General features: G+C 73.4%; 54 protein-coding genes, 1 other RNA gene, 1 pseudogene and 1 riboswitch (2 of these 57 only partly in view). Of the genes and pseudogenes, 31 read left to right on the forward strand and 25 right to left on the reverse strand.

Going from position 1 to position 55,110, the window contains the following annotated elements:
- The 4 genes and pseudogenes from cobC to ACU436_RS17620 all read left to right on the forward strand — a co-directional run.
- Positions 1–1,025 carry the 3' portion of an Rv2231c family pyridoxal phosphate-dependent protein CobC gene (cobC, locus tag ACU436_RS17605; RefSeq protein WP_459026531.1) on the forward strand. It extends 79 nt beyond the left edge of the window, so the window shows 1,025 of its 1,104 coding nt (coding positions 80–1,104); the start codon falls outside the window, past its left edge; the stop codon is at positions 1,023–1,025.
- On the forward strand, positions 1,022–2,164 hold the full coding sequence (locus ACU436_RS17610) for a Nif3-like dinuclear metal center hexameric protein (RefSeq protein WP_459026532.1): 1,143 nt from the start codon (positions 1,022–1,024) through the stop codon (positions 2,162–2,164). The genes cobC and ACU436_RS17610 overlap by 4 nt, the downstream gene beginning before the upstream one ends.
- A gap of 148 nt (positions 2,165–2,312) precedes the next feature.
- Complete coding sequence (locus tag ACU436_RS17615) at positions 2,313–3,050, forward strand: zinc ribbon domain-containing protein (protein WP_459026534.1); 738 nt, start codon at positions 2,313–2,315, stop codon at positions 3,048–3,050.
- A 2-nt stretch (positions 3,051–3,052) separates the two neighbouring features.
- Positions 3,053–4,119, forward strand: a pseudogene (locus ACU436_RS17620) (histidine phosphatase family protein).
- Here ACU436_RS17620 and ACU436_RS17625 read toward each other — a convergent pair.
- The 3 genes from ACU436_RS17625 to ACU436_RS17635 are packed head-to-tail and all read right to left on the reverse strand — an operon-like array spanning position 4,088 to position 6,203.
- On the reverse strand, positions 4,088–5,350 hold the full coding sequence (locus ACU436_RS17625) for an RNA polymerase sigma factor (RefSeq protein ID WP_459026536.1): 1,263 nt from the start codon (positions 5,348–5,350) through the stop codon (positions 4,088–4,090). The pseudogene ACU436_RS17620 and the gene ACU436_RS17625 overlap by 32 nt on opposite strands.
- Positions 5,347–5,718, reverse strand: a complete 372-nt coding sequence (locus ACU436_RS17630; RefSeq protein WP_459026538.1) for a YciI family protein — start codon at positions 5,716–5,718, stop codon at positions 5,347–5,349. Before ACU436_RS17630 ends, ACU436_RS17625 begins: the two co-directional genes overlap by 4 nt.
- Positions 5,715–6,203 carry an SRPBCC family protein gene (locus ACU436_RS17635; RefSeq protein WP_459026540.1) on the reverse strand — a complete coding sequence of 163 codons (489 nt, stop codon included), beginning with the start codon at positions 6,201–6,203 and terminating at the stop codon, positions 5,715–5,717. The genes ACU436_RS17630 and ACU436_RS17635 overlap by 4 nt, the downstream gene beginning before the upstream one ends.
- A gap of 313 nt (positions 6,204–6,516) precedes the next feature.
- Here ACU436_RS17635 and ACU436_RS17640 point away from each other — a divergent pair, with 313 nt between their 5' ends.
- Both ACU436_RS17640 and rnpB read left to right on the forward strand, forming a co-directional pair.
- A complete protein-coding gene (locus tag ACU436_RS17640; protein WP_459026542.1) occupies positions 6,517–7,092 on the forward strand; it encodes an AMIN-like domain-containing (lipo)protein in 576 nt (191 codons plus the stop codon).
- A gap of 28 nt (positions 7,093–7,120) precedes the next feature.
- Positions 7,121–7,518: RNase P RNA component class A (gene rnpB / locus ACU436_RS17645), an RNA gene on the forward strand.
- Between the two features lie 29 nt (positions 7,519–7,547).
- Here rnpB and ACU436_RS17650 read toward each other — a convergent pair.
- Positions 7,548–8,165, reverse strand: a complete 618-nt coding sequence (locus ACU436_RS17650; protein ID WP_459026544.1) for a site-specific integrase — start codon at positions 8,163–8,165, stop codon at positions 7,548–7,550.
- Between the two features lie 5 nt (positions 8,166–8,170).
- On the opposite strand from ACU436_RS17650, the gene pglW reads away from it, so the two are divergent.
- Entirely contained in the window at positions 8,171–11,629 is a 3,459-nt protein-coding gene (pglW, locus tag ACU436_RS17655; protein WP_459026546.1) for a BREX system serine/threonine kinase PglW, read from the forward strand.
- Positions 11,630–11,918: 289 nt separating this feature from the next.
- Here pglW and ACU436_RS17660 read toward each other — a convergent pair whose 3' ends face one another.
- From ACU436_RS17660 to ACU436_RS17670, 3 genes are all read right to left on the reverse strand, one after another.
- Positions 11,919–12,377, reverse strand: coding sequence for a hypothetical protein (locus tag ACU436_RS17660; protein WP_459026548.1), 459 nt, complete (start codon positions 12,375–12,377; stop codon positions 11,919–11,921).
- A 92-nt stretch (positions 12,378–12,469) separates the two neighbouring features.
- Positions 12,470–13,540 carry a helix-turn-helix domain-containing protein gene (locus tag ACU436_RS17665; protein ID WP_459026549.1) on the reverse strand — a complete coding sequence of 357 codons (1,071 nt, stop codon included), beginning with the start codon at positions 13,538–13,540 and terminating at the stop codon, positions 12,470–12,472.
- 86 nt (positions 13,541–13,626) lie between these two features.
- Complete coding sequence (locus ACU436_RS17670) at positions 13,627–13,965, reverse strand: hypothetical protein (RefSeq protein ID WP_459026551.1); 339 nt, start codon at positions 13,963–13,965, stop codon at positions 13,627–13,629.
- A 199-nt stretch (positions 13,966–14,164) separates the two neighbouring features.
- Here ACU436_RS17670 and ACU436_RS17675 point away from each other — a divergent pair, with 199 nt between their 5' ends.
- Entirely contained in the window at positions 14,165–15,586 is a 1,422-nt protein-coding gene (locus ACU436_RS17675) for a helicase-related protein (protein WP_459026553.1), read from the forward strand.
- A 629-nt stretch (positions 15,587–16,215) separates the two neighbouring features.
- Here the strand turns inward: ACU436_RS17675 and ACU436_RS17680 are convergent.
- From ACU436_RS17680 to ACU436_RS17700, 5 genes are all read right to left on the reverse strand, one after another.
- Positions 16,216–16,947 carry a dienelactone hydrolase family protein gene (locus tag ACU436_RS17680; RefSeq protein WP_459026555.1) on the reverse strand — a complete coding sequence of 244 codons (732 nt, stop codon included), beginning with the start codon at positions 16,945–16,947 and terminating at the stop codon, positions 16,216–16,218.
- A 192-nt stretch (positions 16,948–17,139) separates the two neighbouring features.
- A complete protein-coding gene (locus ACU436_RS17685; RefSeq protein ID WP_459026557.1) occupies positions 17,140–18,018 on the reverse strand; it encodes a CU044_5270 family protein in 879 nt (292 codons plus the stop codon).
- Positions 18,011–18,583, reverse strand: a complete 573-nt coding sequence (locus ACU436_RS17690) for an RNA polymerase sigma factor (RefSeq protein ID WP_459026559.1) — start codon at positions 18,581–18,583, stop codon at positions 18,011–18,013. Before ACU436_RS17690 ends, ACU436_RS17685 begins: the two co-directional genes overlap by 8 nt.
- A 151-nt stretch (positions 18,584–18,734) precedes the next feature.
- Positions 18,735–19,484, reverse strand: coding sequence for an enoyl-CoA hydratase-related protein (locus ACU436_RS17695; protein WP_459026561.1), 750 nt, complete (start codon positions 19,482–19,484; stop codon positions 18,735–18,737).
- Positions 19,485–19,520: 36 nt separating this feature from the next.
- The gene (locus ACU436_RS17700; RefSeq protein ID WP_459026562.1) at positions 19,521–19,727 is read right to left on the reverse strand and encodes a DUF7455 domain-containing protein; all 207 of its coding nucleotides are present in this window, start codon (positions 19,725–19,727) and stop codon (positions 19,521–19,523) included.
- Positions 19,728–20,010: 283 nt separating this feature from the next.
- On the opposite strand from ACU436_RS17700, the gene ACU436_RS17705 reads away from it, so the two are divergent.
- On the forward strand, positions 20,011–20,880 hold the full coding sequence (locus tag ACU436_RS17705; RefSeq protein ID WP_459026564.1) for an LLM class flavin-dependent oxidoreductase: 870 nt from the start codon (positions 20,011–20,013) through the stop codon (positions 20,878–20,880).
- A 7-nt stretch (positions 20,881–20,887) separates the two neighbouring features.
- Positions 20,888–21,091 (forward strand): hypothetical protein, encoded by a 204-nt coding sequence (locus ACU436_RS17710; RefSeq protein ID WP_459026566.1) that lies wholly within the window; start codon positions 20,888–20,890, stop codon positions 21,089–21,091.
- Here ACU436_RS17710 and ACU436_RS17715 read toward each other — a convergent pair.
- Positions 21,088–21,546 (reverse strand): DoxX family protein, encoded by a 459-nt coding sequence (locus tag ACU436_RS17715; RefSeq protein WP_459026568.1) that lies wholly within the window; start codon positions 21,544–21,546, stop codon positions 21,088–21,090. The two genes, ACU436_RS17710 and ACU436_RS17715, sit on opposite strands and share 4 nt — an antisense overlap.
- Before the next feature lie 66 nt (positions 21,547–21,612).
- The gene (locus tag ACU436_RS17720; protein ID WP_459026569.1) at positions 21,613–23,049 is read right to left on the reverse strand and encodes an FAD-dependent oxidoreductase; all 1,437 of its coding nucleotides are present in this window, start codon (positions 23,047–23,049) and stop codon (positions 21,613–21,615) included.
- Between the two features lie 60 nt (positions 23,050–23,109).
- Here ACU436_RS17720 and ACU436_RS17725 point away from each other — a divergent pair, with 60 nt between their 5' ends.
- Positions 23,110–23,751 carry a TetR/AcrR family transcriptional regulator C-terminal domain-containing protein gene (locus ACU436_RS17725; RefSeq protein WP_459026570.1) on the forward strand — a complete coding sequence of 214 codons (642 nt, stop codon included), beginning with the start codon at positions 23,110–23,112 and terminating at the stop codon, positions 23,749–23,751.
- A gap of 58 nt (positions 23,752–23,809) precedes the next feature.
- Here the strand turns inward: ACU436_RS17725 and ACU436_RS17730 are convergent, their stop codons facing one another.
- Positions 23,810–24,052: a hypothetical protein gene (locus ACU436_RS17730; protein WP_459026571.1), complete on the reverse strand. Its 243-nt coding sequence runs from the start codon at positions 24,050–24,052 to the stop codon at positions 23,810–23,812.
- A gap of 129 nt (positions 24,053–24,181) precedes the next feature.
- Positions 24,182–24,751 (reverse strand): PadR family transcriptional regulator, encoded by a 570-nt coding sequence (locus tag ACU436_RS17735; RefSeq protein WP_459026573.1) that lies wholly within the window; start codon positions 24,749–24,751, stop codon positions 24,182–24,184.
- Between the two features lie 126 nt (positions 24,752–24,877).
- On the opposite strand from ACU436_RS17735, the gene ACU436_RS17740 reads away from it, so the two are divergent.
- The 6 genes from ACU436_RS17740 to ACU436_RS17765 all read left to right on the forward strand — a co-directional run bounded on the left by ACU436_RS17740 (position 24,878) and on the right by ACU436_RS17765 (position 32,797).
- Positions 24,878–26,395 (forward strand): class I adenylate-forming enzyme family protein, encoded by a 1,518-nt coding sequence (locus ACU436_RS17740; RefSeq protein ID WP_459026575.1) that lies wholly within the window; start codon positions 24,878–24,880, stop codon positions 26,393–26,395.
- Positions 26,388–28,796, forward strand: coding sequence for a xanthine dehydrogenase family protein molybdopterin-binding subunit (locus tag ACU436_RS17745; RefSeq protein ID WP_459026577.1), 2,409 nt, complete (start codon positions 26,388–26,390; stop codon positions 28,794–28,796). Before ACU436_RS17740 ends, ACU436_RS17745 begins: the two co-directional genes overlap by 8 nt.
- Positions 28,777–29,556, forward strand: coding sequence for an enoyl-CoA hydratase/isomerase family protein (locus ACU436_RS17750; protein WP_459026579.1), 780 nt, complete (start codon positions 28,777–28,779; stop codon positions 29,554–29,556). Before ACU436_RS17745 ends, ACU436_RS17750 begins: the two co-directional genes overlap by 20 nt.
- Before the next feature lie 165 nt (positions 29,557–29,721).
- Entirely contained in the window at positions 29,722–30,588 is an 867-nt protein-coding gene (locus ACU436_RS17755; protein WP_459026581.1) for an FAD binding domain-containing protein, read from the forward strand.
- 134 nt (positions 30,589–30,722) lie between these two features.
- A complete protein-coding gene (locus ACU436_RS17760) occupies positions 30,723–31,856 on the forward strand; it encodes a 2Fe-2S iron-sulfur cluster-binding protein (RefSeq protein ID WP_459026583.1) in 1,134 nt (377 codons plus the stop codon).
- Between the two features lie 8 nt (positions 31,857–31,864).
- Positions 31,865–32,797: a LysR family transcriptional regulator gene (locus tag ACU436_RS17765; protein ID WP_459026584.1), complete on the forward strand. Its 933-nt coding sequence runs from the start codon at positions 31,865–31,867 to the stop codon at positions 32,795–32,797.
- Here the strand turns inward: ACU436_RS17765 and ACU436_RS17770 are convergent.
- On the reverse strand, positions 32,760–33,878 hold the full coding sequence (locus ACU436_RS17770; RefSeq protein WP_459026585.1) for a YbfB/YjiJ family MFS transporter: 1,119 nt from the start codon (positions 33,876–33,878) through the stop codon (positions 32,760–32,762). The genes ACU436_RS17765 and ACU436_RS17770 overlap by 38 nt on opposite strands.
- Complete coding sequence (locus tag ACU436_RS17775; protein ID WP_459026587.1) at positions 33,875–34,705, reverse strand: alpha/beta hydrolase family protein; 831 nt, start codon at positions 34,703–34,705, stop codon at positions 33,875–33,877. Before ACU436_RS17775 ends, ACU436_RS17770 begins: the two co-directional genes overlap by 4 nt.
- A 76-nt stretch (positions 34,706–34,781) precedes the next feature.
- On the opposite strand from ACU436_RS17775, the gene ACU436_RS17780 reads away from it, so the two are divergent.
- Complete coding sequence (locus ACU436_RS17780; protein WP_459026589.1) at positions 34,782–35,375, forward strand: TetR/AcrR family transcriptional regulator; 594 nt, start codon at positions 34,782–34,784, stop codon at positions 35,373–35,375.
- Between the two features lie 236 nt (positions 35,376–35,611).
- Here ACU436_RS17780 and ACU436_RS17785 read toward each other — a convergent pair whose 3' ends face one another.
- Both ACU436_RS17785 and ACU436_RS17790 read right to left on the reverse strand, forming a co-directional pair.
- On the reverse strand, positions 35,612–36,127 hold the full coding sequence (locus ACU436_RS17785) for a putative immunity protein (protein WP_459026591.1): 516 nt from the start codon (positions 36,125–36,127) through the stop codon (positions 35,612–35,614).
- A gap of 6 nt (positions 36,128–36,133) precedes the next feature.
- Positions 36,134–36,535, reverse strand: a complete 402-nt coding sequence (locus ACU436_RS17790; RefSeq protein WP_459026593.1) for a PPOX class F420-dependent oxidoreductase — start codon at positions 36,533–36,535, stop codon at positions 36,134–36,136.
- Positions 36,536–36,683: 148 nt separating this feature from the next.
- On the opposite strand from ACU436_RS17790, the gene ACU436_RS17795 reads away from it, so the two are divergent.
- The 8 genes from ACU436_RS17795 to ACU436_RS17830 are packed head-to-tail and all read left to right on the forward strand — an operon-like array spanning position 36,684 to position 43,213.
- Positions 36,684–36,827: a hypothetical protein gene (locus tag ACU436_RS17795; RefSeq protein WP_459026595.1), complete on the forward strand. Its 144-nt coding sequence runs from the start codon at positions 36,684–36,686 to the stop codon at positions 36,825–36,827.
- Positions 36,824–37,579: an SDR family NAD(P)-dependent oxidoreductase gene (locus tag ACU436_RS17800; protein WP_459026597.1), complete on the forward strand. Its 756-nt coding sequence runs from the start codon at positions 36,824–36,826 to the stop codon at positions 37,577–37,579. Before ACU436_RS17795 ends, ACU436_RS17800 begins: the two co-directional genes overlap by 4 nt.
- Positions 37,576–39,009: a sodium:solute symporter family protein gene (locus tag ACU436_RS17805; RefSeq protein ID WP_459026599.1), complete on the forward strand. Its 1,434-nt coding sequence runs from the start codon at positions 37,576–37,578 to the stop codon at positions 39,007–39,009. The genes ACU436_RS17800 and ACU436_RS17805 overlap by 4 nt, the downstream gene beginning before the upstream one ends.
- Positions 39,006–40,388 (forward strand): UbiD family decarboxylase, encoded by a 1,383-nt coding sequence (locus ACU436_RS17810; RefSeq protein WP_459026601.1) that lies wholly within the window; start codon positions 39,006–39,008, stop codon positions 40,386–40,388. Before ACU436_RS17805 ends, ACU436_RS17810 begins: the two co-directional genes overlap by 4 nt.
- A complete protein-coding gene (locus tag ACU436_RS17815; protein WP_459026602.1) occupies positions 40,381–40,956 on the forward strand; it encodes a UbiX family flavin prenyltransferase in 576 nt (191 codons plus the stop codon). Before ACU436_RS17810 ends, ACU436_RS17815 begins: the two co-directional genes overlap by 8 nt.
- The gene (locus ACU436_RS17820) at positions 40,953–41,576 is read left to right on the forward strand and encodes a VOC family protein (RefSeq protein WP_459026603.1); all 624 of its coding nucleotides are present in this window, start codon (positions 40,953–40,955) and stop codon (positions 41,574–41,576) included. Before ACU436_RS17815 ends, ACU436_RS17820 begins: the two co-directional genes overlap by 4 nt.
- 15 nt (positions 41,577–41,591) lie before the next feature.
- Entirely contained in the window at positions 41,592–42,566 is a 975-nt protein-coding gene (locus ACU436_RS17825; RefSeq protein WP_459026605.1) for an LLM class flavin-dependent oxidoreductase, read from the forward strand.
- Positions 42,567–42,619: 53 nt separating this feature from the next.
- A complete protein-coding gene (locus ACU436_RS17830; RefSeq protein WP_459026606.1) occupies positions 42,620–43,213 on the forward strand; it encodes an amino acid synthesis family protein in 594 nt (197 codons plus the stop codon).
- Positions 43,214–43,217: 4 nt separating this feature from the next.
- On the opposite strand, the gene ACU436_RS17835 is transcribed toward ACU436_RS17830, so the two are convergent.
- The 5 genes from ACU436_RS17835 to ACU436_RS17855 form a co-directional block, all read right to left on the reverse strand.
- Positions 43,218–44,453 carry a flavin-dependent oxidoreductase gene (locus tag ACU436_RS17835; RefSeq protein ID WP_459026608.1) on the reverse strand — a complete coding sequence of 412 codons (1,236 nt, stop codon included), beginning with the start codon at positions 44,451–44,453 and terminating at the stop codon, positions 43,218–43,220.
- 152 nt (positions 44,454–44,605) lie between these two features.
- Positions 44,606–45,430 carry a pentapeptide repeat-containing protein gene (locus ACU436_RS17840; RefSeq protein ID WP_459026610.1) on the reverse strand — a complete coding sequence of 275 codons (825 nt, stop codon included), beginning with the start codon at positions 45,428–45,430 and terminating at the stop codon, positions 44,606–44,608.
- 107 nt (positions 45,431–45,537) lie between these two features.
- Positions 45,538–46,890, reverse strand: a complete 1,353-nt coding sequence (locus ACU436_RS17845; RefSeq protein ID WP_459026612.1) for an aminotransferase class V-fold PLP-dependent enzyme — start codon at positions 46,888–46,890, stop codon at positions 45,538–45,540.
- 40 nt (positions 46,891–46,930) lie between these two features.
- A riboswitch (SAM riboswitch) is annotated at positions 46,931–47,044 on the reverse strand.
- 43 nt (positions 47,045–47,087) lie between these two features.
- On the reverse strand, positions 47,088–47,936 hold the full coding sequence (locus tag ACU436_RS17850) for an SAM-dependent methyltransferase (protein WP_459026614.1): 849 nt from the start codon (positions 47,934–47,936) through the stop codon (positions 47,088–47,090).
- 249 nt (positions 47,937–48,185) lie between these two features.
- On the reverse strand, positions 48,186–48,743 hold the full coding sequence (locus tag ACU436_RS17855) for an FAD-dependent oxidoreductase (RefSeq protein ID WP_459026616.1): 558 nt from the start codon (positions 48,741–48,743) through the stop codon (positions 48,186–48,188).
- Positions 48,744–49,106: 363 nt separating this feature from the next.
- Here ACU436_RS17855 and ACU436_RS17860 point away from each other — a divergent pair, with 363 nt between their 5' ends.
- The 5 genes in view from ACU436_RS17860 to ACU436_RS17880 are tightly spaced (each overlapping or abutting the next) and all read left to right on the forward strand, a layout consistent with a single transcriptional unit that may run on beyond the window.
- The gene (locus tag ACU436_RS17860; RefSeq protein WP_459026618.1) at positions 49,107–50,699 is read left to right on the forward strand and encodes an ABC transporter substrate-binding protein; all 1,593 of its coding nucleotides are present in this window, start codon (positions 49,107–49,109) and stop codon (positions 50,697–50,699) included.
- Positions 50,696–51,637, forward strand: a complete 942-nt coding sequence (locus tag ACU436_RS17865; protein ID WP_459026620.1) for an ABC transporter permease — start codon at positions 50,696–50,698, stop codon at positions 51,635–51,637. Before ACU436_RS17860 ends, ACU436_RS17865 begins: the two co-directional genes overlap by 4 nt.
- Positions 51,634–52,509, forward strand: a complete 876-nt coding sequence (locus tag ACU436_RS17870) for an ABC transporter permease (protein WP_459026622.1) — start codon at positions 51,634–51,636, stop codon at positions 52,507–52,509. The genes ACU436_RS17865 and ACU436_RS17870 overlap by 4 nt, the downstream gene beginning before the upstream one ends.
- Positions 52,506–54,110, forward strand: a complete 1,605-nt coding sequence (locus tag ACU436_RS17875; protein WP_459026623.1) for a dipeptide ABC transporter ATP-binding protein — start codon at positions 52,506–52,508, stop codon at positions 54,108–54,110. The genes ACU436_RS17870 and ACU436_RS17875 overlap by 4 nt, the downstream gene beginning before the upstream one ends.
- Positions 54,107–55,110, forward strand: the 5' portion of a protein-coding gene (locus ACU436_RS17880) for an LLM class flavin-dependent oxidoreductase (RefSeq protein ID WP_459026625.1). 100 nt of this gene lie beyond the right edge of the window; 1,004 of the gene's 1,104 nt are visible here — the first part of the coding sequence; it begins with the start codon at positions 54,107–54,109; the stop codon falls past the right edge of the window. The genes ACU436_RS17875 and ACU436_RS17880 overlap by 4 nt, the downstream gene beginning before the upstream one ends.

Genomic DNA, 55,110 nt, shown 5'->3' on the forward strand with positions numbered 1-55,110 from the left:
ACGGGGACGTCGACGCCGCGCCCGGAATGCTCGACTTCGCCGTCAACGTCCGGGGGAGCTCGCCGCCGCCGTGGTTGCGGGACCGGCTGGTCGTCGCCCTGGACGGGATCGGCCGCTACCCGGCCGCCGCGCACGACCGGCAGGCCCGGGAGGCCGTGGCCGCGCGGCACGGCCGCCGCCCGGACGCGGTCCTGCCGCTCGCGGGGAGCGCCGAGGGGTTCGCGCTGCTCCCGGCGCTGCGGCCACGGCTGGCCGCCGTCGTGCACCCGGGGTTCACCGAGCCGGAGGCGGCCCTGCGGGCCGCCGGGGTGGACGTCGTCCACGTGCTCACCGACGAGGCCGACGGCCACGCGCTGCACCCGGACGCCGTGCCGGCCGCCGCCGACCTCGTCGTGATCGGCAACCCGACCAACCCCACCGGCGTGCTGCACCCGGCCGCGGCCGTCCGCGCCCTCGCCGCGCCGGGTCGCGTGCTGCTCGTCGACGAGGCCTTCGCCGACGCCGTGCCGGGTGAGGCCGAGAGCCTCGCCGGCGCGGCCGACGTGCCGGGCCTCCTGGTGTTCCGCAGCCTCACCAAGACCTGGGCGCTCGCCGGCCTGCGCGCGGGCTACGCGCTGGGCGACCCCGGCCTGCTCGCCCGGCTCGCGGCCCCGCGCCCGCCGTGGCCGGTCTCGACACTCGCGCTCGAGGCGGTGATCGGGTGCTCGGCGCCGTCCGCGGTGGAGGAGTCCCGGCGTGCGGCGGAGCGCCTGGTCGCGGAGCGGGCCGCGCAGGCGGAGCGGTTGGCGGCCGTCCCGGGCGTCACGGTGCTGCCCGGCACCGCCCCGTACCTGCTGCTGCGGTTGCCGGACGGGCAGGGTGAGCGGGTCCGTGCGGCGCTGCGCGCGGCCGGGATCGCGGTGCGCCGCGGCGACACCTTCCCCGGTCTCGGACCCGACCACATCCGGGTGGCCGTGCGACCCGCGGCGCAGGTGGAGCGCCTCGCCGAGGCGCTGGCCGATGCGCTCGAGGCGGTGGCGGCGTGACCGCGACCGTCGGGGACGTCATCGCCGCGCTGGAGGCCGCCTACCCGCCCGCGCTCGCCGCCGGCTGGGACGCGGTCGGCCTCGTCTGCGGCGACCCGGCCGAGGAGGTGTCCTCCGTGCTGGTCGCGGTGGACCCGGTGCCGGAGACCGTCGACGAGGCGGTCGGGCACCACCAGCTGCTCGTCACGCACCACCCGCTCCTGCTGCGCGGCGTGCACGGGGTCGGCGCCGACACGCCCAAGGGTGCCCTGCTGCACCGGCTCATCCGCGGCGGCACCGCGCTCTTCACCGCGCACACCAACGCCGACTCGGCCGACCCCGGCGTCTCCGACGCCCTCGCCGCCGCGATCGGGCTGGACGTCAGCGGCCCGCTGGTCGGTGAGCCGGCCGAGCCGCTCGACAAGATCGTGACGTTCATCCCGACCGGCCCGGTCATCACCTCCGTGCACGAGGCGATGTCGGCGGCGGGCGCGGGCCACATCGGCGACTACAGCCACTGCTCGTTCGCGACGGCCGGCACCGGCCAGTTCAAGCCCCTCGAGGGCGCGCACCCCACGATCGGGGCGGTCGGGAAGCTCGAACGCGTCGCCGAGACCAAGCTGGAGATGGTGCTGCCCCGCGGGCGCCGCGAGGCGGTGGTCGCCGCGCTCCGGGCCACCCACCCCTACGAGGAGCCCGCGTTCGACGTGTTCGAGTTCGCCGAGCTGGCGTCGTCGCGCGGGCTGGGCCGGATCGGCACGCTGCCGGCACCCGAACCCCTCTCGGCGTTCGCGGCGCGCGTGCGCGCGGCGCTCCCCGAGACGGCGTGGGGGGTGCGCGCCGCAGGCGACCCGGACCGGCCGATCCGGTCGGTCGCCGTCTGCGGCGGCGCGGGCGACTCCGCACTCGGGGCGGCCACCGCGGCGGGCGTCGACGCGTACGTCACCGCGGACCTGCGCCACCACCCCGCGTCGGAGCACCTGCTCGCCGGGACGGTCGGCCGCGGGACACCCGCGCTCGTCGACGTGGCGCACTGGGCGTCGGAGTGGCCGTGGTGCGCCCAGGCGGCGGACGTCGTGCGCGCGGCGCTGGGCGAGCGGGTCACCGTCGCCGTGTCCGCGAAGCGCACCGATCCGTGGAGCATCGGCGCCTCTCGCTGAGGCATCCCCGCCCGGCTCGCTGCGCAGGCGGTGGCGCTACGGCGAGCCGGCTGCCGCCTGAACTTCCGGACCCGGGGCGCCTGCCGGTGCCGGCGTGGCGCGGGGCTGTAGCGTCCGGGGTCCGCATTCGCCCGGAAGGACCTGCCTCGTGAAAGCCGACCCCGCCGTCCAGCGCCGGCTGCTCGACCTGGCCGAGGTCGACGCCGAGCTGTCGCGGCTCGCGCACCGCCGCCGCACCCTGCCCGAGCACGCCGAGCTCACCGCCGCCGAGAGCGCGGTGCGGGAGGCCAAGGACAAGCTGGTGGAGGTGGAGACGGCCGCGGGCGACCTCGACCGGGACGTCCGGCGCCTCGAACGCGACGTCGACGGGGTGCGCTCGCGCACCGAGCGCGACAACCAGCTGCTCACCGGCGCCGGGATCGGCGCGAAGCAGGCCGCGGACCTGCAGCACGAGCTGGAGACGCTCGCGCGCCGGCAGGCCGTCCTCGAGGACGAGCAGCTCGAGGTCATGGAGCAGCGCGAGGCGGTCGGCACGGACGTCGACCACTCCAAGGAGGTCCTGGCGACCGCGGAGCGCGAGCTCACCGCCGTCACCGAGCGCCGCGACACCGCCCTCGTCGACATCGACACGGCGGAGACCGGCCGCCGCCGGGCCCGCGAGGAGGTCCTCACCACGCTGCCGGCCGACCTCCTCGGCGGCTACGAGCGCCGTCGCGAGCAGCGCGGGGTGGGAGCGGCGGCACTGGTGGCCCGGCGCTGCCAGGCGTGCCGGCTGGAGCTCGACCGCACCGCGATCTCGGAGCTGAAGGCCGCGCCGGCCGACGAGGTGGTGTACTGCGAGGAGTGCGGCGTGATCCTGGTGCGCACGGAGGGTTCGGGCCTGTGAAGGTGATCGTCGAGGCCGATGGCGGCTCGCGGGGCAACCCGGGGCCCGCCGGTTACGGCGCGGTCGTGCTGGATCCCCACACCGAGCAGGTGCTCGCCGAGCGGGCCGAGGGCCTCGGCGTCACCACGAACAACGTGGCCGAGTACCAGGGGCTGATCGCCGGGCTGCGCGCTGCGATCGAGCTCGGCGCCACCGTCGTCGACGTGCGGATGGACTCGAAGCTGGTGGTCGAGCAGATGTGCGGGCGCTGGAAGGTCAAGCACCCCGCGATGCAGTCGCTCGCCCAGGAGGCGGGCCGGCTCGTCGGCGAGATCGGCTCGGTGCGGTTCGAGTGGATCCCCCGGTTGCGCAACTCCCGTGCCGACGCGCTCGCCAACGAGGCGATGGACGCCCAGGCTGCGGCGCAGTGACCCACGGCGGCGGCACGGCGTATTGGACCGGGCAGACCGGCACGCCGACCCGGCTGCTGCTGCTCCGCCACGGGCAGACCGAGCTGTCGGTGCAGCGGCGCTACTCCGGGCACGGCGATCCCGAGCTGACCCCGCTCGGCACCGCGCAGGCGGCCGGCGCGGCCACGCGGCTGGCGCGCGTCCCGGACATCGCGGCCGTGCTCACCTCACCGCTGCGGCGGGCCCGCCAGACGGCGGAGGCGGTGGCCGCCGCGACCGGCGCCCCGCTGACCGTCCGCCGCCGGTTGATCGAGACCGACTTCGGGAAGTGGGAGGGCCTGACCTTCCCCGAGGCGCGGACCCGGGACCCGCAGCTGCACGCCGAGTGGCTCGGCTCCGAGGAGGTCGCCCCGCCCGGCGGGGAGAGCTTCGCGGCGGTGGGGCACCGGGTGACCGAGGAGCTCGCCGACGTCCTGCGCGAGTACCCGGGGGCGACGGTCGTGCTGGTCACGCACGTGACACCCATCAAGATGCTGCTGCGCGACGCGCTGCAGGGCGGCGTCGGCGTGCTGTACCGGCTGCACCTCGACCTCGCCGCACTGTCGATCGTCGACTTCTATCCCGACGGCGGCGCGAGCGTGCGGCTGGTCAACGACACCAGCCATCACCCGACCTCGTAGTGCCGAGGAACGGCGTGCGGGCGAGCCGGGCGGCCTGCGCCTCGAGGTAGCGCTGTTCCGGCGCACTGAGCGTGCCGCGGGCGGCCAGCCGGAACTCCACGACCGCGGCGTCGACGTCGCCCACGGCCTCCAGCAGGTGGGCGCGCACGGCGTGCAGCCGGTGGTGGCCCTCCAGCGCCGGATCGGCGGCAGCGGCCCGGAGCTGCTCGAGCGCGGCGAGTGGGCCGTGCACCTCGGCGACGGCGACGATCCGGTTGAGCGTCACCATCGGCCCGGGGGAGAGCACCTGCAGGTGGTTGTAGAGGGCGAGGATCTGCGGCCAGTCGGTGTCCCCGGCCTTCGCGGCCTCGTCGTGCACGGCGGCGATCGCGGCCTGCAGCTGGTAGGGGCCGATCTGCGCGGTGACGAGGGCCTCGCTGATCAGCGCGGTGCCCTCCGCGATCGCGGCGGCGTCCCAGGTCCGCCGGTCCTGTTCGGCCAGGCGCACGAGGCCGCCGTCCGGCGCGGTGCGCGCGGCTCGGCGGGCGTCGGTGAGCAGCATGAGGGCCAGGAGCCCCGCGACCTCGCCGTCCGCGGGCAGCAGCGCGTGCAGCCGGCGCGCCAGCCGGATCGCCTCCGCCGTGAGCTCGACGCGACCCAGCTCGCCGCCGGAGCTCGCGGTGTAGCCCTCGTTGAAGACCAGGTAGAGGACGTGCAGCGCCGCGGCGACCCGCTCGGGCTGCTCGGCGGGCGGCGGCATCCGGAACTCCGCGCCCGCCGCCTTGATCCGCTGCTTCGCCCGGCTGATCCGCTGCGCCACCGTGGCCTCCGGCACCAGGAACGCGCGCGCGATCTCCGCCGTCGTCAGCCCGCCGACCGCGCGCAGCGTGAGCGCCACCTGCGACGGCCGGGTGAGCGCGGGATGGCAGCACAGCAGCAGGAGGGTGAGGGAGTCGTCGACAGCGGGCGCCGGGTCGGGCGGAGGTGGGGTCAGCGCGTAGGCGCTCTCCTCCCGGCGCTGCCGGGCCGACTCCGAACGCCACATCTCGATGCGCCGGCGGGAGGCAGTGGTGATCAGCCAGCCCTTGGGGTTGTCCGGCAGCCCCTCGGCCGGCCACTGCACGGCGGCCGCGAGGAGCGCCTCCTGCACGGCGTCCTCGCAGGCGCCGAACCCGCCGTGGCGCCGGACGACGGCGCCGAGCACCTGCGGGGCGAGCTCCCGCGCGAGCCGCCCGACGTCCGTGGGCGTCACCACTCGGCGAGATCCAGGCTCCGCGCCGGCCGCACCTCCACGAGACCCAGCGCCGCCTCCGGGACCTTCGCCGCGATCTCGATCGCCCGTTCCTCGCTCGCGACGTCGAGCAGGTAGAACCCGGCCAGGTGTTCCTTCGCCTCCGCGAACGGGCCGTCCGTCGTGAGCGTCCGGCCCTCGTCGACCCGCACCCGCTTCGCGGTGGTGTGGTCGGCCAGCGCCTGGGAGACCACCAGCTCGCCGGACGCCTCCAGCTCCGCGTCGAAACGGGCGTAGTAGGCGAGACCCTCGCCGCGTTCGGTCTCGGAGAACTGCTCCCACAGCTTCCGGGAACCGGCGTTGCTGTAGATCAGAACCAGGTACTTCACTGCGGAGCGACCTCCTTCTCGGCCACGGCGGTGATCGTGCGCAGTGTCTCCTGCATGCCGCGGTGCAGGTCGGACCGGCGGTCCTTCCCGCCGAACAACGTGCCGATGATGAACCACCCGACCGGTGTGATCGGCCGCGTGACCTCGTAGCTCTCGGTCAGCCGCGTCCCGCCGTCCTCCGGCTCCAGCCGGTAGCGCCACTCCAGGGTGCCGGCGAACGGCTCGGTGCGGCTGATCGCGAACTCGCGGCCCGGATCCGCCGCGATCACGATCGGCGTGTTGTTCCACGGCGGGCGGCGGGGGAGCTGGTTGGTGGCGCGGAACCGCGCACCGACGGCCGGCCCGTCGGCGCCGTCGAGCCACACACATCGGCGGATCTCCGGGCTGAACTCGGGCATCCGGGTCACGTCGGACACGAGCCGGTAGACCACGTCGGGCGGCGCCTGGACGTGCACGGTCAGCTCGTCACGGTCGAGGGTCTGCATGATCGGCTCCTTCCCGCACGGGACCGGAGCGTCGCGCCGTGCCCCCGGCACGTCAAGCGCTCACGCGCGGTCCGCGGCACGGGTGGTGCACATGACGACCGGGAGGGCGCAGGATGGACCCGTGTCCGATGGCGACGACGGCGGGGACGCGGTGTGCTGGCTCGGCATGCTGTGTCCGGAGTGCGGGGCGATGCCCGGCGAAGGGACCGACCGCTGCTGGCGGTGCGGCGCGGAGCTACGGCCCGACGAGGAGCGCGAAGCAACCTGAGAGCGCGGCGGAACGTCCTCAGGTCAGACGCCCGAGGAGGCCGCCATGTCCCGCACGCTCCGCCACCTGCTGACCGTCGTGCTCGCACTCACGGCCGTCGTGCTGCCCGTCGTGGCCGTCACGACCCCCGCATCCGTCCCCGTCGCCGCGACGTCCTGCTCCACCCCGTGGGGCAGCACGCCGGAGGAGGTCAGGCAGCTGGGCCGCGCCCCGTTGACCGCGGTGCGGACCGGCCGGCACGACTGCTACGACCGCGTCGTGTTCGACCTGTCCGGCCCGGCCTCCGGGTACCACGTGGAGTACGTGGACCGCGTGACCCAGGACGGTTCGGGCACGGTCCTCGACGTCCCCGGCGGCGCGCGGCTGCTCGTGAACGTCAACCACCCGGCCTACGACGACGCCGGCAACCCGACGATCGTCCCCGTACCGACCGCCGGCGGGCAGATCGCCGACGTGAACGGCTACGACACGCTCCGTTCCGTCGTCTACGGCGGCAGTTTCGAGGGCACAACGGTCTTCGGGGTCGGGGTGCGTGCCCAGCTCCCGTTCCGGGTGCTCACCGTCGACATCCCCGGCGCAGGCTCCCGGCTGGTCGTCGACGTGGCGCACCGCTGGTCCTGATCGGCCCCGGGTAAGCTGGCCGGGCGGACGAGCTGGCCGGGCGACCGCGTCGACGGAACCCCGTCGCCGAGGAAAGTCCGGACTCCGCAGGGCAGGGTGGTTGTCAACGGCAACCCGGGGCGACCCGCGGGAAAGTGCCACAGAGAACAGACCGCCCCGCGCAGCCAGCGCGGGGTAAGGGTGAAACGGTGGTGTAAGAGACCACCAGCACCCCGGGTGACCGGGGTGGCTCGGTAAACCCCACCCGGAGCAAGGTCAGGAGGCTCCCGCACGCGGGAGCTGCGCAGGCGTTCGAGGGCGGCCCGTCCGAGCCTGCGGGTAGACCGCTCGAGCCCGCCGGTGACGGCGGGCCTAGATGGATGGTCGCCGAACGGAGCGCCGCGAGGCGCCCGGGAACAGGATCCGGCTTACAGGCCAGCTCGTCCGCCCCAAGCCTGTGAGCTGGGCGAATGCGTTCATGATCCTCCTTCTGTCCGCAGGGAGTCCGCGGAACGATTCGGGGTGCCGCCGAGCACGGTGTCGATCGCGGCGCGGGTGGTGTCGTCGCTGTCGGGCCACAGGTGGCTGTAGGTGTCCAGCGTCTCGGCGGCCGTGGCGTGGCCGAGCCGGGCCTGGACGACCTTCACGGACTCGCCGTGGCGGATGAGCAGCGACGCGTAGAAGTGCCTCAAGTCGTGCATGCCGGTGCCGGTCGGCGCCGCCTTCACTGCGGCGACGGCGGGCCGCCACACCTCGCGGGAGAACCACGGGCGGCGCAGCGCCACGTCCTCGTCCCCGACGAAGAGCAGCCCCTCGGCACCGGTGCCGTGCACCCGGACGTGCTCGGCCAGCGCCTGCACAACGACGGTCGGCAGCGGCACCGTGCGCACGCTGGCCGCCGTCTTCGGCGGGCCGAACACCGGCTTGCCGCCGTCGCTGCCGATGAGCTGCCGGTCAACTTCGAGCGTCCGGCGCAGGAAGTCGATCCGGTCCACGGTGAGGCCGAAGCACTCGCCCTGCCGTAGCCCGGTGCCCGCGGCGAGCACGACGAGCGCCCGGTACCGGTCCGGCACCGCGTCGGCCAGCCCCCGCACAGGCGGTGCAGATCCGCGAGCACCAGGGTGGTCCGGCGATCCTCTTCCGGCACGGGGCGTCGGACCTGCGGCTGGACTCCTACCTCGCGGTGCACGAGGAGACGCTGACGTCCGAGGTCCGGCTGGACCTGGTCCGCCAGCTGGCCGAGGCCGTGCGCTACGCCCACAGCCGGTCGCTCTACCACCGCGCACTCGCGGCCCGGTCGGTGTACGTGACGCCGCAGAAGGACGGTTCGCCGCCCGTGCTGAGAGTCATCGACTGGCAGTACGCTGCGCGGGACTTCGACGCGACCGTCAGCACGTCGCTGCGGGCGAGTTCGTTGAACGGCGAGCAGATGGCCGACACGGCCGAGCTCTACCTCGCCCCGGAATTCGACGGCGCCTACCCCGACCCGGTCGATCTCGATGTCTTCGGGCTGGGCGCCGTCGCCTACCTGATCCTGACTGGCCAGCCACCCGCAACCACGCGGAGCGCGCTCATCGAGCGGCTGAGCACCGAGGGTGGTCTGCACCCCTACGCGGTCGACGACTCGATCGTCGACGTGCTCGATCAGCTCGTCTACGACGCCACGCGCAGCGACACGGCCGAGCGGCTCGACTCCGCCGAGGCGTTCCTGCTCGCCCTGGACACCTCGGAGCGCGACGTCGCGACGCCGGAGCCGACCCTGCCGGGCGCCGACCCACTCGCCGCGACCGCAGGTCAGCAGCTCGATGGTGGCTGGGAGGTCCGGCGCGTCCTCGGCACCGGGGCGACGGCGCGGGCGCTGCTCGTGGAGCGACTCGACGAGAACGACGACTGTGACCTCGTCTATGAACGGCGCGTCCTCAAGGTCGCACTCGACGAGGACAAGGCAGCGAGCCTGCGCGCAGAGGGACAGGCGCTCGACGAGGTGGGCGGCGGGGCGATCGTCCACAAGATCGGCGGCCCGCGCCTGCTGGGTGGGCGCACCGTCCTCGACCTGGAGTACGCGGGCGGTGAGGATCTCGACGGCGGCACGCTCGGGGCGCAGCTGCGCGCGGACGGCCGGCTGACCTATCACCAGCTCGAGCGGTTCGGCGCCGATCTGTTCCGTGCCCTCGACCAGCTCGCGGCCCGCGGTATCCGCCACCGTGACCTGAAACCGGACAACTTCGCCGTCTACCAGCGGGCCGACCGCTCCAAGCAGCTCATGTTGCTGGACTTCTCGCTCGCCGCGGCCTCGGAACGGGACGTCACCGCGGGAACTCGCGGGTACCTCGACCCGTTCCTGGGGACGGCGCGGCGGCCGGTCTTCGACGACCACGCAGAGCGGTACGCGGCGGCGGTCACCCTGTACGAGATGGCCTCGACCGCGCGCCCGGTGTGGGGTGACGGCACCACAGATCCACGGACGACTACCGACGAGGCGCCGGACATCGCGGCGGAGTTGTTCGAGCCGGCGCTGCGCGATGAGTTGACGGCGTTCTTCCAGCGGGCCCTGCACCGCGATACCGACCAGCGCTTCGAGTCCGTGCGCCAGATGGAAGAGGCCTGGCGCGGGGTGTTCGTCGCCGCCGACGCTGTATCCCCGGCCACGACGCCGGAGACCGTCGGGCTCACCCGGGAGTCACTGGAGGAAGAACGCGAGGCGTTCGCGCGGGCCGCGACACTCGACACCCCCTTGGAAGCGGCCGGGCTGTCCCCGCGTGCCGTGTCGGTGGCGCAGTCGTTCGACGCGACGACCGTCGGCGAGCTCCTCCAGGTCCGGCTCCACGAGATCGCGAAGGCCCGTGGCGCGGGCGCCGTGATCCGCAAGGAGCTCAACCGCCGGCACAAGCAGTGGACAGCGCGCCTGGGCTCGTCTCCGGTCGAGGTGCGCGCCGCCGCGGTATTCACCATCGAGGAGATGGCTCGGCTTCTGACGCCGGTCCAGTCGCGGAAGGCGTCGAAGAAGGCCGAGGTCGCCCGCCTGACCCTCGGACTGCCGAACGGGGAGACACCCACGCGCTCGTGGGCGACCCAGAGCGAGATCGCCCGCATCCTGGACGTCACCCAGGCATCGATCTCGCGCCACCAACGCAGCCATGCTCAGGCTTGGGCCGGCCAGACCTGGCTCGAACCGGTGCGTGACGAGCTGGTCGCGCTGATCCGGGGCGCCGGCAGGGTGATGGGGGCCGACGAGGTCGCCGCCGCGCTGCGCGCCGCGCACGGTGCGGGTGACGGTGAGCCGGCGCAGACGGCTGTTCGGGCCGCGGCCGTCGTCCGCGCGGCCGTAGAGGCGGAGACCTGGGCCGGCCACAACGCCGACGACCCCGAGATCGTTGACCGCGGTCCGCGGCTGGCCGTGCTGCGGCGCACCGATCAGGTCCTCGTCGCACTGGAATCGCTGCCCGGCACCGAGGACCCGAGTGCGGCGGAGCTGGCCGATTTCGCGCAGTCACTCGGTCGCCGCGCCGACGAGCTCGCCGTCGCCGATCCCATGCCGGCCCGAGGGGCGGTGGTGCGGGAGCTGCGGCGAATCGCACCGCCGGACGGGCTCGCTCCGCTGGCCGACACGCGCCTCGTCGCCCTCGCCGCCGCGGCTTCGCGGGATGCGCTCGTGTCGCCGCGGTTCGAGCTGTATCCGCGGGGCCTCGACCTGTTCACCGCGCTTAGGGTCTCCCAGGCGGCCGCCGGTGTCCGCGCCACCGGCATGAGCATGGACGACCTACTGACGCGGGTCCGTTCCCGGTTCCCCGAGGTCCGGGTGCCCGAGGGCCTCACACACGTCCAGATGACCGAGATGCTCGCGGCGGCCGGGTTCCCCCTGGAGTTCGACCTCGAGTCCCACCTGTTCCGCCCGATCGACCAGCCGCGACCGCGCAGGTCGACGACGGCGAGCAGCACGACGCTGGGCAGGCCGTTCGTCAGCGGGCAGGACCCGCACGAAGTGACGCGGGCCCGGCTCGCCGGAGCTGTCGACCGGGGTGGCTTCACCGCCCTCACCGTGCGGGGACGCAACCTCCCCGGCGCGGCGTCCGCGATCGCGAGCGGCTTCGCGGTCCGGCCGGTGGACGTCGGTGCGGTGTTCCTCGCCGAGTTCCGTGCGCTCGTGGCGGAACGTGGGCAGGACTGGGGGAAGGTGCTCAAGCAGGACGCACGGTTCGACGAGTCGGGACAGCTCGCCCGGGGCCTCACCTCCTACGTGCGGGCCGGCTGGCAGCGGGTGCAGGCGCACCTCGCGGAGCAGGCGGCGGATGGGGAGGTGCTCTTCCTGCACGATGCCGGCCTGATGGGGCGCTACGCCGACGCGGGCGGGCGGGAACTGCTCGTCGCGATCCAAGCGGCTGCGCGCAACCCGGAGCGCATGCCGCACGGCCTGTGGCTGCTGTGCCCGGGCGAGTCGGCGGCGGGCAGCCCGCATCTGGACCGGCTGCTGGTGGAGGTCGTGGAGCTGTCGGAGCAAGTGCGGCTCGACGGGGACTTCCTGGATGGGCTGCGGGGCGAGGCGACGGACGCGGCGTAGCGGTGGTGGCGGGTCGAAGGGCCTGGCCGTTCCTACGCCGGCAGCTCAAGGCAGGGTCTCGGGATAGGCCGGTGCCAGCAGGCAACATACCTATCTGGCGGAGTTTCCCATGCCGGGAAACCTGGGGTTGAGGAATGTCGGGCACGAGGGCGGGACTGGTGATCGACGATCTCGGGTCAGCTGCACGTCGGCGAGCAAGGCTCGCTTGGCCGGGCACGCGACTGCCACGGCGCGTCGCGTTGTGTGAAGGACTCTCTGGCGGTGTCCGAGGTAGGCCTTCCGGTCGCGCCTACCCAATGAGTCCCTGGCCGCGGGTCCACCTCTCGAAGCCGCCCTGCCCGAAGGGCATGCGCGCGCCGGCCGCTGTGACGGCGTCGAAGTATGCCGTCGCGTTTCGGGCGGTCAACGTCCCGGCATTGATGGCCTGGCACAGCAGCCAGATCGAGCCGTGCGCATCGAGGCCAAGTTGTTGTGCCACGAGTCGGGCGTCCTTGTCATCGAGGATCGCGATAGCGCTGTGGCTCTCGGCCCATGCGATGACCGCTGCCTCGCCTCGGTTGTGGGGCCCGGAGACGATCCGTTGTGACCAGGCGGCGAACGCGACGATCTCCGCGAGGCCGTCGACATGAACTTCCTCGGCCCACGCGGGCCGTGCAACTCCGTGTCCGGCCAGCTCCTGCACGACCGTTGCCGGAACGTAATGGCTCCACGGCGCTGCTGAGGTTCCTTTGACGCTGTCACCGAGCACGTCCATACGCTGTGCGAGGCCGGCATGAAGCAGGGCAGATGCGTCCCAAACCAAGGCGAGGCGAGGTGCACCGGGCTGACAAGCCTCAGGCATCAGCAAGTCGCGTCCACGTCGCGCTGGGGGAACTCTGAAAGATCGAGGCTCTCGTGCAGCAGGGCTCGTGCGCGGTCGGTCGAAATCCGGCCGGCCCGCCAGGCCCCGAGAACCGCCCGCTTCCACGCTGGGCCCGTTGCGCCGATGTCCAGGTCAGGCCTGGGCTCGGCCCCGACGACTTCCAGGAAGTCGCCGCGTGTAGGTGTCCGTGCGCGAAGGCGCTGCGCGTCGGATCGTTCAATGACTCGCGAAGCGGTGGCGGCAGCGACCGTCGCGGACCACGATATGCGATACGCGGCAGCGAGCTTGACCAGCTTGGGATACGGGTCAGCCAGCGGGTCGCTCTCCCATGCGGTTCGAACCTCATCGCGTGGGAGGAGGAACTCAGCCACGAAGGCGTCGATTACAGCTTCCTTCTCGTCCTCGCTCGCGGATACGCCGACATCGCTGTGGTAGGCGTCGCCGATGAGGTGATGACCGATCTCGTGGGCGGCGGTCCAGCGTCGCCGACCAGGCTGTGCGCGCCCCCCGACAACGGCAACACCGAAGCCTCGATCGAGTTGCAGGGACGCGCCGCTTGCGTCCCGGTCGACCACGAGGATGTAGAGGCCGAACTTCTCGGCAGCGTCGACGAGGCGAGGAACTGGGCCGGATTCAATGCCGGCGATGTTGCGGGCCTGCTTTGCCAGCCCGGTGGCGGCCGCAATGTCCGGGACAGGCCCGAATATTGGCAAACTGGTTGTACTGAGGAAGCCCTGTTGCTTGAGCCACTCCGCATCGCGGGCATGGCCCTCCAGGTCGATGTCGAGCAGTACTCGATCTCTAGCGTTCTTGTCCAGCTCATCGGCGATGGGCGTGCGATAGCTTGTGACGGAGGCTGGCGGCTTGGTGACGAAGTGCGCGATGGGCACATCGAAGATGTCGGCGAGTTGGCCGAGTTCGAGGGCGGAGACCTGCCTCTCGCCGGCCTCGACGCGAACGACTGCGGTGCGGTCGAGGTCGAGACGCCTGGCGAGCTCGGCCTGGCTGAGCTGGTGGGCAAGCCTCAGCTCGCGGACGCGCTCGCCCACCTCCGACCAACCTTGCACCCAGTCCATGTGTGCGATACTCGCACATTCGCGGCTGGTCTGGCAGGCGTGCAAGGAAGTTCAGCTGGTCAGGGCGTGATGTCCTCCTGCGCGTCGAGACGCCCTAGCCACTGTGGGCCCGCGCCGGTACCGGCTGTTGGTCGGGCAACTCCGTGGTCACGTTGCCCGGGTGCCATTGTGTGGGCGCTGCCCGGCCCCTGGCGGCGTTCGATGGCGAGCGTGGCGGCGGCGCGCAGGATGCACGTGCCGGAGGAGTAGCCGCGTTGCGCGCCGAGCGGGCAGCCGCGGCAGTGACCGGTCCCGTCGTCGACGTGTACGGCGAGCAGCCTCGCGATCCCGGCCGGGCTGTCCATCATGGCGTCGGCCATCGCCGACAGCAGCGCGCTCGGAGCGCCGGTCGCGCTCATCGCGGCAGTGCCGTTCTGGTCGTACGCGTCCGGTGCCGAAGAGTTGCACCTCGGATGTTGGCGGGGCGTGGCCGGTCGGCGGCGCGGTGGACGGCGATGCAGTCCGGGCAGTCCGCACCGACCGGCGCGATCAGCGCGAAGGTGGTGACCACGTATCCGCAGAGCACCGGGGCCAGCCCGGCCCGGAGTAGCTGCCCGGATGCCGGGCGCGGTGGTGGGTGCGCCCGTCGGGTCGGTCGACAACGCCGCGACCGTGCTCGCCGCATTGCACGCAGGCGCGAAGCGCCTCGTCTTCTGCGACAGCCGGGCACTGGTGGAGAAGCTCGGCGCCGCGTTGCGGGAGCGCGGTGTCACGACCTTCCTCTCGCACGCCTCGCTCTCCGTCGACGAGCGACGGCGCGCCGAGCACGCGTTCGCCGACGCCCGCGACTGCGTGATCGTCTCGACGTCCACCCTCGAGCTGGGCATCGACGTCGGCGACCTCGACCGAGTGGTGCAGATCAACGCGCCGACGACAGTGGCCTCGTTCCTCCAGCGGCTCGGACGCAGCGGCAGGCGTGCCGGTTCGTTGCGTAGCTGCCTGTTCCTGGCCCTGGACAAGAAGTCCCTGCTCTGGGCCGCCGGGCTGCTGCGGCTCTGGGGGACCGGCTACATGGAGCCGGTGGTGGCCCCGCCGGACCCGCGCCACATCATCGCGCAGCAGCTCCTTGCCCTGTGCCTGCAGGAGGGCGCAGTCGGCACGAACGTGTGGACCGAGGCCTGGAACGGGCTCGCGCCGTTCGACCGCAGCGCGGAGCCGATCATCGCCCATCTGCTCGCCGAGGGTTTCGTGGAGCCGGACGGGGAGCTGGTGACGATCGGTCCGCGAGCCGAGGAGCGCTTCGGTCGGCGTCATTTCGTGGGGATGACCGCGGTGTTCACCGCGCCGCCCCAGTTCACCGTGCTCGAGGGCCGGCGCGAGGTCGGGCTCGTCGATCCGTCGTTGCTGACCGACAAGGTGGAGGGTCCACGTCTGCTGCTGCTGGGCGGGCAGAGCTGGAGGGTCAACTGGGTCGACTGGACGAGACGCCGCTGCCACGTCGAGCTCGCCAAGAGCGGAGGTCGCGCACGCTGGAACAGCGGCGGTATCGGCGGGGCGGGGTTTGCACTCTCCCGGTCGGTGCGGGCGGTACTGCTCGGCGATGAGCCGCCAGTCAGGTTGACCTCGCGTGCCGAGAAGGTGCTGGCCGAGGTGCGCGACACCGAACTGTCGACGGTGCACCCCGGCGGCACCGTGATCGCTCGACACGGTGCGGATATGCGCTGGTGGACGTGGGCCGGGTACCGCGCCAATGCGACCCTGACCTCCACGCTCGCCGAGCTGACCGACGGAGTGCAGCCCTTCGACGACGCATCGATCCGACTGCGGGCCGACCTCACGCCGACGACCTGGCGTTCGGGGACGACGGACGCAGTACAGCGGCTGTGTTTGCCTGACGTGGACGACCGCGCGCTCGAGGGACTGAAGTTCTCGGAGGCACTCCCCGCGACGCTGGCGAGGCTGACTCTGGCTGCGCGGATGGCGGACCTGGGTCGTGCCGCCGAGGTTATCCAGGAGCAGGTGCGGTTCGTCCGTTCGTGAGGGGGTGTCACGCAGCTCAGCAGGTGGCGAACGTTGAAGTCGAGGGGTTGCCGGTGCTGCCTGGCCGGCGCCAGTTTGCGAACTCGCGGACGGCGCGAGAAAGCTTGCAGCACGGTCGAGGCGGGGCGAAGAGCGCTCCGACCTCCACCGCTGCCGCCAGTGTGCTCCTTGGCGTCGGTTGGACCGGGACTGCTCGGCAGCGGGATAGGGATCGTGGTCACCTTCGGCTACGAAGCATGATCGAGTTGTATTCGGGGACTAGCGAAGATCATTTGCCGCAGATCTGGCGCATGATCTTGAAAAGTGATGAGAGATGCTCCGGAGCGGAGCAAAGCGCGGTATTGACGCAGGTCACGGGGGTTCTTGGCAGCTGCTGGGAGGTGTCGAAAGGCCTCGATCTTGGTCCGCTTACAGGCCAGGTCGTCCCCCATGCCTGTGACCTGCGCGGACATCCGTGACGCGGGAGCCCGGTGGTCTATCGAGGAGTGCTTCCACGCCGCGAAGAACGAGGCCGGCCGCCAGTTGTGCATCAGCTGGCCACCGCCATCGAGGAGGGCCGGGGGCCCGTCCTCGATGAGCGGCAGTGGCCGACAGCTCCTATCGTCGGCTGCCGGCCGGACGGCCCGGCCTCACTTCAGGTGCCGGGCGAAGAACCTGTTCCCGTCCTCCCCCTCGAACTGCGGGACGCCGGTGTGCCCGCCCACGTTGGCGTGCAGCGTCTTCTCCTCGGCGCCGAAGGCGTCGAACAGGTCCAGGGCCATCTGCCGGTCGTTCCCTTCGTCGTCCCACTGCAGCAGGACCAGCAGCGGAATGGTGACCTTGCGGGCCTCCTCGAGGATGGTGCGCGGCACGAAGCTCCCGGCGAACAGGACGGCGGCCGAGATGCGTGGCTCGACCACCGCCAGCCGGGTGCCGATGGCGATCACCCCTCCCGCGTAACCGACCGGGCCGCCGATCTCGGGCAGCGAGAGGAGGGCGTCCAGGGTGGCCCGCCATTCCGGGACCCCCTTGTCGACCAGCGGGAGGATGAGCCGGTCGACGATCCCGTCGTCGACCGGCTCGCCGGCCTGCAGTGCCCGGCGCAGGTCGGCGCGGGCCTCCTCGGCGGCGGCGGAACGGGGCCGGTCACCGCTCCCGGGGAGCTCGATGGTGGCCGCGGCGTAGCCCTCCGCCGCGGAGTGCCGGGCCCGGGCGACCAGCCGGGGGTACATCCTGTGCAGCCCGCCGGGGTGGCCGAGCAGGATCAGCGGGGCCGGTGCGGATGCGGATCCGGGCGTCCACAGGATGCCGGGGATCTCGCCGAGGGTGAACCCGCGCTCGAGGACGCCGTCGTCGAGGACCTGTTCGGAAGTGAATCGCATGGTCGTGCCTTTCGGGAGTGCTCGTGAACGGCGCTCCCGGACGACCTATCGCCCGACCGTGACCCCGGAGGGAAGCACCCATGTCGATACGTTCACGGGTACCACCTCCTCGATCTCTCGCACGGCCTGCGGGAAGGTAGCAGTGGTCGTCGTGGTCCGCCAACGGGTTTCGCGCAGGCTCCCGAGGCGCCCCTACTCGGGCGACGTCTCCGTCCATTCGGCTTGGATCGTGGCGGTGTTGCCGTCCCGGAAGGACCGTACGACGCCATCGATGGTGACGAGCATCGTGGTCTCGTTCACCGTTCCAGTGGCTGGGTCGACCACCAATCTCTCGGAGTCGATCTGCAGCCCCTGCCCGCCCGGTACCGCGCCGAGGCTGGTGACGTGCGGATATGTGGCAATCGCCCGGAACGCCGCGGCTCTGACCGCCGGCGGGGCCGGCAGCCCGGAGACCAGCGAGATCAACGATTCGAACGCCGTCCTCGCCTTCTGCTCGGGGGTCAGCGGTCCTGCGGACGTCACGGCGGTGGTGTGCTCCGCGGCGCGTGCGATCCACGTCTTGAGTGCCTCCGGGTCCGTGGGCAGATTCCGTAGCTGCTCGACCGTCACGGCGTCGCCTGCCAGCGAGAAGGGTTCCTGGTTCAGCCGCGCGTGCTGCACGAGCTCGCCCTTCGCCTTGAACCATTGCCGGCCGTCCGGGGTGATCCACCGCTCGGTGTAGGACGGGCTGCCCGAGGCGCGATTGGTCCTGACGGTGACGTGCCAGTAGCTGCCGGAGCTCTCGGGGGTGCTCTCCGCCGCCGCGGCGGCGGCGAGAAGGACCTGGGGTGCGGACATGGTTGCCGCAGCAGGCACGGCCGGCGCGGGTGCTGCCACGACCGACGCGACGACCGCTGCGGCCGCGACGCCTGCCGTCAGCGCGAGCCCTGACACCCACCGGCCGACCTGCCCGCGCCGCTGCGCCGGTCGGCCGTCGATCCGGTCCAGAAGCCGGCTCCGGCTGCGGTCGACGCTCTCCCGAGATGGCTCGTCCGGGGTGAGAACGGTTCCGAGGATCTGCAGTTCATCCATCGACGGCCCCCTGGCTGATCACGGCGACGAGCTTCTTGCGGGCGCGGGTGAGGCGGGAACCGACGGTTCCCGTGGAAATGCCGAGGGCCTGGGCCACTTCGTCGTAGCTGAGCTGTCCGAGCGCTACGAGCAGCAGGACGTCCCGCTCTCCGGATGACAGTTCGGTGAGCGCCCTCGCCACCTGCGGGCTGATCTGGCGGGCGGACACCGAGGCGACCACGCGGCCCTCATGGCTGTCGGCCGCCAGTTCGATGCCGACCCGCGCCAGGGCGCGGTAGTGGCGTGTTTCCCTGCGTCGGTGTCGGGCCACCAGGTTCGTGGCGATCCCGAACAACCACGGTCGCAGCCCGCCGCGTCCGGGATCGAACCGGTCGCGGTGGTCGAAGGCGGTGAGGAATGTCTCGGCCGCGATGTCTTCCGCTGTCTGTGCATCCAGCCGGCCGGCGACGTACAGGTAGACGGGCCGGAAGTACCGGTCGTGGACCTCGGTGAACTCGTGCGGGTCCTGCCGGAACCGGGCGGTCAGCTGCGCGTCGCCGGCGCGCTCGCCCGTCCTTGCGGTCATGTCCGTACCTCTGTCATGCGGCGCCTCTCGGTGGGTACTGCGCGGCTCACACCCACACTTCGCCACAGAACCGAATCGTCTTCCCGAGGTCAGCCCATGCCGAGGACCATGGCGTGTGCGCCGCGACCCGAGGCCGTGCTGGCGGGGCCGCCTAGCGTCCGGCCCAGCGGGCGGGCCGCTTCTCCAGGAACGCGGCGACCCCTTCGACGGCGTCCGCCGAGGCGCGGGCGCGATCCCGGGCGAGCGTGGTCCCGGCCCACCCGTCCTCGTCGTCGGCGACGTACGCCGCCTCGATCGCGCGCAGCGTCTCCCACACGGCGATCGGGGCGCGGGAGGTGATGCGCTCGGCGAGTGCGAGTGCCTCCTCGAGGGCGTCGCCGGGAGCCGTCAGCCGGTTCACCAGCCCGAGCTCGTACGCGCGCCGGGCGGGAAGCGGGTCGCCGGTGAGGAGGAGCTCGCGGGCCACGTTGAGGGGCAGCGCGCGTGGGCCGCGGAACAGGCCACCGCACTCGGCGACGAGACCCAGCCCGACCTCGGGGAACGAGAACGTCGCCGAGCGCGATGCCACGATCATCGTGGCGGACAGCGCGATCTCGAACCCGCCGCCCGCCGCGGCACCCTCGACGGCGGCGATCAGGGGCTTGGGCATCCGCCGGCCCGCGATCCCGTACGGGCCGCCCCGCTCGGTCGGCTCGCCGGCCCACGCCCGGATGTCGGTGCCCGCCGAGAAGAAGTCCGGCCCGCCCGTGAGCACGGCGACGAATGCGCCGTCGTCGTCCTCGAAGTCGTTGAGCGCGGCGTCGAGCGCCGCGGTGGTGGTGCCGTCGAACGCGTTGCGCTTCGCAGGCCGGTCGATCGTGAGGAGGCGGACGGTGCCGCGTACCTCCACCCGGACCGTCACTCCTCGACCATAGCGACGAGCCCGATCACGCGGGAGTCAGAGGGCGGACCGGAGCCCGGCGCCGATCTCGAGCAGTCGGGCCGCGTGCTTGCGGGCGTGGTGGCCGCAGAAGCGCAGCTCCCCACCGGTGGGCAGCGTGACCTCGACCAGCGCCCCCGCGCCGCAACCGTCACAGCGTTCGAGCCCGGAGAGCGGGGCGGGGAGGACACGGTCACGGTTGCTCGCGGGCGTCGTGGTGTTCATTACTCGACCACCTTCCGGTGAGCTCGCCTGTCCGTTCCGTTGCCGCAAGGGTCCGCGCCGGGCGGACCCCGGACCATCCCGCTGGCACTACGACCGGTTGGGGCCAGCCCGCCTCTGCGGATGGGGGTTGGCACCCCCGAGCCTTCACCCGGTCGGCGCCCCGGCGCCCGGCGTTACCCCGCTCGCTCGGCGCGGTCCAGGCGGGCTCCGCCGTCCGGCGACGCCCCGTGCCGGTCACCCGACTCGCGGGAACCGGCCGGCCGCCGCCGTCGACAGGGGTCCTGTGACGATCGTGTCGGGCGGGTTGACCGTGGGCTACCTCGTGCACGTCGCCGGGTCGGGCCCACCGGCGCGGGTGTACCGCGAGACCGTCGAGCTCGCCGTCGCCGCGGAGGAGCTGGGGTTCGCCTCGTTCTGGGTGGCGCAGCACCGGAGCGCCGCGGCGGGCGGCATGCTGCCCGCACCGCTGGTGATGCTGGCCGCGGTCGCCGAACGGACGTCCACGATCCGGCTGGGAACGGCCGTGGTCGCGGCCGCGCTGGAAGACCACCGGCGGCTCGCCGAGGACGCCGCCGTCGTCGACACGCTGAGCGGCGGGCGGTTGGAGCTCGGGGTCGGTGCGGGCAACGATCCCGCCGCCTCGGCCGCGTTCGGGCGCGACCACGGGCGGCGGCACGAGGACTGCACCGCCGCCGTCGACGGGGTCCGTCGCGCGCTGGAGGATCCGGCGCTCGTCCCGGCCGCGCCGGGCCTGCGGGACCGGCTGTGGTGGGCGACGGGCTCGGACGAGGGGATCGACGTGGCCGCGGCCCGCGGGATCGGGGTCCTCTCCGGCCGCCCCGACGACCGGGCCGCCGCCGGCCTCGCCAGGTACTGGGCCCGTGCCGTGGGCTCGCCCCGGGTCACGGCCTGTCGCCTGCTGCCCGCGGGCCAACCGGCGGAGGCGTTCCAGGACCGCTGGGAGCACGATCCGGTCCGGGAATGGGCGACCCATCTCGTGGTGCAGACCCGTCCGCCGGACGCCCCCTTCGAGGCGCACCTGAGCGCGCTCCGTGGGCTGGCGTGCATCGAACGGGCGAATCCGGGTGTACGCCGGAACCAGGCGACCGTCGCAGGCGACCTGCTCGTCCGACCGCTCCGAACCAACCTGTGAGGACGCCATGCGCCACATCGCCACGTTCTGCGGCCAGTGCAACTGCGGATGCCCGGAGCTGTACCTCGACGACGCCGCGGCACCGGAGCGGCGCGTCGTGATCACCGACGACTTCGGCCAGCGCATCCAGATGAGCCTGGAGCAGCTCGCCGACCTCGTCGCCGACGTCCGCCGCGGCCGCCTCGACGACGTGCTCGCCGGCGCGGCCTAGGCCCCCGCCCCGGCACGCCTGCGGCGCGCGCCGATCAGGTGGTCGAGCCCGAACCGCCCGGAGCCGGTCACGGCGAGGACCAGGCTGAGCAGCCCGATCATGATGGCCAGCTCGGGGCCGTTGTGGTCCATCGCGAACAGTGCGCTGGTGTGCACGAGGACCCAGGCTCCCACCATGTTCAGCGCCATCACGACGCCGACGATCGGCATCGCGAGGCCGAGGATCATGGCGACCCCACCGACGAACTCGAAGAGGACGTTGGCCGGTCCGGAGATGGCGGGTAGTGGGACGCCGGACTGCGCGAAGAGGTCCCCCACGCCTGCGATGCTCCCGCCGGCGAAGTCGTACTCGAGCTTGGCGTGCGCGATCATGATGATGCCGAGGCCGATGCGGGCCAGGAGGAGCACGAGGTCCCGCAGGGTCCGGGTGCCGGTGGTCGTGGTGACGGTCGTCATGGCCATCCTGCTTTCTAGCGCGAGGGGCGCCTGATGTGGCCTTATGACCGTCGACCTGGCAAGAACTCATCGATCCGACGCGATCCGGTGGCCGAACCACGTGTCGAACGCGGTGTCGAGCGACCCGCGGTCGCCCGGCGCCCAGGCCACGACGCCGTCGGGGCGGATCAGCCGGGGCTCGGTGTTCGTCACCGGGACGACGGCGACCCGGCCGGGGGCGCGCGCCGCGAGCCCGCGCGTCCGCGGGGTGAGCAGGAGGAGCCCGCGGCCGGACCGGGCGTGCTCGTGCAGGCTGGACCGCCGGCCGTCGTCGTCGACGAGCTCGAGGTCGGGGCTGTGCCGGCCGACCGGTTCCGGGGCGGGGTAGGGGAACTCGTAGCGCGTGTTCACCGCGGACAGCAGCTCGGTGAAGTACCGGTTGGCCTCCGGGATGTCCATCAGCTCCGCGACGACGTCCCGCAGCGCGTCGACGTGCGGGCCCGGGGCCAGCAGCGCCGACTGCGCCCGGGTGTTGCGCAGCACCGCCGCGCCCGCGGGGTGGCGTTCGCGCGTGTAGGTGTCGAGGAGCTCGTCCGGCGCGTCCCCGCGCACGACGGCGGCCAGCTTCCACCCGAGGTTCGCCGCGTCCAGCAGCCCGAGGTTCAGGCCCTGCCCGCCGCTGGGTGAGTGCACGTGCGCGGCGTCCCCCGCCAGCAGCACCCGCCCGTTCCGGTAGGTGTCGGCCTGGCGGGCGTGGTCGCTGAACCGGCGTGCGTCGTGGAGGTCCTCGACGAGGACGTCGGCGCCGGTCACCCTGCGGATCGCGGCGGAGAGGTCGGCGGCGGTCACCGGGCCGGACGCTGCCCTGCCGACCGCGGGCTCCGAGACGCCGGCCAGGTCACCGCCGCACAGGAACGTCCCGGCCTCGTACCGCCCGCCGGGAGGCACCTCCCCGGCGAGCCGCACCCGTCCGAAGATCGTCCGCAGCAACGGCGGGGTGCCGGGGAAGCCGAACCCCGCGAGCGTGCGCACCGTGCTGCGACCGCCGTCGCAACCGGCGAGGTACCGCCCGCGCAGCCGGCGCTCGGTCCCCGTGACGACGGTGACCCCGCCGTCGTCGGGTTCGAGCGCGACGACCTCGTGCCCGCGCAGGATCCGGACCCCGAGCGCCCCGGCGTGCGCCGCCAGGACGCGTTCCAGCTCCGGCTGCCAGATGTAGGTGCCCGGCCGCTCCGGGTCCGGGACGAGCTTGTGGATGTTCGCGAAGTGGCCGAGCGTGGTCCGGTGGTCGCGGGCGAAGTCCCGCACGCCCGCGCGATGCGCCTCCGCGAGCCGGGGGCCGAGGCCACGGCGCCACAACGCCTCGGTGGCCAGTGCACCGATCCCGCGTGCCTTGCTCTCCGTGGCGGGAGCGTCCCGTTGCTCGACCACCACGACACGGGCGCCACCGAGCCGGAGCTCGGCGGCGAGGAACAGGCCGACCGGTCCCGCTCCGACGACGATCACATCAGCATCCACGTCCATCTCCTTAACTTGTTAAATGCTAGAGTGCCTTTAACTTGTTAAAGCGTCAAGGGAGGGTCGATGGCGATCGAGGTGCGGGCCGCGGTGCGCGTCGCGCTGGGGCTGCTGGAGGCCGACGGCCTCGACCGGCTCACCGTGCGCCGCCTCGCGTCCGAGCTGGGGGTGAAGGCGCCCGCGCTGTACTGGCACTTCACCGGCAAGCGGGCCCTGCTCGACCACATGGTGGACGCGATCGTGGCGCCGGTCGTCGCCGGGCTCCCGCCCGCCGACGCGCCGTGGCTCCGGTGGCTCGAGGAGGCCGCGACCGCCCTGCACGCCGCGTTGCTCGGCCGCCGTGACGGCGCGCGCGTGGCGATCGGCGCGGATCCCACGGTCGCGGTCGCGCTCGGGGAGTTCGCCGAGCGCGCGGTCGCCGTCCTCCACGGGGCGGGCTTCCCGCTCGCCGACGCCACCCGGGCGGCGGGCGTCCTCGTGCACTTCGTGCTCGGCCGGGCCGTCGAGGACCAGGCGCGGCCGGGCCCCACCGAGGAGGCCGCGGCGATCTCGGCGAGCCCGTTCCCGCTGATGGCCCAGGGGCTGCGCGAGCGGCACGCGAGCGGTGCGACGGTGGCCGACGACTTCCGCTACGCCCTCGGCATCCTGCTCGCCGGGCTGGAGGCGGCCCAGGCCGAGACGACCGAACGAGGTCGCGGGAAGTCATGATCGGCAGGAGTGGCCACGGGACTTCGCCTCGGAGCGACTCGCTCCCGCCTGATCAGGGTCAGGCGGCGACCGCCGGGGCGAGCCGGGTGTCCGGGACGTCGACGGTCCGCTCGCGATCGGCGAGCACGCGGCCCGCCGCGGTGATCGCCTGGTGCACCGCGATGCGGGCGTCGAGGAGCGCGGCGGCGGCCCGGCGGGCGCCGGTGTCGGTGGTGCCGAGCCGGCTCGCGTCCTCCGCGGCTGCGCCCAGGGCGCCGAGCAGGTGCTGGATCGCGGCGTCGACCTGCTGGTTGGCGCACATCGCATGGCTGCGTGGCTCGGACGCAGCTGGTGGGTCGCCTGGTGTGCACCGCATGGCGCCGACTCTGCTGGCCCGACCCGGTCCGGACCATGGGGAAAGCCCCCGATCCGACCCTGAACAACCCCCGGCTCACCCCTCGCTCGGGCGCCGGGCCGCCCGGAGGCGGTCGAGGTCACCGTCGGCGAGGGCCGACCAGAACCGCAGCGCCGCGTGCTCCATCTCCAGCCCGAGCTCCAGGGTGATCATCCGAGGCTGGGCGTGCGGGTCCTCGCCGAAGCGCTCGACCATTCCCTCGTAGACCGCGATCCGCTCCTCGTGCTGCTTGATCTGGTCGTGGGCGAGCGCCGCAACGTCCTCCGGGGCGCCGGCCTCGTTGAAGAAGAGCTTGAGCTCGGCGATGTCCCGCATCTGGAAGTGCTCGTTGGTGGGGGAGGCGAGCCAGTCCTGCAACGCCGCCCGCCCGGCGTCGGTGAGCGAGTAGGTCTTGCGCCGCCGCCCGCTCTCCTCGACGGCCAGCTCCAGGAGCCCGAGCCCGGCCAGCCGGTCCGGCTCCGAGTACAGCTGGGCGTGCGGGAAGTGCCAGAAGTAGCCCACGGAGTGCCCCACTGCGCGCTTGAGCTCGTACGGCGTGGACGGGCCGCGCAATGCGACCATCCCGAGTACGACGTAGGACGTCGCGGACAGCCGTACCTCGCTCACCGGCCTCTCCCCTCCCAACGCCGAGCCGCCGATCTTACCGGGTCGTACCGTCCGAGACGGATGGTCTGGGCTTGCCACCGGAAAGTCCGGACAGTACGGTCTGAAACAGAGCGTAGAGGAGGTCGCATGGATCTGGGAACGGTCATGCGCTGGACGGCCGAGCGCTTCCCGGAGCGGCCCGCGGTGCGCGGGCACGGGCGGCACCTGAGCTACCTCGAGTGGGACGCGCGCACCAACCGGCTGGCCCGGGCGATGGCCGCGGCCGGCGTGCGTCCCGGCGACCGGGTCGCGTTCGTCCTGACCGGCGGTGAACCCCTCGCCAGCCTCCACCTGGCGGCGCAGAAGCTGGGCGCGGTCTCGGTGCCGCTCTCCACGCGGTTCGGGCCCGGCGAGCTGCGCTACTGCGTCTCCGACGCCGCCGCCACGCTCGTCGTCGCCGACGCGGCCAACGCCGAGCGCGCGGCCGCGGCGGCGGGTGAGATCCCGCTGCGGGACGTCACCGAGATCGACGCCGCCGCCGAGCGCGAGCCCGACCACTCCCTCGGCCTCCAGCCCACCGAGACCGACGTCAGCGTCATGCTCTACACCTCCGGCACCACCGGCCGGCCCAAGGGCGTGCCGCGTACCCACGGCGCCGAGCACAGCGCCGCCGTCGCGCACGCCGTGCAGACCCAGCAGCGCGCCGGCGAGGTGGTGCTCGGCGTGATGCCGATGTTCCACACGATGGGGCTGCGCACGCTGCTGACCAGCATCATCGTCGGTGGCACCTGGGTGGGGCAGCCCGCGTTCGACGCGGACGAGTCGATCGCGCTGGTCACGTCCGAGAACGTGTCGTCGCTGTACCTGGTGCCCACGATCTTCTGGTCGCTGCTGCGCACCGGGCGCCTGCACGAGGCCCGTGCGCTGGACCGGCTCGCGTACGCCGGGGCGGCGATGACGCCCTCGCTCGCCGAGCGGCTGGTGGCCGAGGTGGCGCCGAAGGCGTTCGTCAACCACTTCGGCAGCACCGAGATCTACACGTTCACCATCGGGCCCGACGTCGCGGCCAAGCCCGGATCGGCGGGCCGGGCGGGCATCTTCTCCCGCGTGCGGCTCGTCGGTCCCGATCCGGGTACCCCGCCCGACGCGCTCGTCGCGCCGGGGGAGCAGGGGCAGGTGATCGTGTCGATGGCGAGCCCGGAGGCGTTCGGCGGGTACTGGAACCGGCCCGACGCGAACGAGAAGGCGATCCGCGACGGCTGGTACTACACCGGCGACCTCGCCGTCGCCGACGAGGAGGGCGACCTGTGGGTCTCCGGCCGCGTCGACGACATGATCAACTCGGGTGGGGAGAACATCTACCCGGACGAGATCGAGGCCGCGCTCGTGCGCTGCCCCGCCGTCGACGACGTCTGCGTCGTCGGGCTGCCCGACGAGCGGTGGGGCCATGCGGTCACGGCGTTCGTCGTGCCGGCGCGGGACACCGACCCCCTGGCCGCCGCGGAGAAGGTGATGGCCTACGCCCGGGACGTCCTGCCCTCGCTCAAGCGGCCCAAGCGGGTGATCGCCGTCGACGCCATCCCGCGCTCCGGGGTGGGCAAGACGCTGCGGCGCACGCTCGTGGCCGGCGACTTCACGGCTCTCGCGGAGCGAGACCGTGGCTGACTGGACGCCTGCCCGCACCGAGGACGGCCCGCTGGTCACCGGCCAGGGCCGGTTCCTCGACGATCTGGACCCGCTCCCCGGCACCCTCGTCGCGGCGGTCGTGCGGTCGACACAGCCGCACGCCCGGCTGCGCGGGGTGGACCTCTCCCGGGCGCGGGCGCACCCGGGCGTCGCCGCGGTGATCGGGCCGGACGAGGTGCTCGCCGCGCTGCGCCCGTTCCCGCTCTCCACCGGGGCGGCGATGCCGTACTACCCGACCGGCACCGACAAGGTCCGTTTCGTCGGCGAGCCGATCGCGGTCGTCGTGGCAACGGACCGGTACACGGCCGAGGACGCCGCCGAGCTGGTGACGGTCGACTACGAGCCGTTGCCGGCCGTCGTGCACCCGCGCGCGGCGCTGGAGCCGGACGTCCCCTTGCTGCACGCGGACGCCGGCTCGAACGTCGCCACGGACCGGACGTTCTCCTTCGGCCCGGTCGACGAGGAGTTCGCGAACGCCGCCCACGTCGTCGAGGGGGAGTACGACTTCCCGCGCTACTCGTCGGTGCCGATGGAGTGCTACTCGGTGATCGCCGACTGGCGCGAGGGCCCGTCGGTCGAGGCGTGGGCCAACTTCCACGGCCCGTTCACGATGGTGCCGGTGATGGCGGGCGCCCTGGGCCTGCCGACCTCGGCGATCAGGCTGCACGTGCCCGCCGACATCGGCGGCAGCTTCGGCATCAAGGCCGGGATCTACCCCTACGTCGTGCTCATGGCGCTCGCGTCGAAGCACTCCGGCACCCCGGTGCGCTGGACCGAGGACCGCATCGAGCACCTGCTCGCCAGCTCGGCGGGCGCGGACCGGGTGATGCGCTTCGCCGCGGCGGTCACCGCCGACGGCACGGTCACCGCGCTCAAGGCCGACCTCGTGGACAACGTCGGCGCGTACATGCGCCCGCCCGAGCCGTCCACGCTCTACCGCTGCTACGGCAACATCACCGGCCCGTACCGGATCGGGGCCGTGGAGATCAGGGCGCGGGCCGTCGTCACCAACCAGATGCCGGTGGGGCTCAACCGCGGCTTCGGCGGCCAGCAGCTCTACTTCGGGCTCGAACGCCTGATGGACGCGGTCGCCGACGCCACCGGGCAGGACGTGTTCGAGGTGCGCAGGCGCAACCTCGTCGGCTCATTCCCGTACGAGACGCCCACCGGCGGCGTGTACGACTCGGGCGACTACACCGCGGCCGTCGACCTCGCGGTGAAGAACGCCGACCTGGCCGAGCTGCGGGCCCGGCAGGACGAGGCGCGGGCGGCGGGCGGCTTCTACGGCGTCGGCGTCGGGCTGGTCGTCGACCCGTCCGGCACCAACATCGGCTACGTCGGCCTGGCGACGCCGAGCGAGCAGCGCAGGCCCGGCCGGGACAAGTCCGGTTCCACCGAGCACGTGCGGGTCTCCGTCGACATGCAGGGCCTGGTCACAGTGCTGCTGGGTAGCGTCCCGCAGGGCCAGGGGCACGCCACCGTCGCCCGCGCGGTGGCCGCGGAGCGGCTCGGCCTGCCCGTCGAGCAGGTGCGGGTCGTCGTCGACATGGACACCGCGACCACGCCGTGGACGGTCACCTCCGGCAGCTACTCGTCGCGGTTCGCGCCGCTCGTGACCAGCGCCGTCGTGCAGGCCGCCGACCGGATCGCCGCCACCGTCCGCGCCGCGGCCGGGGTGATGCTGGACCTCCCGGCCGAGGAGCTGGAGCTGGCCGCAGGCCTGGTCCGGCACCGGTCCGACCCGGATCGCGCCGTGCAGTTCCGGCACGCGGCCGGGCTCGTGCACTGGGATCCCGGCGCCCTGCCCGCGGGCACCCCCGCCCGCCTGTACGAGGAGGCCGCGTTCACGCCCGACGCCAAGGCGGCCACGCGCGACGACCGCATCAACTCCTCGCTGTGCTACGGCTTCGTCGCCGAGGTCGTCGCCGTGCGGATCGACCCGGACACCCTCGAGATCACCCTCGACCGGGTCTCGTCGGTGCACGACTCGGGCACCGTGCTCAACCAGCAGCTGCTCGACGGGCAGGTGCTCGGCGCACTCACCCACGGCCTCGGCGGGGCCATGTACGAGGAGTTCACCTACGCCGACTCCGGCCAGCCCACGTCGGCGACGTTCCTCGACTACCTCTGCCCGACGGCCGCCGAGACTGGCTACGACCTGCGCACCGACCACGTCGTCTCCCCGTCGCCGCTCACCCCGCTCGGGGCGAAGGGGTGCGGGGAGGGGTCGTCGATGAGCTTCCCGGTGGCGTTCGCGAACGCCGTCGCCGACGCGCTGCGACCGGCACGCGTCCCCATCACCCGTCTGCCCCTGCACGGCGAGGTGCTCCACCAGCTGCTCGACAAGAAGGAGTTGACCCATGGCGCTGACCGGCGGTGAGGTTCGCCTCGACCGTTCCCCGGACGGCCGGATCGCCTACCTGACGCTGTCCCACGGCAAGTACACCGTGATCACGTGGGAGATGCGCGGGCTCGTGGCGGAGCGGTTCGCGGAGATCGACCGCGACGACGACGTGCGCGTCGTGGTGATCCGCTCCGACGGCGAGCACTTCTCGTCCGGCGGGGACATCGCGGGGTTCATGGAGGTCGACCCGATCGACTTCACCGACCTCGGCCACAACGTCACGGCAGCGGCGCGCAGCCCCAAGCCGGTGATCGCGGCCATCGACGGCTACGCGTTCGGCGTGGGCCTGGAGCTGGTGCTGTCCTGCGACATCCGGCTGGCCACCCCGCGCAGCCAGTTCGCGCTGCCGGAGATGAACCTCGGGATGATCCCCGGCTCCGGCGGCACCCAGCGGCTCGGCCGGCTGATCGGGCTCTCGCGGGCGAAGTTCCACGTCCTGACCGCCACGCGGATCCAGGCGCAGCAGGCGCTCGACTGGGGCCTGGTGGCCGGCCTGCACGACGACCGCGCCGCGCTCGACACCGCCGTGGAGGCGCTGGCCACCAAGATGGCCGGCTTCTCGCCGTCGGCCCAGCGCACCGCCAAGGAGGTGCTCGACAAGGGCCTCGACGGGCCGCTGTACACGGGCATCGAGCTGGAGCGGAAGGCCTACGCGATGCTGCGGGCCACCGAGGACTTCGCCGAGGGCGTCAAGGCGTTCGGCGAGAAGCGCAAGCCGGAGTTCCGGGGACGTTAAGGTGCCCCCCACCGGACGTCCCGCACATGTCTCGACGGCCCAGCTTCCCGCTGGGCGCACCGGCGAACCGGCCGAGTATGTCCAATACGAGTCCGGCCCGCCGGCACACCCAGCGGAAACCTGGATCCGCCGATACGCGCACTGGACGTCCGGCGGGGGGCACCCGTGAAGGCCCCGCCGTTCGCCTACGTGCGCCCCGCGGAGCTCGACGACGTCCTCGCCGAGCTGTCCGCGGGCGACGCAAAGGTGCTCGCGGGCGGGCAGTCGCTGGTGCCGGTGCTGGCGATGCGGCTGGGCCGGCCCGCCACGCTCGTCGACATCAACTCCGTCGCCGAGCTGCACGGGTTCCACGCCGCAACCGGCGCGCTGCGGATCGGTGCGGCCGTGCGGCAGCGCACCGTCGAACGGGCCGCCGAGACCCGCTCCGTGCCGCTGATCGGGATGGCGATGCCCTTCGTCGGGCACCGCGAGCTGCGCAGCCGCGGCACCGTGGTCGGCAGCCTCGCGCACGCCGACCCGGCGGCCGAGCTGCCCGCGGTGGCGTCGTGCCTGGACGCGACGGTCGAGGTCGCCGGCCCCGCCGGGCGGCGCCGGGTGCCGGCGGGCGAGTTCTTCGCCGGGGCCATGACCACCGGCGCCGGGCCCGCGGACGTGGTCGTCTCCGTCGAGTTCCCGGCCGCCCGGCCCGGGGAGGGCTTCGGGTTCGCGGAGATCGCGCGGCGGCACGGCGACTTCGCCCTCGCAGGCGTCGCGACGATGGTCCGGGTCGACGAGGACGGCGCCGTCGCGCAGGCCCGGCTCACCGGGTTCGGGATCTCCGACCGCCCGGTGACCAGGGACGTCACCCACCTAGTGGGCGAGCCGGATCTCCGGGGCCCGATGGCGGAGCTGGCCGCCGAGGTCGTGGACACCGCGGGGGACGGGCACGGCTCCACCGGCTACCGCAGGCGCCTCTTCGCCGTGCTGGCCGCGCGCGAGTTGGGCCGGGCCCTGCGCGGAGCCCGTGCCCAGAGGGAGGAGGTATCGCGATGAGTGCTCCCCAACGCCGCGCCGAATCGCAGCAAGGTGGCTTTACTGCGGTTGAACCGGAGCAAAGCCACCTTGCTGCAGGACCGGTGGCCCCGCGGCCGATCAAGGTCGCTGCTTTCGAGCGCGTCGAGGTCGCTATGGCCGTCAACGGGGCCGCGGTCACCGTGCGCGTGCCACCCCGCATGCACCTCGCCGACGCGCTGCGCGAGCAGCTCGGCCTCACCGGCACGCACCTGGGCTGCGAGCACGGTGTCTGCGGCATGTGCACCGTGCTCGTCGACGGCGCGGCGGCCCGCGCGTGCCTGCTGTTCGCGGTGCAGTGCGAGGGCGCGGAGATCGTCACCGTGGAGGGGCTGGGCAGCCAGGAGGACCAGCACCCGCTGCAGCGGGCGTTCTCCGCGCACCACGGCCTGCAGTGCGGCTTCTGCACCCCCGGCATGCTCATGAGCAGCTACGACCTGCTCGCCGACGGCACCCCGGTCCCGCCCGAGGAGCTGCCGGTGGAGATGTCGGGCGTGCTGTGCCGGTGCACCGGGTACCGCGGGATCCTCGCGGCCGTCGCCGACGTCGCCGCCGAGCACCCGGACGGGCTGCCGGCCCCGCGCAACTGCCGGCCGCGCACGATCATCAGTCGCGGGACGGACCATGCCGTGGGTGAGTACGAGGCCCCCAGCACCCGTATCCCGGCACGACCGATCGAGCTGCCCACGGGTGCGCCGTCGGCCACGGTGCAGGTGCGCGCGGAGCTCGACGTGCCGGTGGAGAAGGTGTGGGAGGTGCTCGACGACTTCCACCGGCTGGCGGCCTGCCTGCCCGGCGCCGAGCTCCTCGAGGTCCTGGGCGCCGACCGCTACCGCGGCCGCGCGACGGTGGCGCTCGGCCCGGTGAAGCTGGCGTTCGACGGGATGGCGCAGGTGGTCGAGCGCGAGGGGTACCGGATGCGGGTGGCGGCGCAGGGCGCCGACACCGGCGGGAGCACCACGCAGGCCGACATCCGGCTGCGCACCGAACCGGGTCCGTCGGGCGGCACGGTCCTCGAGGCCGACGCGGCGCTGCACCTCTCGGGCCGGATCGCGCAGTTCGGCCGGGCGCTCGCGGGCGACGTGAGCAGGCGCATGTTCGAACAGTTCGCCGCGGCCGTCGAGGAGAACGCGCGCACCGGGAAGGCGCCCGCCACGCCCGCGAAGCCGCCGAGCGTGCTGGCGCTGCTCGCCGCCACCGCCGCCGCCCGCCTGCGTTCCGCGCTGCGCCGGATCCGCGGGTCGCGTTAGCTCACGCCATGGAGCTGCATCAGCTGCGCTACTTCGTCGCCGTGGCGAAGGAGGGCAGCATGACGCAGGCCGCGGCCTCGCTGTTCCTGGCCCAGCCGACGCTGTCGATCCAGATCCGCAAGCTGGAGCAGGAGATCGGCGCGAAGCTCTTCGAACGGCTCGCCCGCAGGGTCGTGCTCACGGAGGCCGGCACGGCGTTCCTCGACCACGCCGAGCGCGCGCTCGCCGAGCTGGCGCAGGGCCGCGATCGCGTGGCGGACGTCGTCGGGCTCCGCCACGGGCGGGTGGCCGTCGGCGTGCTGCCGAGCGTCGCCGCGCACCTGCTGCCCCCAGTGCTCGCCGGGTTCCGGGCCGAGCACCCCGGCGTCACGGTGCACCTGGTCGAGCACGACGTCTCGCGCGACTTCGAGCAGCTCGTGCAGGCCGGCGAGCTCGACATGGCGGTCACGCGCATGCCGGTGACGCTCGCCGGCCTCGGCGCCCGCACCCTCGTCCGCGAGCCGTTCGTCGTGCTCGTGCCGCCCGGCCATCCCCTGGCGGACCGGCGGGAGGTCGCCCTCCGCGAGCTCGCGGACGAGGAGTTCGTCAGCATGCGCAGCGGCTACGGCCTGCGGGAGCTGGCCGACCGGCTGTGCGCGGAGGCCGGGTTCGCGCCCCGCGCCGTGATCGAGACGGGGCAGCTCTCGATCGTGCACGGCATGGTGCGCAGCGGCGTGGGCGTCGCCCTGCTGCCCCGGCTCGCGGCGTCCGGCGCCGAGCACCTCGTGCGGGTGTCGGACCCGCAGGCCCACCGGGAGCTGGGCGTGGTCTGGCGGCGCACCGCGGTCGAGTCGCCCCCGGTGGCCGCGTTCCTCGACCGGCTGCTCGCCATCTGCGACCGTGCCTCGCCTCGCGACGAGGGCTTCACGCCCGCGGGATCGGGTGCGGCTGGCGGGCGGTGACGGCGATCGCCGCCCCCGCGGCGCAGAGCACGGCCGTCCACGCCACCGTGGCAGCGGTCGAGGTGTGGTCGGCGATGACGCCCGCGATCCACGGCCCCGCGGTCTGGCCGGCCGCGAAGACGGTGGTGAAGGCCGCGAGCGTTGCCGTCCAGTCGGCCGGTGGGGTGTCCCTCTTGATCAGCGTGGTGACGGCGGCGGGCACGCCGAGGAACGTCGCCCCGTAGACGATCGCCGAGGCGAGGACGACCGGCGGCGCCGGGGAGACCAGCGCGAGCGCCGATCCGCCGGCCAGGAGGGCCAGTATCGCGGCGAGTGCGGTGTTGCCGGGCCAGCGGGAGAGGGGGCGGCTCCACAGCGTGGGCACCGCGACCACAGCCGCGCCCAGCGCGGTCCAGGTCAGCGCCACCTGCACGGCCGGGGCGTCCTGCTCGGCGAGATACGCGGACAGGAACGTGATGTAGGTGATGTACCCGGCCGCGAACAGCAGGTAGGCCACGGCCGTCCGCCACAGCGGGAGCACCCGCGCCCGCCCGGTGGTGGTGGTCGGGGCGTCCCCGTCCCCACGGGCGGCGCCCCAGCTCAGCCACGCCGCGAGCCCGGCGGCGACGCCCAGCCCGACCCAGCCCGCGCGCCAGTGGGGGCCCAGCGCGGGGATGGCGGCGCCGCTGACGGCGATGCCCAGCCCACTGCCCGCGAAGTAGACGGGGATCGCGGCGGCGGTCGGGGAGCGGGCCGCGATCACCCCGCCGGTGATGAAGACGACCGCGCCGGTGACTCCGGCCGCCGTCCTGGCGATCAGCAGAACCAGGTAGTCGCCGGTGATCGCGGTGGCCGCCAGCGCCACGGCCGTGAGGACCATGCCCCAGCGGAAGGCGGCCGCGGTGCCGAGCCGGCGGACGTCGGCGGCGGTGATCAGGGCGCCGATCAGGTAACCGAGCCCGTTGGCGGTGTTCATCGCGCCGGCCTCACCGAGGCTCCAGTGCAGGTCGTCGCGCATGCCCGGCAGCAGGAGCCCGTACGCGAACCGCGCGAACCCGAGCGCCGACGCCGTGCCGAGCGCCAGCCGCAGTGCCTGGGTCACGGGTGCCGCGCCAGGAAGGCGAGGATCGTGCGCGCCAGCGCCACGCGGTGGTCCGAGAGGGCGTGGTCGGTGGGGAAGAGGTGGTGCTCGAGCCGCTCGACGGGCTCCGCCCGGAACGCCTCCACCAACGGCTCGTGGTGCACGTCGTACGGCGCGACGGTGTCCCGGCCCCCGGCGACCAGCAGGACCGGGCGGTCGGCGAGTGGTCGCGCGAGCCGGGTGAGCCCCCACGACTCCCCGGCGGCTTCCAGCTCGGCGACCAACGCCTCCCCGCTGGTGCCGCGAAGCGGGCCCAGCTCCGCGGCGTACGCCTCGACCAGGTCTGCCCTGGCGGCCGCGTCGGCGCTGCAGAGCGCGGCGACGGCACCGAAGTCGACCCCGGCCACCGAGGCGACAGTGGTGACGGACGGCTCCGCCGCCGCGGTCATCAGCGCGGCGAACCCGCCGAGGCTGTGCCCGATCAGCGTCAGGCGGCGCGGATCGAGCCGGTGCGTGCTCACGAGGTCGTGGCCGCGCACGGCGGCCACGGCCGCGGCCGAGTCCTCGAGCACGTGGCCCCACGACCACGTGCCGCCCACGCCCCACGAGCCGCGGTAGTGGAAGACGAGCGCCGCGTAACCGGCCCGGCGCAGCACCTGCGCGAGGTCGAAGTTGCGCTCGTTGCCGGGGAACCCGTGCAGGAGCACGACGACGGGATGCGGGCCGGGACCCGCGGGTACGTGCAGCACGCCCAGCAGCTCTTCGCCGCCGCTGCGAAACGTCAGCGCCGGTGTGGTGGCCGGGAGGTCCGGGTCCGGTGGGGGATCGGCGGCCAGCGGGTCCGTCATGCGGCCTCCTAGATCGAACCGATCGGTACCGCCAGGACGGTACCAGCTCATCGAACCGAGCGGTACGATGTGTGGCATGCCAGTGGCCAAGGGCTCGACGATCGACCCGGCCCGCACCCGGGTCGCCATCGTCGAGGCGGCCACCCCGCTGCTGTACGAGCGTGGGCTCGACGGCGTCGGCGTGGCCGAGCTGTGTACCCGGCTCGGCGTCTCCAAGGAGACGCTCTACCGCCACTTCGGCGCCAAGGACGGCCTGGTCCAGGCCGTGCTGGAGGCGCGGAGCGAGCGGGTGCACGGCTGGATGGCCGCGGCCGTCGCGGCGGCCGGCGACGATCCCGCCGACCAGCTCGCCGCCGTCTTCGACGCGCTCGGCCGGTGGTACCGGGAGCCGCCGTTCCGCGGCTGCGCGATGGTGAACGCCGCCGCCCAGCACCACGACGACCCGGTCCGTGCCATCACCGGCCGGCACCTCGGCCGCTACCTGGACCTCCTCACCGGCATCGCCGCCTCCGCCGGGGTCGCCGACCCGGAGGGCCTCGGCCGTCAGCTCCTGATGCTGGTCGAGGGGGCGACGGTGGTGGCCGCCCACCACGGCGTCGCCGACACCGCATCCCAGGCGCGCGAGGCCGCCCTCACCCTGCTCGCCGCCGGGAGTGAGAGGGGTGCGTGACCGACCCCCGGTCGGGCCCGTTGCCGTCCCCGGGCATACGTCTTGCTCGCATTGCCTCTCCATGATCAGCTGCGGCTGAACGCCCTCGGGTGGGCGCTGCGGCCGATCTCGGACCGATCATGACGCGTTGATCGTTGCCAGATCCCGCTCAGCGCCCTCCCGAGGACGGTCGCAAGCATGTGATCAATGGGTAGCGCTATCCGCGGCACGCGGATGCCCGCTTCGCAGGGCGTCGCTCAGCAGTCGAACACCGACCAGCAGATGTCGTTCCGCAACCGCTGGTCGTCGAGCACGAGCTCGCGGATCGCGTCCGGGAGCCGGTCGCGCTGCCACCGGCATTCGAGTCGGCCGGCGGCCTCTTCCTCGCCTTCCGGTGCGGCGGCACGCGCTGCCTTGATCGCGTAGGCGGCCGCACCGAGCTCGTGCGCGGCGACGTGCGCGACGGCCCCGGCCTGCCCGGCGGCGTATGCGGCGTGCCGCGCGGCCCCGCGCAGGTCTCGGGCCGCGCCCATCGCGTGGCCACCGGCGGCGCGAGCCCGCATCATCCCGACCTCGCCACGCACCCAGGCGCGGGCGTGCTCGATCGCCTGCCGCGGCCGTGGGTCCTCGGGCCGGGCCGCCTCGAAGAAGGGGAGGACGTGCTCCGCGCAGGATGCCGCCCACAGGGCGAGGAGGTGGTGATCCGGATCGGTGAGGGTGCCGCCGCGGCGGATCGTCACGAAGCGGGGGTCGCGGACCTTCGGCAGGATCATGGTGGGTCAGGCGTTCGGCCAGGGGCTGAAGACCTTCTCCGCCGTGACCCGCACGGTGACCCAGTCCGGGTTCGGCCCGGCGAAGCCGGGGTAGGGCCCGCCCGTGTACTTGTGCGACAGCCGGTCGATCAGCCTTCCGTCCGGGTCGTCCTCGATGGACGAGGTGCCCTGCACCTGGACGCTCTCGTAGGGGCTGGTCGGATCGAAGATCACGACGCTGGCCCGGGGGTCGCGGTACAGGTTGGCGGTCTTGCGGCGGCTCCTCGGCAGCGCGAACAGGAGCTCGTCTCCGTCGCGCATGACCCAGACCACCGTGGAGTGCGGCGCTCCGTCCGGTTCGAGCGTGGACAGAACGGCGAAGTTCTTGTCGTCGAACAGCGTGCGTACCTCGTCGGTGAGCTGCGCCATCGGGTTCTCCTTCCGGGTGCTCGGCACGCTACGTCGACCCTCCGACATTCCGAGTGGCCCTGGCTATGCCTCCCATTGCGCATCAGACGTACCTTCCAGACGGTCCGGATCGTACTGTCAGAGGAGGAGTCCGAGGAGGTGAGCCGCCGTGGCCGGCAGCCCCAGCAGGCTCGCGATCTTCCTGGCAGCCTGCGTGGTGCTGTTCCTCGCCGGCGCGGGGATCACCCGCGGCGCGCCGGAACGCGAGCCCGCGGCCGGCGCCGCACCCCGACCGGAACGGAGTCCGGCATGAGCCTCGACGGGAAGACCGTGATCGTCACCGGGGCGACCGGCGGGATCGGCGAGCGCTACGTCCACGCCTTCGCCGAGGCCGGCGCGAACGTGGTCGCCACGGACGTCCCGGCCGCGGCCGGGGCCGGCGCCGACCTCGCGGCGAAGGCGGGCGACCGCGCCGTCTTCGTGGCGGGCGACATCACCTCCGACGACGACTGGGCCGCGCTCGTGGCCCGGGCGAACGCCGAGTTCGGCGGCGTCGACGCACTCGTGAACAACGCCGCGATCTACCAGGGCCTCGGGGCCAAGCGCCCGCTCACGGAGCTCTCCGCCGACGACTGGGACACCGTGCTGCGCGTCAACGTGCGGGGAACGTGGCAGGGGATCAAGGCGGTCGTTCCGGCGATGCGCGCGGCGGGCGGTGGCCGGATCGTCAACATCTCCTCGTCGACCGCCCGGATGGGGGTGCCCGGCTTCGCCCACTACGTCGCCTCCAAGGGCGCCGTGGATGCGCTGACCCGTGCGGCGGCCCGCGAGCTCGGGCCGGACGGCATCACCGTCAACGCGGTCGCACCCGGCCTGGTCACCGACGAGGCCACCCGGTCGATGAACTCGGACGCCTACATCGCCGCCGCCGCCGGCGGCCGGGCGCTCGCCCGCGAGATGGTGCCCGATGACCTGGTCGGGGCCGTGTTGTTCCTCGCCTCCGATTCCGGGGGATTCCTGACCGGGCAGACCCTGGTCGTCGACGGTGGAGTGGTGTTCACATGATGGAACGGGTGTGGATCGTCCTGCTCATCGTCGTGGTCTACATGGTGGTGCTGGCCGGGATCAGCCTCGTCGTGCGCCGCTCGTCCCGGACGTCGGAGGGGTTCGCGAGCGGCGGCCGCGTGTTCCCGGCGATCATGATCGGGTTCCTGCTGATGTCGGAGTTCATCGGGACGTCGGCGACGCTGGGCACGGCGCAGGAGGCGTACAGCACCGGGATCTCGGCGGCCTGGAACGTGATCGCGCTGGCGATCGGGTTCGTCCTGTTCTCGCTGTTCGTGGCGAAGAAGTACAAAGCGCTCGGGGAGAACACGATCTCCGGCGCGATGGCCCGCATCTACGGCGAGGGCGTGCGCACGGCCACCTCGGTGGTGATGACCTGCGCGCTGCTGATCGTGGCCGTCGCCATCTACGCCAGCGGCGGGGCGATCCTGGCCACGCTGCTGGGCATCGACCACACCTGGGCGACGATCATCGTCGGGGTGCTCGCGTCGGTCTACGTGGTCATCGGCGGCATGCGCTCCGTCGTCTACACGAACCTGCTCCACGCGATCATGAAGCTGGCGGCGGTGGCGCTGCTGGCCGGGATCGGCCTGTCGCGCATCGGGGGCATCGACGACCTGCGGGCCGCGCTGCCCGAGGCGAGCTTCTCGGTGGACGGCGTCGGGTGGGCGCAGATCTTCGCCTGGCTGATCGCGGGGATCGGCGCGATCTTCGCCACGCAGTACGTCGTGCAGGCGGTCACCACGGTCCGGGACCCCGAGCGCGCGCAGCGGGCCGGCTTCTACGCGGCGCTGATGCTCGTGCCGTTCGGCATCCTCGCCGCCGTCGTCGGCATGGCGAGCGCGGTGCTCTACCCGGGCATCAAGTCGATCGACGCGCTGCCCGCGCTGGCCGTCGACATCGACCCGGTGCTGACCGGGCTCGTCATGTGCGGGCTCGTCGGCGCGATCCTCGGCAGCATCGCGGCGCTGATCATCGGCGCGTCGACGCTGATGCTCAAGGACTTCTACCGGCCGTACTTCAACCGGGAGGGCGACGACCGCAAGGACGTCGTCTTCCTCCGGGTGGCCACGTTCGTGGCGGGCGTCCTGCCGATCGTGCTCGCGCTCCTCGCCAAGGACGTGCTCGCGGTGACGTTCCTGGCCAAGTCGCTGCGCGCGGCGCTGGCGGTACTGATCGTCCTGATGTTCTACAAGCCCGGGTACGGCAGCAGCAAGGCCGCCTTCTGGTCCATCGTCGCCGCGCTCGTCGCGACCACGGGGTGGTTCCTCGCAGGCGACCCGTTCGGCATCGACAACGCGTACATCGCCGTCGCCACGCCGATCGTGATCATGACGGTGGCGCACCTGCTGAACCGCGGCCAGGCCCCGGCCGAACCGACCAGCACGGGGCCGACCAGTACCGAACCGACCAGCAGGGAGGCGACATGACCCCGCCCGGAGCGAGCCTCAGGGGCTGGCTCGACCACCTGCGCTCGCGCGACCGGCTCGCCGTGGCGCGGCCCGGCGCCGACCTGAGGTTCGGCGTCGCGGGCATCGCCAACCGCCTCGACGGGCGCAGCGCCACCCTGTTCCCGCGACCGGGCGGGCACCCCGTCCCGATCGTGTCCGGGCTGCTCTCGGACCGAGCCTGGATGGCCGAGGCGGTGGGTGTGCCGCAGGACCGGCTGGTCGAGCGCTACCGCGACGCGTGCCTGGAGCCGGTCCCGAGCCGGGACGTCGAGGACGCCGCCTGCCAGCAGGTGGTCCGCAAGGACGTCGACCTCACCACGATGCTGCCGATCCCCACGCACAACGAGCACGACCACGGTGCCTACATCACCGCGGGCCTGCTGATCGCGCGCCGGCCGGACACGGGCGTGCAGAACGTCTCGATCCACCGGCTGCAGGTCAGCGGGCCGGACCGGCTCGGCGCGCTGCTGCTGCCCCGGCACACGCTCGCCTTCTTCCAGGCTCAGGAGTCGGCGGGGGCGGACCTGGAGATCGCCATCGTGATCGGGGTGGACCCGCTCACGCTGATGGCCTCGCAGGCCATCGTCCCGATCGACCACGACGAGCTGGAGATCTCCGGCGCCCTGCGCGGCGAGCCGCTGCCGGTCACCCGCTGCGTCACCAACGAGGTGCGCGTGCCCGCCGACGCCGAGATCGTCCTGGAGGGACGGCTGCTCGCGAAGGTGCGCGAGCCCGAGGGCCCGTTCGGCGAGTTCCCGCAGTACTACGGGGAGCGGGCCGAGCGGCACGTCATCGAGATCGACGCGCTCACCCACCGGGAGTCGCCGATCTACCACACGATCGTCGGTGGCGGGCTGGAGCACCTGTTGCTCGGCGGGATCCCCCGGGAGGCGTCCTTCCTGGCGAGCCTGCGGCGCAGCTTCCCCTGCGTGCGCGACGTGCACCTGTCCCGCGGCGGCACCTGCCGGTACCACCTGTACGTGCAGGTGGAGCGGCCGGCGCCGGGCGAGGCGAAGAACGTCGTACTCGGCGCGCTGGGCACGCACTACGACATCAAGCACGTCACCGTCGTCGACTCGGACGTGGACGTGCACGACCCCACCGAGGTGGAGTGGGCCGTCGCCACCCGCTTCCAGGCCGACCGCGACCTCGTCGTGGTCGGCGGCGGCCAGGGCTCCAAGCTCGACCCGTCCGCGACCGAGGGCATCAGCGCCAAGATGGGCTTCGACGCCACGGTCCCGGTCGACGCGCCGCCCATGAAGTTCACGCGGATCGCGGTGCCCGGCGAACGCGACCTCGACATCGACGCGCTCACCGCGCCCGCCCCGGCCGACTGGCTGCAGGCCTGCCATGGCTGAACCCCGGCTGGTCGTGGGCATCTCCGGCGCCTCCGGGATCACCTACGGCGTGCGGCTGCTCGAGCTGTTGCGGCCCACCCCGGTGCAGACGCACCTCGTCGTCACGAAGTCGGCGCGCATGACGCTCGCCTACGAGACCGACATGTCCGTCGGCGACCTCACCGCACTCGCCGACATCACCTACTCCAACACCGACCTCGGCGCCGCGATCTCCAGTGGTTCGTTCCGGACGCTGGGGATGGTGGTGGCGCCGTGCTCGGTGAAGTCGATGTCGGAGATCGCCTCGGGCGTGACGACGAGCCTGCTCGCCCGCGCGGCCGACGTGGTGCTGAAGGAGCGGCGCAGGCTGGTGCTGATGGTCCGGGAGACCCCCCTGCACCGCAACCACCTGCGGACCATGGCGGAGCTGACCGAGCTGGGCGCGGTCATCGCCCCGCCGGTGCCCGCCTTCTACGCCCGCCCGGCGAGCCTGGAGGAGATGGTGGACCACACCGTCGGGCGCGTGCTCGACCTCTTCGACCTCGACCTCGGGGTCGTCCGCCGCTGGGGCGAGCCGGTGGCGCCGTGATCGAGCCGCGGATGGACCACCTCGTGTACGCGACACCCGACCTGGACGCGCTCGTCGCCGAGTTCACCGAGCGCACCGGGGTGGCGCCGGTGCTCGGCGGCCGGCACGTCGGCCGCGGCACCCGCAACCACCTCGTCGGCCTCGGCGGGGCGGCGTACCTGGAGCTGATCGGCCCCGACGACCCGGCCGAGACGCCGCTGCCGGACGTCTTCGGCATCGACCGGTTGACCGGTCCGCGGCTGGCTGCCTGGGTGGTCCGGCCCGCCGATCTCGAGGCGACCGTGCGGCACGCCCGTGAGCGCGGCTACGACCCGGGGGACATCGCGCCGCTCTCGCGCCGGACCCCCGACGGCCATCTCCTGGAGTGGCGGCTCACGCCCAACCGCGGCGACCGCTTCGACGGGCTCGCCCCCGCGCTCATCGACTGGCGCGACGCCCGGCACCCCACGGCGGCCGGCCTGCCGCAGCTGCGGCTCGTCTCGCTCGCCGGCCGCCACCCCGACCCGCCCGCCGTACGGGCCGCGCTCGCGGCCCTGGGCGTCACCCTCGACGTCACGGAGGGACCGGCCGCGCTGCAGGCGGTGCTCGACACCCCTCGCGGTGAGATCACGATCAGCTGACCAGGAGGAGATCCGATGACCCGGAAGATCGGGCTGACACTTCCGCAGCGAGGCACGTTCTTCGACGTGCTGAGCCTCTCCGAGCTCGTCGAGACCGGGCACTGGGCCGACGAGACCGGCCTGTTCGAGTCGCTCTGGATCGGCGACAGCCTGCTCGCCAAGCCGCGGCCGGAGTCGATCGCCCTGTTCGGCTCGCTCGCCGCGGTCACCCGCAACGTCCGGCTCGCCGTGGGCTGCATGGCGAGCTTCCCGGTGCGGGACCCGATCCTGTTCGCCGACCAGTGGGCCACGCTCGACCAGCTGTCCGCCGGACGGATGCTGCTCGCGGTCTGCACCGGGATCGTCAAGCCCAAGGACGCCTCCGCGCGGGAGGGCGCGCCCTACGGCGTCAGCGACGCCTCGCGGGCGAACCGGATGGAGGAGAACACCGACATCGTCCGGCGCCTCTGGACGGAGGAGGACGTCACCTACAACGGGCGGTACACGTCGTTCGAGAACGTGACCGTGCTGCCGAAGCCGGTGCAGTCGCCGCCGCCGATCTACATCGCGTCCAACCCGGCGCCCGAGCCGATCGCCACCCGCGCGCTGCGCCGCGTCGCGCGCATCGCCGACGGGTGGATGACCACGCGCAAGAGCCCCGAGCACCTGACGGTCAACCTCCCGGCGATCAAGGAGTTCCTGGTGGAGGAGGGGCGCGACCCGGACACCTTCCCCGTCTCGGCCTACCACAACCTCAACCTCTCGCCGGACCGCGAGGAGGCGTACGAGGAGAGCTACCGCTTCCTCGGCGAGTACTACGGCCCCGTCTTCGACCGGGAGGCGACGAGGCACTGGACCGCCACCGGCACCCCGGAACAGGCGGCCGCCGACATCGAGCGGCTCTACGCCGACGGCGCCACCGAGGTGACGCTGCGGATCACGTCGTGGGACTGGCGGCGCCAGCTCGACCTGCTCGTCAAGGAGGTCATCCCGCGGCTGCAGGGCAGCTGACCGCTTAACCTTGCCGTGCCCCCGGCCCGATCCGGGAGCCCGAGGGAGGCGACATGGCAGAGCAGCCGGCTGTTCGCAAGTTCGTGCAGTTCGAGGAGCAGGTGCACGTGGAGTCCGGGCGCCCGGTCTCCCCACCCCTGACCCGCATCGTGGTGGGTGCGGTCGCGGCGAACCCGCTGGCGGGCAGGCCCGCGTCGACGGACATCTCGCCCCTGGTCGAGCTGTCGGAGGTGCTGGGCGAGCAGCTCACCACCCGGGCGCTGGACCGGATCGGCGACGCGGCGGGGATCCGCGCCTACGGCAAGGCGGCGCTCATCGGCCTGGCCGGCGATCCGGAACACGGCGCCGCGCTGATCCACCCGAGGCTGGGCATGGCCATGCGGGCGACCCTGCGGCGGGGACGGGTGCTCATCCCCGGCAACGCGCGGATCGGGCCCGCCGGCACCTCGATCGACGTCATCTTCGGGCCGCTCGACGAGGGCTGGGACCTGGACGCGATGGACACGCTGACCGTCGCGGTCGCGGACGCCCCACGCCCGGACGAGCTGCTCCTGCTCGTCGGCTACACGACGGGTCCGCGGCCGAACGCGCGCTCGAAGGGACCCACCCAGGACGAGGTGGACGCCCTGTTGGAGTCGTTCGACTGATCGGTCAGGGCCGCCCGGTCGGCGTCGCCACGGACGCCGCGGCGTAGCTCTTGACGATCGCCTCCAGCTCGGCGGGGTCCATCACGTCGTCGAGGCGGTCGAAGCCGTCCGGGGCGCGGCGCTCGACCTCGTCGATCACCATCTCCGGCCCGCCGACCCGGTTGCGCAGCACGATCTCGCGCGTGGCCGGCAGCCGCTCGTCCTGGTAGGCGGTCAGCGCGGCCTCCGGGTCGGCGCCGGACGTCAGGTTGCGGGTGAGGGCCACGGCGTCCAGCACGGCCTGGCCCGCGCCGTTCGAGCCCATCGGGTACATCGGGTGGGCGGCGTCGCCGAGGAGTGTGACGCGGCCGTGGCTCCACCGCGGCAGCGGGTCGCGGTCGCACATCGGGTACTCGTAGAACTCCGAGGTGGCCGCGACCAGGCCCGGCAGGTCGAGGTGCGGGGTGTGGAAGCGCTCGACGTGCGGTGCGAGCTCGGCCCGGTCTCCCGGGCGGGACCAGTCCTCCCGGCGGGGTGCCGGGTCGCCGGGCTCGCCCGTGCGGATGCAGATCGCCCAGTTCGTGAGCACGGTGTCGGGTGAGCTGCCCCGGCCGATCGGGTACAGCACCAGCTTCGCCGCGTTCCCGCCGGAGACGATCATCGACTGGCCGGTCAGGAACGGCGGCCAGTCGGTGGCGCCGCGCCACATCACGACACCGTTCCAGCGCGGCGGGCCCTCGTCCGGGTAGAAGGTGGCGCGCACGGTGGAGTGGATGCCGTCGGCGCCGAGCAGCACGTCGCCCACCTGCTCACCGAGCGGGCCGCCCGCCGGGTCGGTGAACGTGGCGCGGACGCCGTCGCCGTCCTGCTCGAACCCGGCCAGCCGGTACCCGGTGTGCACGGCGTCCGGGCCGAGGCGCTCCTGGACCGCGCGCACCAGCGCGCCCTGCAGCCGGCCGCGGTGCACCGACAGCTGCGGCACGTCGAAACCTGCGTCGAGCCCGCACGCCCGGTGCATGATCACCTGCCCGAGGCGGTGGCTGTAGAACAGCTCCTTCGTGCGGACCGCCACCTCGTCCAGCTGGTCGAGCAGGCCCAGCCCGGCCAGCGGTGCGACGGCCAGCGGCAGGGCGTTGATCCCGACCCCGAGCTCGCGGATGACGGGGCTGCGCTCGTAGACCTCGGACTCGATCCCGGCATCGTGCAGGAACAGGGCGGTGGCCAGCCCGCCGATCCCGGCCCCGACGATCAGCACCTTCATGGGTGCCGAAACTAGCGACGTCCCGTTGCCTGCGGAAGCCGAAGGATGGACAACTGTCGGCCGGGCGGCTCACACACCAACTTCGGTACTCACACACGAACTGCAGTTGGTGTGCGAGCGCGCATGTTGGTGTGTGAGCTGTCGCGGTGGGGTCATCTACGGCGGGGGGCCGTCCAGGGGGCCGGGTGCGGGAGGGCCGGGGGCAGCCGGGTGGCGGCATCGCCGCGGGCCGCCGCGACCTGCGCGGCGGTGAGGAAGAGCGTGTCGCGCAGGTCGGCCCCGGCGAGGTCGGCTCCGCGCAGGTCGGCACCGAGGAGATCGGCCCCGCGCAGGTCGGCCCCGCGCAGGTCCGCGCCGACGAGCAGGGCGCCGCGGAAGCTCGCCCGGCGCAGGTCGGCTCCCCGCAGCCGGGCCCCCAGCAGCTGCGCCCCCCGGTGGTCCCGGCCCGGGCTGCCGGCCCGGGCCCGGTCGCTCACCCGTCCCAGCAGGTCGGCGACCGACCGCCGGTGGGCCTCGACGTCGAGCGCGGCGAGCTCCTCCGGCGTGCCCGCGGCGAGCCGGTCGGTCTCCGCGAGCGCCGCGTCGAGCGCCTCGGCGAGCGGTGCCGCCGCGGGAAGCGCCCGCGCCTCGGCGAGGTACCACAGCAGCTCGTGCAGCACCCGGACCACCGGGAACACCGCGAACATCGCGTCGGCGAGCTCCGGGTGGCCGTGCCAGTCCCGCCCGCCGAACGTCACCTGGACGACCTGCTGCCCGGCCCCGAAGCAGTCGTAGACCGTGCAGCCGGAGTAGCCGGCCTCGCGCAGCCCGGCGTGGATGCCGCAGCGGAAGTCGGGCTCCAGGTGCCGGCACGGCGTCCCGGCCGCCTTGTCGACGGCGAAGTCGGCCGACGCGGCGAACGGGAGGGCGACGCAGCACAGCCCGGCGCAGCGGGAGCAGTCGGCGGTGAGGCGGTCGGGGACGGACATCGCCCCCATTGTCCTACCCGTGGCCGGGGCGGCCACCGGCCCACGGGTTCAGGAAAGCCACATTCATGAACCTGCAGTACAGGAATGTGGCTTTCCTGACCTCTCGGCCGGCGGCCTCAGTGGCCGCAGGCGGGGAGCGCCGGGCCCGTCGGGCCGCCGACGCCCAGCGGGTCGGCCTCGCGCGGGTCGGGCACCGGGCTCCAACGGCCGTCGACCACGGCGTAGTCCCAGCCTGGCCCGTCGCTGACGAGCCACTCGACGGCGTCGACGAGCCGGTCCACGTCGTCGACGGTGGTGCCGAGGCCGAGGCTGGCGCGCACCGCGCAGCCGTCCGCGGTGCCGGCAAGGCGCTGCAGCAGCGGGTGGGCGCAGAACTTCCCGTCCCGCACCCCGATCCCGTGCTCCGCCGACAGGTATGCGGCCACCCGCCCCGCCGGGTGGCCGGCCACCACGAACGTGCAGACGGCGACGCGGTCGGTGCTGTCCGGCCAGATCCGCAGCGTCCGGACCCCCGGCAGCGCGTCCAGTCCGGTCTCGAGCCGGTCGAGGAGCGCCGCCTCGTGGGCCGGGTCGAGCACGCCGGGGAGCACCCGGCAGGCCTCGGCGAGCGCGGCGGCGCCGAGGACGTTCGGGGTGCCGGCCTCGTGCCGGTGCGGGGCGGGCGCCCACGACACCTCGGTGGCGCCGCCCTCGGCGGGCGCGGTGACCGCGTGCACGGCACCTCCGCCCGCCAGGTACGGCGCGGCGACGTCGAGCCAGTCGCGGCGCCCGACGAGCGCCCCGGCGCCGTACGGGGCGTAGAGCTTGTGCCCGGACAACGCGAGGTAGTCGACGCCGGTGGCCGCGATGTCGACGCTGCGGTGCGGGGCGAGCTGGGCGGCGTCGACGACCACGCGGGCGCCCGCGGCGTGGGCGAGCGCGGTGATCTCGCCGAGGGGCAGCACCTCGCCGGTGACGTTGGACGCCCCGGTGACGGCGAGCAGCGTGGGCCGGTCGGCGGGGAGGGCGTAGCGCAGGTCGGCGAGGGTCTGCTCGACGGTGCCGGCGGCCCGCAGCACCCGGCCCGGGCCCCAGGCCAGCAGGTTGGCGTGGTGCTCGACGTCCAGCCGGAGCACCGGGCCCGGCACGCACCGGGCCAGCAGGTTCAGGGCGTCCGTGGTGTTGCGGGTGAACACGACGACGTCGTCGGCGCGGGCGCCCACGAACCGCCCCACCGTCTCCCGGGCTCGTTCGAGAACAGCGGTGCAGACCTGCGAGGCGTAGCCGGCGCCGCGGTGGACGCTCGCGTAGTAGGGCAGCAGCGCGGCGACGTGGTCGGCCACCGCGGTGAGCGCGGGGGCGCTGGCGGCGAGGTCGAGGTTGGCGTAGCGCACGCCCTCGCCCGTGACGAGCGGGACGTGCAGGTCGGCGCCCGTGACGGACGCCGCCGGCGCACGGACGCCGGGGCGGGCGGACAGCACAGCGGTCATGAAGGTCCTCCGGACCCACTGGGGACCCGGACGGATGTCGGGTCCGCGCTTGCCGGCCGTGGTTGCACGGCGGCCTGGTCGTCACCCGGAGCACCCCACCGCGGAGGAGGGTTGCCGGCCAGCGAGCCGGGGCTTGACGCTGGCGCTCTTGACCTGACGAGGACGTTACGGGCGGGGGACGCGATCGGTCAAGCGGATCAGATCTTGCGGAGCACCCCGCCGTACTCGTAGATCGAGGGGTCGGAGAGGGACGCCCCGTCGTACTGCGCGATCTCCGCAGGCACGGGCGCGAGCGGTGGTTGGACGGCCACGGGGCGCCAGTCGGCGAGGTTCACCAGCCCCGGCTCGACCGGCTGCAACCCGGAGAGCAGCTCGTCGACCTCGGCCTCGGTGCGGTTGCGCCAGGGGATGCCGTACTCGTTGATCGACTTCTCGAACCGGGCCCCGCGTTCGGGGTCGTCGCAGACCACCTGGGAGAAGGCCAGGTAGCTGCCCGGAACGGCGCGGTCGATCACCCCGTGCAGGACGGCGCGGGGGTCGAACGCGTCGAGGATGTGGTGGCCGACCGAGAGGAACAGCACCGCGAGCGGCTCGTCGAGGTCGATCATGCGCAGCACGTCCGGGTGCTCGAGGATCGCCTCGTGGTCGCGCATGTCCGCGCCGATCACGACGGTCGAGTCGTCGCGGGCCAGCAACGCGCGTGCGTGGGCCAGCACGATCGGGTCGATGTCGACGTACACGACGTGCGCGTCGTCGGTGAACTGCCGGGCCACCTGGTGCACGTTGTTGTCCGTGGGCAGCCCGCAGCCCATGTCGAGGAACTGCCGGATCCCCACCTCCTCGGTGAGGTGGCGGACCGCGCGGTACAGGAATCGCCGGTTCTGGCGGGCGATGTCCAGACAGGTGGGGAAGACCTCGAGCGTGGCCTTCATGAAGGTCTCATCGATCTCGAAGTGTTCCTTGCCGCCGAGCAGCCAGCCATACGCGCGGGCAGAAGTCGGGATGTCGGTCGGAATGTCGGCGATCTCGATCCGGTCCTCTGCCACGCTTCCCCGCTCCGGTCGTCGGTGATCGATCGGGCCCACCGTATCGACCCGAGGACCGTGGTAGTAGACCGCGGTACCGGCAAGCCGGACCGGCCCGCGTTCCTCGACAGCCCGTCATCGGCAGAGCAAGAGGACGGTGCGCGCGAGAAGCCTCTCGACATGGGTCTCGACATGCGTACCGGCTCGAATCCGGATAAGGCCGCACATCCGGGTCGCGACTGCGTTTCCGGGAACCCGGGGTGTGATCCGTCAGCGGGTGAGCACGGGAATCGCGAATGAACCCCGGCCGGGTACGGCGGCGACCGGCGCGTCCGGGGCGGCGGCGAGCGGGCCGGTACCGGCGAGCACCACCCGGGCGGCCCACACGGTGGCGGATCGGGTGCGCACCAGCGCTCCGCCGTCGGCGGCGTCGATCGAGGTGACCTCGTCGCAGTGGCGCAACTGCGCGCCCCACGCCGTGGCCGCGGCCGTCAGCGCGGCCGTCGCCTGGTCGGCCCGCACCTGCCACATCCCGTGCTCGACGTGCAGCAGCTCCGCCCCGGTGGCCTTTTCGACCTCCCGCCAGAGCCGGGTCGCCTCGGCGGCGAGCCGCGCGGCCAGCCCCGCGTCGGTCCACGGCGCCGGGCCTGCCGCCCGCCAGACCTCGCCCGCGGCCCGCCGTTCCAGCAGCGCGACGCGCAGTCCGCGGCGGGCGAGGTGCCACGCGGTGGCGGCGCCCGCCGGGCCCGCGCCGACCACGGCGACGTCGACGGTGAGGGACGGGGCGTCGGTGGGTGTCGGGTCCAGCAGGCTCGGTGGACAGGGCACGGCGGCCTCCAGCTCTCCCGGTCAGCAGGTCATCACGGTAGGTGGCCGGGCCGGTGCGATGTCAACGAACGGACATTTGCCGGTCATTCTGTCCGGTCATTTCGTGATTTCCGATGGTGCTCGACACACCGCTTGAAAAACGATGCGATCGCTACGTAAGTTCGAAGCACCATCCAGAGCGGCCGAGATACCTGGAGCGGATCGAGATGCGTACGACGTGGCATGCGTGGCGCCACCACGTCGATCTGTGCCGCACTTGTGCGGCGCTCTGTCGAGGCTGACGAGCCGACCCGACCCTCCCACATCGCCGCCGTGCCGCGGCGGTGCCGACGCCTGCGCGTACTCCCGGATGAAGGACCACTCATGCCCCGACCCCGTGCCCCGTGGCTCGCCGCAGCCCTGCTGCTCGCCGCGTGCGGCTCCTCGCCATCGGCGGGCACCGCCGACCCCGGCGTCCCGCAGCCGGGCGGCACGCTGCGGTTCGCGGTGAGCAGCGACCAGGGGTGCGTCGACCCCCAACAGGTCGGCAGCAACGACACGATCTTCTCGCTGCGCCAGGTGGTCGACTCGCTCACCGACCAGGACCCGGCCACCGGCGCGCTGCGGCCGTGGCTGGCCACGAGCTGGGAGAGCAACGCCGACGCCAGCGCCTACACGTTCACGCTGCGCGAGGGCGTGACGTTCAGCGACGGCACGCCGCTGGACGCCACGGCCGTGCGGGCCAACTTCGACGCCGTCCAGGACCTCGGCGCCCGCGGCACGCTGCCGAAGGGCTACCTGGCCGGCTACGCGGGCACCACGGTGGAGAGCCCGACGCGGTTCACGGTGGCGTTCGACCGGCCCAACGTGCAGTTCCTGCAGGGCACGTCGACGCACAGCCTGGGCATCCTGTCCCCGGCGACGGTGGCGAAGAGCGACGACGAGCGCTGCGCCTCGGTGATCGCGTCCGGCCCGTTCGTGATCGAGTCCTACACCCGCGACGACTCGATCGTGCTCGCCAAGCGAGCCGGGTACGCCTGGGGTTCGTCGTTGTGGCAGTCGCCGGGTGAGGCCCGGCTGGACCGGGTCGAGTTCCGGATCGTGCCGGAGTCCGGGGTGCGCGTCGGGAGCCTGATGTCCGGCGAGGTGGACGCCGTCAGCAACCTCGCGCAGCAGGACGAGGTGCCGTTGACCGGCGCGGGCGCGCAGCTGCAGGGCCGGTCCAACCCCGGCATCCCGTTCGGGATCTCGTTCAACCAGGCCACCCCGGTCGGCGGGGATCCCGCGGTGCGGGAGGCGGTGTCGCTCGCGATCGACCGCGCCGAGGTCGTCGCCACCGTCTACAACTCGCAGACGAAGCCGGCCGCCAGCGCCCTCGCCTCGACGACGCCCGGGTACTCCGACCAGTCCGCCCTGCTCGCGTTCGACCCGGCGCAAGCGGGGTCGGTGCTCGACGCCGCAGGCTGGCTGCCCGGCCCGGACGGTGTCCGGGCGAGGAACGGCACGCCCTTGGCGGTGGAGCTGACCTGGTACTCCAACTCGCCCGCCAACCGCGCCGCCGTCGAGCTGATCCAGCAGCAGGTGCGCAAGGTCGGGATCGACGTGGCGCTGCGGGAGAAGCCGATCTCGGAGAACACCCCGACGCTGCAGTCCGGCGAGTTCACCGCGACGTGGGGCAACACCACCCGCGCCGACCCCGACATCCTGCGCAGCACCTACGCGACGGCCGGCAACAACTACTACCGGCTGCCACCCGGCCCGCTCGACGCCCTGCTCGCCGAGCAGGCGGCCCAGCCCGACGAGGCGGCCCGCGCCGCCACCGTCGCGCAGGCCCAGCAGCTGCTCGTGCAGGAGCACCACGCGATCCCGGTCGTCGAGCTGACGACGGTGCTGGGCGTCGCGGCCGACGTCCACGGGATCCTGTTCGACTCCGGCTCGCGGATCCAGCTGCACGACGCCTGGAAGGCGCAGCCGTGACCGGTCGGTACCTGGCCCGGCGGCTGCTGGCCGCGGTCGGGGTGCTCTGGGCGGCGTTCACGGTGTCGTTCGTCGTGCTCTACCTCCTGCCGGGCGACCCGGTGGCGACGATGGCGAGCGGCGGGCTGGACGGCGAGCCGCTGCCCCCCGAGCAGCTGGCCGCGCTGCGCGCCCGTTACGGGCTCGACCAGCCGCTGCTCGTGCAGTACGGGCAGCGGCTGCTCGCGGCGCTCACCGGGGACTTCGGGACCTCGATCCAGAACGGCCAGGACGTGCGCGGGGCGATCCTCGAGGCGCTGCCGCCCACGGTGGCGATCTCGGCGGCCGGGCTCGTGGTCGCGGTGCTCTTCGGCGGCACGGTGGCGCTCGCCGCCACCTACACCCGAGCGTTGTGGCTGCGGCAGCTGCTGATGGGGCTGCCCTCCCTCGCGGTGTCGCTCCCCGTCTTCTGGGTGGGTCTGATGCTCGTGCAGGTCTTCGCCTTCGGCCTCCACCTCCTGCCATCCCTCGGTGCGAACGGGGCAGCGGCGCTGGTGCTCCCGGCGGTGACGCTCGGCCTGCCGACCGGCGCGCTCGTGGCGCAGGTGCTCGCGAAGAGCCTCTCGCAGGCCCTCGGCGAGCCCTACGTCACCACCGCGCGCGCCAAGGGCGTCGGCCGCGCCGGCATCCACCTGCGGCACGCGCTGCGCAACGCCGCGCTGCCCGCGCTCACCGTGCTCGGCTACGTCGTGGGCAACCTCCTCGCCGGGTCGGTCGTGACGGAGACGGTGTTCACCCGGCCCGGGCTGGGCCGGCTCACGGTCGCCGCGGTCGGGGTGCAGGACATCCCGGTCGTGCAGGGGATCGTGGTGTTCGCGGCGGCGGTGTTCGTGCTGGTCAACCTGGCGGTCGACCTGATCTACCCGTTGCTCGACCCGCGGATCGGGGCGACCGCATGACGGAGCTTCTTGTTCGGGAGCAGGCGGTCGAGACCGAGGGGGCACCACCGAGCCGGGAGGGCCGTGTCCGGTTCCTGCTGCGCCGGCCCGGGCTCGTGGTCTCCGTGGTCTACGTGGCGCTGGTCGTGCTCGCGGCGTTCGCGCCGCAGGTGCTGGCGCCCGGCGACCCGGCCGCGGGCGTACCCGCGCTGCGGCTGCAGCCCCCCGGGGCGGCCGGTCTGTTCGGCACCGACTACCTCGGCCGTGACGTCTACACCCGGGTCGTGCACGGTGCGGCGCTCTCGCTGCAGGCCACGTTGATCGCGGTGGCGGTGGCGCTCGTCGTCGGCGGGCTGGTGGGCGTGCTCGCCGGCTTCGTCCGCGGCTGGCTCGACGAGGTGCTCATGCGCGGCGTCGACGTGCTGCTCGCGGTGCCCGCGGTGCTGCTGTCGCTCGCCCTGATCACGGCGCTGGGCTACGGCACGGTGAAGGTGGCGATCGCCGTGGGCATCGCGAGCGTCGCGAGCTTCGCCCGCGTGATGCGCGCGGAGACGTTGCGCGTGCGGCAGTCCACCTACGTCGAGGCCGCGCGTTCCGTCGGCACCCGGTGGCACGTCACGCTGCTGCGGCACGTGCTGCCGAACGCGGCCGGGCCGGTGCTCGTGCTCGCCGTGCTGGAGTTCGGCCTCGCGATCCTCGCGGTCTCGTCGCTGTCGTTCCTCGGTTACGGCGCTCCGCCGCCCGCCCCGGAGTGGGGCTCGCTGGTGGCCGAGGGGCGCAACTACATGGCGGTGGCGTGGTGGCTGTGCGCGGTGCCGGGGGCCGCGATCGCGGCCGCCGTGCTCGCGGTGAACCGGATCTCGCGTGCCCTGGACCGGGAGCGGGCCCGATGACTACGCCGCTCCTGCAGGTCGAGGACCTGCACGTCTCGTACGCCACCGCGGGTGGCCCCGTCGCGGCCGTGCGCGGCATCTCGCTGGCCGTCGCGCCGGGGGAGATCGTCGCGATCGTCGGGGAGTCCGGTTCGGGGAAGTCGACGCTCGCGCACGCCGTGGCCGGGCTGCTCCCCGGCACCGGGCGGATCGACGCGGGCAGCGTCGCCCTCGGCGGGCGGGAGCTCACCGGCCTGTCCGACCGGGCGTGGCGCACCGTGCGCGGCCGGCGGATCGGCCTCGTGCCGCAGGACCCCGGCGTCGCGCTCAACCCCGTGCAACGGGTCGGGGCGCAGGTCGCCGAGGCGCTCAAGGTGCACGGGCCGGCCGACCGGCGCAGCGCCCCCACCCGGGCCGTCGAGCTGCTGGCCGAGGCCGGGCTGCCCGACGCCGAGGCACGGGCGCGGCAGTACCCGCACGAGCTGTCGGGCGGGATGCGCCAGCGCGTGCTCATCGCCATCGGGATCGCGGCCCGCCCGCAGCTGCTCGTGGCCGACGAGCCGACCAGCGCCCTCGACGCCACCGTGCAGCGGCACATCCTCGATCGGCTCGACGAGCTCGTCCGCGCGTCCGGCACGGCCGTCCTGCTGATCACCCACGACCTCGGGGTGGCGGCCGACCGCGCCGACCGGCTCGTCGTGATGCAGGCCGGACGGGTCGTGGAGGAGGGGCCGGTGCGGGAGGTGCTCGCCGCGCCGCGGGACCCGTACACGCGGCGGCTGCTCGCGAGCGCGCCGGGGTTGCACCGGGACGCCGTGCGCGAACGCCCGGCGCCCGGGGCCGAGATGCTGGTGGAGGTCCGGGACCTGGTGAAGGAGTTCCCGCTGGGGCGGGGGCGCATCCGGGCCGTGGACGGCGTGAGCTTCGCGATCGCGCGGGGCGAGACGCTCGCCCTGGTCGGCGAGTCGGGTTCGGGCAAGTCGACGACCGCCCGGCTGGTGCTGCGGCTCGCCGACCCGACATCGGGCACGGTGGCGTTCGACGGTGCCGACATCACGCGCGTCCGTGGGCGGGCGTGGCGGGAGCTGCGGCGGCGCGCGCAGCTCGTCTACCAGAACCCGTACGCGTCGCTGGACCCCCGCTTCCCGATCGCCGAGGTGATCGCCGAGCCGCTGCGGGCGTTCCGGGTGGGGGACGCGCGGTCGCGCCGCGGCAGGGCCGCCGAGCTGCTGGACCGGGTCGCGCTGCCGGAGTCGGTGCTCGACCGGCGGCCCGCGGAGCTGTCGGGCGGCCAGCGCCAGCGCGTGGCGATCGCCCGTGCGCTCGCCCTCTCGCCCGACCTCGTGGTGTGCGACGAGCCGGTGTCCGCGCTCGACGTCAGCGTGTCGGCGCAGGTGCTCGACCTGCTCGCGGAGCTGCAGGCCGACGCCGGGCTCGCGTACCTGTTCATCTCCCACGACCTCGCCGTGGTGCGCCGGATCGCGCACCGCGTCGGCGTGCTGCGCGACGGAAGGCTGCTCGAGCTCGCGCCCACCGAGCAGCTCTTCGCCGACCCGCAGCACGAGTACACCCGCGAGCTGCTCGCCGCGATCGCGGGACGCCGGTTGGAGGAAACGGCATGAAGATCCTCGTCCTGACCCTGATCACCAACGGGCCCGACCCCGGCACCGGCCGGACGCCGACGCCGAACGCCCGCCTGCACCGGGTGGTCGAGAACGCCGTGCTGGCCGAGGAGCTGGGCTTCGACGGCTACGCGGTGGGGGAGCGGCACGAGCGGCCGTTCCTGTCCTCGGCGCCGCCGGTGGTGCTGTCCCACATCGCGGCGCGCACGTCGCGGATCACGCTGTTCACCGGGGTCACGACGCTCGCGCTGCTCGACCCGGTGCGCGCCTACGAGGACTACGCCACCCTCGACCAGCTCGCCGACGGCCGCCTCGAGCTGATCATCGGAAAGGGCAACGGGGCAGCGCAGGCGCAGCTGTTCCACGTGACCACCGACGACCAGTGGGACGCCGAGGGCTACGAGCTCTTCCGCCGGCTGTGGCGCGAGCAGCGCACCACCTGGAGCGGCCGGTTCCGCCCGCCGCTCGCCGCCGCGGAGACGTGGCCGCCACCGCGGCAGACGGTCGTGCCGATCCGGGTCTGGCACGGCAGCGCCACGAGCAAGGAGTCGGTGGAGGTGGCCGCCCGGTACGGGGATCCCTTGTTCTCGGCCAACGTCACCCACCCCATCGAGCCCTACGCCGAGCTGATCGCCCACTACCGCGAGCGGTGGGTGGCGCACGGCCACGACCCGGCCGCCGCGCTCGTCGGAGCGGGCACGGCGGGCTTCCACATCGCGAAGACCTCGCAGCAGGCGATCGAGGAGTTCCGGCCCGCCTTCGCCGCGCGGCGCGCGGCGGCCGAGCGGCTCGGGCTGCCGGTCGTGTTCGGAGACGTCGAGGACTTCGTCGAGCGCTCGTCCGCCCTGGTCGGCAGCGCGGCGCAGGTGGTGGACAAGGTGCTGCGCTACCACTCGGTGTTCGGGCACGAGGTGCTGCACCTCAACCTGGACGGCGACGGGCTCACCCCACGCCGGCACCGCGCGATGCTGGAGACCCTCCAGTCCGAGGTGGCACCCGC

The organism is Pseudonocardia wallangbongensis (assembly GCF_054486945.1).

Bases quoted from the DNA above. Each gene is read 5' to 3' on its own strand.
- ACU436_RS17635 (WP_459026540.1), bottom strand. From the start codon at position 6,203: ATGCAGACCCTCGACCGTGACGAGCTGACCGTGCACGTCCAGGCGCCG.
- ACU436_RS17640 (WP_459026542.1), top strand. From the start codon at position 6,517: ATGTCCCGCACGCTCCGCCACCTGCTGACCGTCGTGCTCGCACTCACG.
- ACU436_RS17670 (WP_459026551.1), bottom strand. From the start codon at position 13,965: ATGAGCGCGACCGGCGCTCCGAGCGCGCTGCTGTCGGCGATGGCCGAC.
- ACU436_RS17675 (WP_459026553.1), top strand. From the start codon at position 14,165: ATGCCGGGCGCGGTGGTGGGTGCGCCCGTCGGGTCGGTCGACAACGCC.
- ACU436_RS17680 (WP_459026555.1), bottom strand. From the start codon at position 16,947: ATGCGATTCACTTCCGAACAGGTCCTCGACGACGGCGTCCTCGAGCGC.
- ACU436_RS17685 (WP_459026557.1), bottom strand. From the start codon at position 18,018: ATGGATGAACTGCAGATCCTCGGAACCGTTCTCACCCCGGACGAGCCA.
- ACU436_RS17690 (WP_459026559.1), bottom strand. From the start codon at position 18,583: ATGACCGCAAGGACGGGCGAGCGCGCCGGCGACGCGCAGCTGACCGCC.
- ACU436_RS17700 (WP_459026562.1), bottom strand. From the start codon at position 19,727: ATGAACACCACGACGCCCGCGAGCAACCGTGACCGTGTCCTCCCCGCC.
- ACU436_RS17710 (WP_459026566.1), top strand. From the start codon at position 20,888: ATGCGCCACATCGCCACGTTCTGCGGCCAGTGCAACTGCGGATGCCCG.
- ACU436_RS17715 (WP_459026568.1), bottom strand. From the start codon at position 21,546: ATGACGACCGTCACCACGACCACCGGCACCCGGACCCTGCGGGACCTC.
- ACU436_RS17720 (WP_459026569.1), bottom strand. From the start codon at position 23,049: ATGGACGTGGATGCTGATGTGATCGTCGTCGGAGCGGGACCGGTCGGC.
- ACU436_RS17725 (WP_459026570.1), top strand. From the start codon at position 23,110: ATGGCGATCGAGGTGCGGGCCGCGGTGCGCGTCGCGCTGGGGCTGCTG.
- ACU436_RS17730 (WP_459026571.1), bottom strand. From the start codon at position 24,052: ATGTGCGCCAACCAGCAGGTCGACGCCGCGATCCAGCACCTGCTCGGC.
- ACU436_RS17740 (WP_459026575.1), top strand. From the start codon at position 24,878: ATGGATCTGGGAACGGTCATGCGCTGGACGGCCGAGCGCTTCCCGGAG.
- ACU436_RS17750 (WP_459026579.1), top strand. From the start codon at position 28,777: ATGGCGCTGACCGGCGGTGAGGTTCGCCTCGACCGTTCCCCGGACGGC.
- ACU436_RS17760 (WP_459026583.1), top strand. From the start codon at position 30,723: ATGGCCGTCAACGGGGCCGCGGTCACCGTGCGCGTGCCACCCCGCATG.
- ACU436_RS17765 (WP_459026584.1), top strand. From the start codon at position 31,865: ATGGAGCTGCATCAGCTGCGCTACTTCGTCGCCGTGGCGAAGGAGGGC.
- ACU436_RS17775 (WP_459026587.1), bottom strand. From the start codon at position 34,705: ATGACGGACCCGCTGGCCGCCGATCCCCCACCGGACCCGGACCTCCCG.
- ACU436_RS17780 (WP_459026589.1), top strand. From the start codon at position 34,782: ATGCCAGTGGCCAAGGGCTCGACGATCGACCCGGCCCGCACCCGGGTC.
- ACU436_RS17785 (WP_459026591.1), bottom strand. From the start codon at position 36,127: ATGATCCTGCCGAAGGTCCGCGACCCCCGCTTCGTGACGATCCGCCGC.
- ACU436_RS17790 (WP_459026593.1), bottom strand. From the start codon at position 36,535: ATGGCGCAGCTCACCGACGAGGTACGCACGCTGTTCGACGACAAGAAC.
- ACU436_RS17800 (WP_459026597.1), top strand. From the start codon at position 36,824: ATGAGCCTCGACGGGAAGACCGTGATCGTCACCGGGGCGACCGGCGGG.
- ACU436_RS17805 (WP_459026599.1), top strand. From the start codon at position 37,576: ATGATGGAACGGGTGTGGATCGTCCTGCTCATCGTCGTGGTCTACATG.
- ACU436_RS17810 (WP_459026601.1), top strand. From the start codon at position 39,006: ATGACCCCGCCCGGAGCGAGCCTCAGGGGCTGGCTCGACCACCTGCGC.
- ACU436_RS17815 (WP_459026602.1), top strand. From the start codon at position 40,381: ATGGCTGAACCCCGGCTGGTCGTGGGCATCTCCGGCGCCTCCGGGATC.
- ACU436_RS17825 (WP_459026605.1), top strand. From the start codon at position 41,592: ATGACCCGGAAGATCGGGCTGACACTTCCGCAGCGAGGCACGTTCTTC.
- ACU436_RS17830 (WP_459026606.1), top strand. From the start codon at position 42,620: ATGGCAGAGCAGCCGGCTGTTCGCAAGTTCGTGCAGTTCGAGGAGCAG.
- ACU436_RS17835 (WP_459026608.1), bottom strand. From the start codon at position 44,453: ATGAAGGTGCTGATCGTCGGGGCCGGGATCGGCGGGCTGGCCACCGCC.
- ACU436_RS17840 (WP_459026610.1), bottom strand. From the start codon at position 45,430: ATGGGGGCGATGTCCGTCCCCGACCGCCTCACCGCCGACTGCTCCCGC.
- ACU436_RS17845 (WP_459026612.1), bottom strand. From the start codon at position 46,890: ATGACCGCTGTGCTGTCCGCCCGCCCCGGCGTCCGTGCGCCGGCGGCG.
- ACU436_RS17860 (WP_459026618.1), top strand. From the start codon at position 49,107: ATGCCCCGACCCCGTGCCCCGTGGCTCGCCGCAGCCCTGCTGCTCGCC.
- ACU436_RS17870 (WP_459026622.1), top strand. From the start codon at position 51,634: ATGACGGAGCTTCTTGTTCGGGAGCAGGCGGTCGAGACCGAGGGGGCA.
- ACU436_RS17875 (WP_459026623.1), top strand. From the start codon at position 52,506: ATGACTACGCCGCTCCTGCAGGTCGAGGACCTGCACGTCTCGTACGCC.